A 55,861-nucleotide genomic window follows, 5' to 3' on the forward strand; every position below is an offset into this window, starting at 1 on the left:
CGCCGGTTCCCGCCATGATCGCGGTCGGCGTGGCGAGGCCGAGCGCGCAGGGGCAGGCGATCACCATCACGGCAACCGCGTTGAGGATGGCCGTTTCGACGCCCGCGCCGGCTATCAGCCATCCCGCGAAAGTGAGGACGGCGATGCCGAGCACCACCGGCACGAACACCGCGCTCACCTTGTCGACGAGGCGCTGGATCGGCGCCTTGGCGCCCTGCGCGCTTTCGACCAGCCGTACAATCCGCGCGAGCGTCGTTTCGGCGCCGACCGCGCCGGTCTCGACCAGGATCAGTCCTTCGCCATTGATCGACCCGCCCGTGAGCGGGTCGCCGACGTTCTTGGCTACCGGCATGCTTTCGCCGGTCAGCATCGACTCATCGACGCTCGTCGCGCCTTCGATTAGCCGCCCGTCGACCGGCACGCGCTCGCCTGGACGAATGCGGACGACATCGCCGACCCGCACCTGTTCGACCGCCAGTTCGACCTCTTGCCCATCGTCGCCTACGACGCGCGCGCGCTCGGGCCGGAGCGCCATCAGCGCGCGGATCGCCGCGCCGGTCTGGCGCTTGGCGCGGCCCTCGAGCCATTTGCCGAGCAGAACGAGGGTGATGACGACGGCCGAGGCCTCGAAATAATAATGGCCGCCCCCACCATGATCCATCGGCGGGACAAGCAGCTGGTAGAGGCTCAGGCCGTAGGCGGCGGACGTGCCGATTGCGACCAGCAGGTCCATATTGCCGGTGTGCGCCTTGAGCGCCTTCCATCCGGCCCGGTAGAAGCGCGCCCCAAGCCAGAACTGGACAGGCGTCGCCAGCACGAGCTGCGCCCAACCCGGAATGGCGGCATCGATCCCGAACGGCGCCAGCAGCATCGGGAGCACAAGCGGCAGCGACAGGATCGCAGCGATGAGGACATGTTGGAGCTCGCGCCTTGCGCTCGCGGCGCGGCGCGCCTCCTCCTCCCCGGTCTGACCGGACGCAGGCACGACCCGGGCCGCCGCGGCGTAGCCGGCCCTTTCGACCGCGCGAATAAGGTCGGCCGAGGATGTCGCGGCGACCGCCTCGATCCGGGCAGTCTCGGTCGCGAGATTGACCTCGGCCTTCAGCACGCCGGGGACGGCGTTGAGTGCCTTCTCGACGCGGCCGACACACGATGCGCAGGTCATGCCGCTGATCGACAGTTCGGTGACGCTTCGGCCAGGCGTGTAGCCGGCCTTCGAGACCGCGTCCGCCAACGCGGCGGGATCCGCGCGGCCTTCGTCGAAGCGAACCTCCGCCCTTTCGGTCGCGAGATTGACCGACACGCCGGTAACGCCGGGCACCTGGGCGATCGCGCGCTCAACCCGCCCAACGCAGGAGGCGCAGGTCATCCCCTCGATCGGCAGAACAAGGCTGTCCGCCGTTTCATTTTCGGCTCGCGGCGGCAGCGTGAGCGCATCCATCAGTCGTCTCCTCATCGAGTCGATCCTGTATATGGAGTCTGACATCATGTTAGGGTCAAGCAATTCCCGCCGGCCGATGCCGCTTGACCTTGCCACGATGTCAAACCCCACATTCGCCTTCGACTGAAGGAGAACCAACATGATCGAGTTGAAGGTTTCGGGCATGATCTGCGGCGGATGCGTCCGGTGGGTAACCAATGCCGTGCACGGCGTCGCGCCGGGCGCGCTCGCTACGGTGGATCTCGCGACCAAGCGCGTGTCGGTAGAAACCGACGTGGATGCCGCCACCATCGCGGCCGCGATCGAGAGCGCCGGCTACGAGGTCGAGCGCCAGGACGCCTGACCGGAACGGAACCCGCGGCCGCGCGGTTCTGCCCGCGCGGCCGCCAGCCCTCGACGGGGAAAGCCCATATGGACCACGACCACTCCGCGCATGCCCATCACGACACAGCATGCACGCAGGCGCATGCCGCGGGCGCGTCGCTCCACCGGCGCGCCATTTGGCACGATCGGAACTTCGCCCGCCGCCGCACCGTTGGACTCACGACACGTACGGCAGGTCAATTTCGGCGCGCTGGTGGAACGAGGAACTCGACATGGGTGAATTCACCGACAAGGCAAAAGGCAAGGTCAACCAAGCGGTAGGCGATGCCAAGCAAGAGAGCGACGACGAGAGCGTCCGGCGCGAAGGCGAAAAGCAGGAAGCCAAAGGCGAAGGCCAGGAGCTGAAGGGGAAAGCGAAGGGCGTGATCAACGACCTTTGATCCCGCTCAACAAGATGTTGCCGCCGCCGCTGGGAAACCGGCGGCGGTTTCTCTTTGTAGCAAGAGCCTGCTGTCAGGCCTGCGCAACCCCTTCCAGCTCAGTAAGCCGATCGCGCGAAACCTGGGCAACGATGTCGCGCAGGGAGCGGACCGACGCCAGCACCGCATCGAGATCGTCGGGGTCGATCCGGTAGTTCGACGAATAGCGTGCCTCGACATAGGCGCGCTTGAGCAGCTCGAACCGGCGACGGTCGATACGCGCGTCGCGCGGCCAGGCTGCGATCAGCTTCGGCTCGCTGTCCTCGGACAAGGAACGCAGGAACTTGATGTTGTGCGAGCGCGGGAAATAGAGGGTTCGGACCAGCAGGAAGCAGATGTATGCGCGTTCGGTCGCCTGATGGAGGGTGAAAGCCGCATCCTTCCACTTCGCCTTCTCCAAGCAGAATTCGGCGATCTCGATCGCATCATCGACCTTAGTTAGCCAATCTTGGAAATACTCCTCCGCCATCCGATGCGCATCGGATGCCGTCAAAGGCTGTGGGGTGGCGAGTGGATGACACGGCAGGTCGTAGAGCACGATTCCGTCGCGGGCGATGTCGACCCAGAAATATTCACCGCGCGTGAGCCCCTGGTTCACCTCTTCGAGCGAGTGGACGATGATGTTGACCGGCCGGTCGATCGCGGCGTCGCGCAGGATTTTGTCCTCGGCGACATACCAGTAATGCGCGATGTCGGTGAGGTCGCCGTGGCTGACGATCACCAGCAGGTCGTAATCCGACTGGTAGCCATTCTCGGGCTCATCGACCCAGTCGTCGCGTGCATAGCTGCCGAACAGGATGATCTTGTAAATCTTGCCGTTCCGGCGATGCGCCGAGGTGGCGCGCGACGTGGCCTCGGCGAACTCCGCCATGAGCACGTCCTGCACCCGTTCCAGCTCGGCGCGCTGCGCCTCCGGCAAATGATCGATATCCGTCCGCATCGTTCCTGATTCTCGCAGGTAAATCCGCGAAGGCAAGGGCGGCAGGGATTTGTCTCCCGCCGCGCGGTATCGAGGTCCGACCTTGTCGCACTACCGGTCTTTGACTTATCCATGTGCTGTCCGGCGAACCGGGTTGCCGATGCGCATATGAGCCCTTGTGGCGTAAGGCACCGGCGCGTGCCCTCAAGCACGTTCTCAAGGCTCGGCTCGTCGGACACCGTGACTGCCGCCGACCGCCTGCCCCAGCGTCATATTTCGCCGAGGGGTAGGCCACGCTGACGCGTATAGTGAACGGGAAGCGGCACTTCGTGTGCGATCAGCAAGTTATCGCAGCGGCCGCCCGTACGCAAAGCAGGGGAATCTCATGACAGAGGAAGCTGCTACTCCGGGCGCCGCGAGCGACAACAAAGCCGGCGTCGTTCTCGTTACCGGAGCGAGCGGCTTCATCGGCTCCGCCGTCGTCGAAAGGCTCGGCAAAAAATATAAGATTATCGGCCTCGACCGCGCCGGCCCGCCCGATCCTCCGTCACCGGCAGTGGCGATCGATTTCGATCTTGGCTCGGATGAGACTGTCCGCAAGGCACTGGAAGAGGTCAGGGATCGGTTCGGCAGCCGGATCGTGTCGGTCATTCACCTCGCCGCCTATTACGACGTATCGGGGGAGCCTAACCCGCTCTACGAAAAGATCACGGTCGAGGGCACCAGGCGTCTGCTCGACGCCTTGCAGAGCTTCGAAGTCGAGCAGTTCGTCTATGCGAGCACGATGCTCGTCCACCGGGCGACGGACAGCCCCGAGGAGCGCATCGACGAGAATTCGCCGATCGATCCGAGTTGGGCATACCCGGAATCCAAGGCCCGAACCGAGGCCGTTCTTCGGGACCGGCACGGCGACATTCCCGTGGTCTTTTTGCGCATCGCCGGCGTCTATGAGGATGAGGGGCATCAGCCCTTCATCGCTGAGCAGATCGCCCGCATCTACGAGCATCGGCTGATCGGGCATGTCTATCCGGGCATGCTCTGCGCGGGTCAGTCCTTCGTGCATCTCGACGACCTCACCAATGCGATCGAAAAAGCGGTGCAGCGGCGCCGGGATTTGCCTGCCGAAACCCCGCTGCTCGTCGGCGAGCCGGAGGCGCTCGGCTATGCCGAGGTGCAGGACATCATCGGCTGCACCCTTCACGGCGAAGGATGGGACACATTCCGGATTCCGCAGCCGATCGCAAAGGCTGGCGCCTGGGTGCAAAATGAAGTGCTCGGCGAGGATAGCTCGATCAAGTCGTGGATGGTCGAGGCGAGCAACGACCATTATGTCCTCGACATCGACCGGGCGCGGCAGCTTCTCGACTGGAAGCCGAAGCATCGCTTGCGCGATGTGCTTCCGAAGATGGTCGCGGCGCTCAAGCGGGACCCGCAAGGCTGGTACAAGGCCAACAAGCTCAATCCGGCCCTGGTCGCCTGGTACGGGCAGCGGCCCGTCGCGTCCGACCATGCCGAGCATAATGCCGACGCCAAGCCTGGCATGGATCACATGGCGATGGATCACGCCAAGGGCGGCGGCAAATCTGAAGATGCGAGCCGCAAGCATGATGCCGAGCCCGCGCATGAAGGCGGCCACGATCATATGGCCATGATGGATGCCGACGCACGCCGCACGCGCTGGGTGCATTTTGCGATGATCGGTCTGGGCGCCTGGCTTGCCGCAAGTCCGCTGGTCTACGACGCCGTGACGAGTGGGACCGTGGACGACGCCGTTCGTGCCGTCACCGTCGATCGCGGGCTGCCGTCCGTCGAATGGCGGACGGGCGTGTTGATGGCCAGCGATGTGATCAGCGGCATGCTGCTGATGCTGTTCGGAGCGATGTCGCTTTCGAAGCGGACCGCGTGGTTCGGCCAGTGGGCGGCCTGTTTTGTCGGCATATGGTTGCTGCTCGCGCCGCTGGTCTTCTGGAGTCCGAGCGCGGCCCAATATCAGAACGACATGCTCGTCGGCGCGCTGGCGATCGCCTTGTCGGTGCTCGTGCCGATGATGCCGGGGATGAGCATGGCCGGCATGATGGATCCCAAGTCCATTCCGCCGGGCTGGACCTATGGCCCGTCCACCGCTGCCCAGCGCTTTCCGATCGTCGCGCTCGGCCTGGTCGGCCTCCTTATCTCGCGCATGCTGACCGCATATCAGCTCGGGCACATCGATTCCGCCTGGGAGCCGTTCTTCATGGGCTCGCCCGCCGATCCCCGGAACGGCACCGAGGAGATCATCACCTCCGATGTTTCCAAGGCCTGGCCGATCCCCGACGCGGGGCTCGGGGCGGTGAGCTACATGTTCGAGATCCTGATGGCGGTTATGGGCACCCGCGACCGCTGGCGGACGATGCCCTGGATGGTCACCTTCTTCGGCATATTGGTGATCCCGCTTGGGGTCATCTCGATCTACTTCATCATCATCCAGCCGATCATGATCGGCACGTGGAGCACGCCCGCATTGATTGCCGGGCTAGCCATGGTCGTCATGATACCCTTCGCACTGGACGAGGTCATCGCCATGGGACAGTTCCTCTACTGGGCCCATCGCCGCGGCAAACCACTGATCCGGACGTTCTTCAAAGGCGACGCGGTGGACAGGGGTGAAGAAGATACCGCCGATGCGCTGTCCGCGTCTCCCACAGCCGCCTGGGCCGAAGCCAGACGGGGCGTGACGCTTCCCTGGACGCTGGCCGTCAGCACGGTGATCGGCGCGTTTCTGATGCTGACGAGGCTGGTATTCGGCACCGAGGGCGCGATGGCGAATAGCGACCATCTGGTTGGTGCGCTCGTCATTACGATCGCCATTATCGCCACGGCCGAGGTCGCGAGAATCCTGCGCTTCATCAATGTCGCGCTCGGCGCCTGGCTCGTCGCCGCGCCGTTCCTGCTCGAGGGCGCCGACGGCTCCGCGACAGCCGCCAGTGTGGTGATCGGCCTCGCATTGATGGCGTTGAGCCTGCCGAGAGGAAAGCGGAGCCGCGAGCATTACGCGGGATGGGACAAATATGTCATCTAGTCGGTCAGGATTTGACATGAAGCGACGCCGGCGTAGGCTTGAAGAGTGACAAGGTTCATCTTGGCCATACTGATCGCGCTGTCGCTGATCGGCAGCTCTGGTCCGGCGTTCGCCGCGCCAGCGCCTGACTGCGCGATGGCCGGAGCCGCGATGGGAAGCCCTGCCGACCACGACGACATGGGTTGCTGCACACCCGACTGCGCGGTCTCCTGTCCTGCCGCGCTGGTTCCTCCCGATAGCTTGCCTGAGCCGTCTGTTCTGCTCACCAGCGCCCGCGCCTGGATGCCGACGGCCAGCGCCCTTCACTCCGTGAACCCGACCGCGATCGACCCTCCTCCAAAACCCACGCTCGGCTGATTTTGAGCACGGCTCCCGCGCGGCAGCCGTGCAGGTGCGATGGGCGCTGAGCCCATTCGCAAGTCAGTTTTGGCGATCCAAGCGCCGGCCTCTCACCAGGCATTGCCTGTGACGCGCTGCTGATGAGCAGCGGCATTGGGCGGATCGGCGTCGACGAGGGTAATTCGATGAACAAGATTTATTTGGCCGGCGCGGTGGCGCTATTTTCGAGCGTTGCGGCCTGTAGCGAACAACCAAGCGCATCGCGCGAAGAGACGACTGTTCCAGCAGAACGGCCGGAGGCCGCGTCGCAGGACGCGGATTATTCGGCAAGTGGCGAAGTGACGGCTGTTGCCAGTGAGACGGTGACGATCTCGCATGGTCCGGTGCCGGACCTGCAATGGCCCGCCATGACGATGACGTTCCAGGCCGACGGCCCGGACATCCTCGCCGGTGTTGCGGCCGGGGACCGGGTGTCGTTCGCCTTCCGTCAGGCGGACGGCGGCTATGTTCTGACCTCGCTGACCAGGAACTGAGCACGGGGCGGAGGGAGGCTTACCGGCCTTTCGTCCCCCGCTGGCAGGAACAAACACTCATGAAATCTTTCGCCTCTCCTTGGCGTGGATCGGTGGCAGTGGCGCTCGCCTTCGCTGTCGCCCAGCCGCAGCCCATCTTCGCCCAAGCCCAGGCCAAGCTCAGTCTCGATGAGGCGCTCGCGCTGTCTGTCGAGCGACAGCCTGCGCTCAACGCTTTCGCGCGGACCGCCCGAGCGGCCGAGGAGGCCGCGGTCGCCGCGCGACAGCTTCCCGATCCACAGCTGACGATCGGCATTCAGAACCTGCCGGTCACCGGGTCCGAAGCATTCGACCTCGGCGCCGATTTCATGACCATGAAATCGATCGGCATCATGCGCACCCAGGTCAGGGAAGCAAAGCGAGACGCCGCGTCGGCGCGTTATCTGGCAGAAGCCGCCGTTTCGCTCGCCGAGCAGGATGTGCTCGCGCGCCGCATCCAACGCGAGGTGATGCTCGGCTGGATCGCGATCATCGAGGCCCAGCAGAAGCGTGAGGTGCTCGGACTCCTCGTCGAAAAGCTGGAGGCACGTCAGTCACTCGTCGAGGGCGGCATTCTCGACGGAAGTGCCACGCCGGCGGATGTCATCGCCATCGAAGCCGATATATCGGCCGCTCGCGGCGAGATGCTCGCGGCCAAGGACGCCGAAACCGCGGGCCGCGCGATGCTCGCGAGGTGGATCGGCGATGCTGCCCAGCGGCCGCTCTCGACGAAACAGCTCCCCATCTGCCGGCCCTCAAACAAGCAGCTGGCCCTAGCGGCGGTGGCGGAGCATCCGCTGATCGAGGTAGCGCGGCGCCGTGAGACGGTGGCGGAGCGTAGCATCGATATTGCACGCGCGGAGCGCAAGCCCGACTGGGGTTGGTCGGCGATGTACGGCCAGCGCGGCGGCGGGCGATCGGACATGGTGACGCTCCAGGTCACCATCGATCTGCCGTTCAACAAATCGCGTCTGCAGAATCGCCGGATCGCCGAGGCTTCGGAGTTGGCCGCCGCGGCTCGCGATCGGGCGGAGGATACGCGCCGCGAAGTGGTATCGGATTTCGAGCAGGCTTGGGCGCAATGGAGCGAGGCCAACGCACGGCTCACGACCGCCCTTAGTGACACCTTGCCGGCCTTGGAGGCGGTCGAGCGCGCTTTGGAGGCAAGGGTCGCCGGCGGCCAGCCTGCGGTGACGGACGTCCAGGCCGCCAGCGAACGCACGACCCGAACCGTGCTCGACGCCATCGAGCAGCGTGCCGCGCTCGCCCGCGCAAGCGCCGACCTGAGCTTCTATGCCGAGGAGTGCGCATGATGGTGGCTGATCGCATTATCGGACCGCTCCGTTCCATGGACCGCCAGAAGCGCACGATGATCGGCGCCGGGCTCGCGCTGGCGATTGCGACCGCCGGTGCCGGCTATTGGGCCGGTTCATCCGGGCTGTTCACCGAGAATGGATCGTCCGCCGGTGCGCAAGGCGAAACCATCGATGGTGTCGTTCAGGACGGCTCCGGCCAGCGCGTGCTCTACTGGTACGATCCGATGATTCCGATGGAGCGATACGACGCCCCCGGCAAGTCGTCGATGAACATGGCGCTCATCCCCAAATATGCGGATGGGGCCACCGACGGCGGGGTGAGAGTGTCGCCGGCGATGGCGCAGAGCCTTGGCGTGCGTATCGGCGAGGCTCAGGTGCGCGATCTCGCGCCGACTGTGCGAGGCGTGGGCCGGGTGCAGATCGATGAACGTATGATCGAGGAGGTGCAGACCTTCGCTCCCGGCTTTGTCGAAAGTCTGACGGTGCGGGCCGAAGGCGAGCCGGTGCAAGCGGGGTCGAGGATCGCGAGCGTCTATTCGCCCGAGCTGCTCACTGCCCAGCATGAATATAAATCGCTGCTTGGCATGTCGCGCGATGTGGCGCCCGCAAGCCTCAGGCAGGCGGCGCGCGACCGTCTGCGGCTGCTCGGACTTTCCGGCGGCGCTATCCAGCGGCTCGAAAGCGGCGGCGCGCCGCAGCGCACCTACGCCGTCTTCGCGCCTGCCTCCGGGATCGTGACGGAGATCGGCGCCCGCCCCGGCGCCAGGGTCGAGCCAGGCCAGTCGATCGTCACCATCGCCGGCCTGTCGCGGGTCTGGGTGGTGGCCGAAATCCCCGAAGCGGCTCTCGCTGCGGTGAAGGTCGGTCAACCGGTCGACGTGAGCTTCGCGGCCTATCCCCGCGAGGTGCGCGAGGGGAGCGTCGATTACATCTATCCCTCGCTCAATCCCGAGACCCGCACCGCGCGCGTCCGTGTCACGCTCGCCAATCCGGGCCTTCGATTGAAGGAAGGCATGTTCGCCAATGTGATCGTGCAGGGAACGGGCGGGATGACGCTGACGGTGCCGAGCGAGGCGGTCATCGCAACCGGAGAGCGGACTGTCGTCGTCACCAGGCGGGACGGCGCCTTCGTGCCGGTCGAGGTACAAACCGGCACGGTGGCGAACGGCTTCACCGAAATCCTGAGCGGCCTCGAGCCCGGCGACGAGGTCGTGCTCTCGGGGCAGTTCCTGATCGACTCCGAAGCATCGCTGTCCGGCGTGATCAATCGTCTCGAAGCGGCGACTCCTGCAGGTGAAGAGTCGACCGCGCAGCTCGCCCGAGGCACGGGCACCATCCAGTCGCTCGACGCGCCGCGGCGGCGCATCACCATCGCGCACGGGCCGATCCCGACGATGAACTGGCCGGCGATGACGATGACCTTCGGCGTGCGGGAGGCCGCGATGCTTCGCGGGTTCAAGCGCGGCGACCGGGTCGATTTCGCCTTTCCCAAGACTCAGCAAGGCGGCGCCTATGTGATCGGGCAATTGTCGCGGGATGCCGGCCAGTGATCGCGCACATCATCCGCTGGTCGGCGGCGAACCGGCTGCTCGTCCTCTTGGGCGCCCTCTTCATCACCCTCGCCGGCGCTTACTCGGTGTCGCGCACGCCGCTCGACGCCATTCCCGACCTGTCGGACGTCCAGGTGATCGTCCGCACGCCCTATCCGGGGCAGGCGCCGGAGATCGTCGAGGCCCAAGTCACCTATCCGCTGACCACGACGATGTTGTCGGTGCCGAAGGTGAAGGCGGTGCGCGGCTATTCCTTCTTCGGCGATTCCTATGTCACCGTCATCTTCGAGGACGGGACCGACCTGTATTGGGCGCGCTCCCGCACGCTCGAATATCTGAGCCAGGCCGGCAATCTCCTTCCCGAAGGCGTTTCGCCGGCGCTCGGGCCCGACGCCACGGGCGTGGGCTGGGCATTTCAGTATGCGCTCGTCGACCGGACCGGGCAGCATGATCTGGGGCAGCTCCGGGCGCTGCAAGACTGGTTCCTGAAGTACCAGTTGAAGGAAATTCCCGGCGTCGCCGAGGTGGCGTCGCTCGGCGGTATGGTCCGGGCCTACCAGATCCAGCTCGATCCGGATCGGATGCAGATTTACGGCGTCTCCGCCCAGGAGGTGATCGAAGCCGTTCAGCAGGCGAACAACGAGGCCGGCGGCGCGGTCATCGAACGTGCCGAAGCCGAGTATATGGTCACCGTCGGCGGCTATCTGGAGGATTTGGACGACTTCCGGAATATCCCGCTGTCGGCGGAAGGCGGGACCGCAGTCACGATCGGCGATGTGGCACGGGTGCAGATCGTTCCCGACTTCCGGCGCGGCATCGCCGAGCTCAACGGCGAGGGCGAGGTCGTCGGCGGGATCATCGTCGTTCGGCAAGGCGCCGACACGCTGTCGGTCATCGAGCGCGTCAAGGAAAAGCTAGCCGAGATCAAGGACGGGCTGCCGCCGGGGGTCGAGGTGGTCACAACTTACGATCGATCTTCGCTGATCGAGCGGGCGGTCGAGAATCTGTGGGAGAAGCTGTTCGAGGAGTTTCTCGTCGTCGCGCTCGTGACCGCCCTGTTCCTCCTTCATCTTCGCTCGGCGCTGGTAGCGATCATCATGTTGCCGCTGGGCGTGCTGGCGGCGTTCACGGTCATGTATTTCCAGGGTGTCAACGCCAACATCATGTCGCTGGGCGGCATCGCCATCGCCATCGGCGCCATGGTCGATGCGGCGGTGGTCATGATCGAGAACGCGCACAAGAAGCTCGAACATGCCAAGGTCGAAGAGGGAACGCTCACCGAGCCGAGGCGCCGACAGGTGCTCACCGAGGCAGCGGTAGAGGTTGGCCCGGCGCTGTTCTTCTCGCTCCTCATCATCACGCTTTCGTTCCTGCCCGTGTTCACGCTGGAGGCGCAGGAAGGGCGGCTGTTCAAGCCGCTGGCCTTCACCAAGACTTATGCGATGGCGGCGGCGGCGGGGCTTTCGATTACGCTCGTTCCGGTATTGATGCTGATGTTCATCAAGGGCCGCATCCGTCCCGAGAGCGACAATCCGGTCAACCGGGCCCTGATCGCCGCTTACCGGCCAGGTCTCGCGTGGGTGCTGCGCCGGCCAAAGCTGACCGTGGGCATTGCCGCCGCCGCGTTGGCGCTGTCCCTCATACCGGCAAGCCAGCTCGGCGGCGAGTTCATGCCGCCGATGAACGAGGGCGACATCCTCTACATGCCGACGGCCTTGCCCGGCCTTTCGGCGTCGAAAGCCTCAGAGTTGCTGCAGGTGACCGACCGGATCATCAAGACCGTGCCGGAGGTGAAGACGGTGTTCGGCAAGGCCGGCCGCGCCGACACCGCCACCGACCCCGCCCCGCTCGAAATGTTCGAGACGATGATCCAGCTCAAGCCCAAGAGCGAGTGGCGGCCCGGCATGACGATGGAGACGATCATCGAGGAGCTGGATTCCAAGCTCAGGATACCGGGGCTCGCCAACGTCTTTGTCCAACCCATCCGCAATCGCATCGACATGCTGGCGACCGGCATCAAGACGCCGGTCGGCGTCAAAATTTCGGGACCCGATCTTGGGACGCTCGACCGTCTCGGCCGGCAGGTTGCGCAGGTGGTCAAGGGGATCGAGGGAACAAGCTCGGCGGTGTCGGACCGCATCTCCGGCGGCCGCTATATCAATATCGAGATCGATCGTCTCGCCGCCGCTCGCTACGGACTGTCGGTCGAGGACATCCAGGCGACCGCCGCGACCGCCGTGGGCGGAGAGCAGATCGGCGAGAAGATCGAGGGCCTCGCCCGTTTCCCGATCGAGGTCCGCTTCCCGCGCGAGACCCGCGACAGCGTCCAGGCGCTTCGCCAGATTCCGATCATCGCGCCTTCCGGAGCGGTCGTGACGCTTGGCACGGTCGCGGAGATCGCGATCGAGGACGGGCCGACGATGATCAAGAGCGAGAATGCCCAGCCGTCGGTCTGGGTCTATGTCGATGTCCGCGACCGCGACGTCGTCGGCTATGTCAACGAAGCACAAGAGCGCGTCGCCGGAGCGATCGATCTCCCGCCTGGCTACTCAGTCGCCTGGTCGGGCCAGTTCGAATATGCGCAGCGGGCCGCTGAGCGAATGATGTGGGTGGTCCCGGCGACGATCGGCATCATCTTTCTGCTGCTCTTTCTCGCCTTCGGCCGGGCGCGCCAGCCGCTGATCATCCTGCTGACCTTGCCGTTTGCGCTCGTTGGGGGCGTATGGCTCATCTATCTCCTCGGCCACGCCGTTTCGATCGCCACGGCGGTGGGCTTCATCGCCCTTGCCGGGCTGGCGGCGGAGTTCGGCGTGGTCATGCTCGTCTATCTCGACCGCGCCATCGAGGAGCGCGTCGACGCGGGGCGCTTCTCGAAACCGGAATATCTCGACGAGGCACTGATGGATGGCGCGGTGCTGCGGGTGCGACCGAAGGCGATGACCGTGGCCGTCATCCTCGCCGGTCTCTTTCCCCTACTGATCGGAACCGGCACCGGCTCGGAGGTGATGCAACGCCTGGCGGCGCCGATGATCGGCGGCATGATCACGGCGCCGCTGCTGTCGCTGTTCGTGCTGCCGGCAATTTACAAGCTGCTCGGCCACCAGCGCTTCGTCAGCGGAGGTCGCGATTAAGAGTCACCATCGGCGGCGTCCGGAGCGCAGCCAGCATAGGCGATTCCGAGCGGAACATCCTGTCGCCGCAACGGTGGACGTTCACCGCTCCTGCATCACGAGATTGTCGGGCCGCCGCGTCCACGGCCGATCGACCAGCTGACGCCCCGTTCGCGCATGATGCCGGAGACGGACTTGCCGACATGTCGATCGAGCACCGGCCGCCACGGCACCAGTGTGAACTCCTTCGCTTTCGCGACCAGCGCATAGCGCCCGCTCGTCAGCTCGACCGGACGGCGCAGCACGCCTTCGACGCGATCGCCGCTACTGCTCTCGGCGAACGTCAGATCAAGCTCGGTGGATAGCTGCCCCGCGACGCGCAGGAGCTCACGGCGCTGGAGCACGGCAATGGCGTCAGGCCGGATGCCGAAGACGCCATCGGCTTCGGTGCCGAGACCTTGCGCTATCAGCCATTGCCGGCGGCGCGCCTGCGCGTTGCGGACCGCCGCGCCGAATCCGCTCTCGCGCAGCGGCTCGGATGTATCGGCGACCAGCTCGCGATCGAGCCAGGTGGCGGCATCGGCGCCGATCAGTTGCTCGATCGGCCGAGGTGACAGCAATTCGACGCGCACCGGCGCCTCGCGCGCGCGCCCTGCCTCGTAGCGCGACACCTGGTCGAGATGGTTCGCCGGGATCGACCAGCTTCCATCTGGTTCGCGGGTCGCCAAGCCTGCGCGCCGCATCGCTTCGAGGCGGCGAACATGAGTCTCGGCGAACGCCTCGCTTGCCGACGGATCTTGGGCCAAATGCGCGTCGACCGAATAGCGCCCGGCGTTGGCCTCGGCGACCGCGGCGATCGTGCGATCCGCCGGCCTTGGCCCGCTCACAATCGGCGCGATCCTGACCACCGCATCGGTGGCCAGCGGCGCGACCGCATCGCCGCGCCCGATGTCGACATAATGCGTGCGGCCGTCGGTCGCGTCGACGATCAGATAATGCCGATCGCGCAGTTCGTCCGACAGGCCGCGCTCGACGACACGGCCGACCAGCCCCCGCGGGCCGGAAGCGGCCGGATCATAGATCGCCTGGTCAGCAAGCGCGGGCGCGGCCCCACGCTCGGCAAAGGCGCGCTGCATCGTGCGGATGATGTCGCCGCGCTCGCCCATCCGCCGCAGCGTCTCCTCCAAGCCATCGGCGAGCCGCCACGCGCCGCGTCCGATGTCCTCCGCCAGGCCCATGCGCGCGAGCCGCGCCAGCCGCCCCGCCCTCAGGCTTTGCTCGAACGGACGGCTGGTGGCCGAAGACACGATCCTGTCGGCATCCATCCCGGCGAGCAGCCGGCGGTCGATTCCGGTCAGCCGCTCCTGATCGATCTCGGCGCGCAGCCGCGCCTCGATCGCGCGGTCGTCGCGCGGTCCCAGATCAAGGTCAACCAGCTCGGCGGCGCGCTCGCGCATGCCGGCGGTCAGATAGTCGCGGGCGATGACGAGGTCGCGGCCTCGATCGTCGCGGCCGCGCACCATGATGTGCGTGTGCGGATGGCCGGTGTTGAAATGGTCGACCGCGACCCAGTCGAGCCGCGTTCCGAGATCGGCTTCGACCCGCGCCATAAGCCGCCGGGCGAGCGGTTTCAGATCGTCATATTGATCGCCGTCCTCGGCCGAGACGATGAAGCGGAACTGGTGGCGATCGCCTTGGCCGCGGTCGAGGAACGCCTTGCCGTCGACGCCCTCTCCGCCGGCGTCATAGAGCTGTCCCGGCGCGCCCTCGCGCGTGGTCCCGTCGCGCTGGATATAGCGCAGATGCGCGGCGGCTCCGGCAGCGCCCTTTCCGGCGAGCTTGACGATGCGCGATTTGATGATGACCCGGCGTGCGCGATACGCGGCATAGGCGTCGCGGCTGGCGAGCATCCGTCCGACCCCGCCGCCGCGCCCGATCCGGCTTCCGGAATAGCTGCGCCGGCCGCCCGCTGAGAAGGCACCGCCCCGGGCGAGATTGGCGGCGGCGAGCACGCGGTGGAGATATTTGCGGCCACGCTTGCCGCCCTTGGCGCGCATCCGCCCAAGATGCGGCTCGAAATCATCGTCGTCAGCCATCGCACGTTCCTGTTCGGCTTCCTTCCATCCGAAATGGCGCGCGCTGCCCTCCAAGAAAACCGGTGCCGCCAAAGCCCGCGGAAATGCTGAACTTTTGCTCTGACCGGCACCGGTCCAGCGTCGGCGGTGCCGCCGGACAGGCGAGAAAAAGATGTGCAGACAACAGGTTACGGTGCCAGGGGTGCCGTTCCTTTATCTTGCCTTACGCCGCTCAAGTCCTGAATTCGCCCCCTTCAGACCGTTCCAGTCCCACAACCCCGGCAAGCCGAGGCACGAGAAAGCCGGGACGCGATGCTGTCCCGCACCGCGCCCCGGCCCCGCGATCGACGCCGAAATCAGTGCGCCATCGCCAGCGTCATTCTCGCGTCATCGCGGGTCTCGAATAGCCGGCAACCAAGCATTCCCTGCGCATTGCCGTCGCCATCGACGATCATCGTCGCCACGAACCATTCGCCGTCGAGCCGGCCGCAGATCGCGATCCGATCGAGGTCATATTCGTCGTCGTCGAGACATTCATAGGCGCCGAGCCAGCGTTCCCAGACGCGCGCATCCCAGCGGAAATCGGCTTCCTCCGCGCTTAGAAACTGCCGCGCCAGCGCCTCGCCCGCGTCGCGTCCGAACTCGATCTCGAGCCCCGCGACGAGCGTCGCCATCACGCGATCCGACGCCGCTCCGATGGGTTGATACATGGTCATTGAAGCCTCCTGTCAGCACCGTCCTCCTCATCGAGGACAGTCCCCGCCCGGCGGTTGGCGAGGCGTCTGTCAGGGCTGCCGGCGCGTTAGCGCCGGCACCGCGAAGCGGCGGCGGAGGAACCGATTTTGTCGTGCGGCAACGAACAAAAGCGCGCGCGAAGCGCGCTCCATCTGCACGGCAAAATTGGAGGGGCCGCCGGCCTTGCACAGGCGGCTCGGCAGCCGCCATGCTCGGCAGACCCGAGACGAGCCCTTACCCCCTCCCAGGCCAGTCGAACCTGCTCGATTCCTTGCGCCGCGTGCGATCACTGGCCTGAAAGCGGGACGAACAAACCGCCGTCCGAGCGCTCCGGCGAGGCCGCGTTCGGACGCCTTCCGGCTGTCCGATCGACGACGAACAGCGTCTCGGGAGGTGCCGGTGAGGCCGGACCCGCGCCGATCGCATCCGTCTTCGCCACGGCCGCGAGATAGCCGCGCGTCTCGGCCGGCAATGTCGCCCGGCCCGCCAGATAGGCCGCATAGCGCGCCGGTCCGGCATTGTAGGCGGCGAACAGGCCCGGATAGCCGAAGCGGTCGTACATCGCGCGCAGATAGGCGGTCCCGGCGAGGATGTTGTCGCGCGGATCGTGCGGATCGGCGCCGAGCGCGTGCGCCGAGCGCATCTCCGCCCAGGTGCCGGGCATCAGTTGCATCAGCCCCATCGCGCCGGCGTGACTGGTGATCGGGCGTCCGGCGAGCATCGTGCGGCCGCCGCTTTCGGCGCGCATCACCCGCTCGATCCAGGCTACCGGAACCCCGAAGCGCATCGACGCCTCGGCGACATAAGGCGCCCATCGCGCCACCGGATCGGCGCGCGCGGATGCCGGCGGCGCCACCAGGCTCGCGGCCGCTGCGACCAGAACCACGAAGCCGATGCGCGATGCCGCCCACCCGCGCCAATGCCTCGTCGGCGTCACGACGCGGGCCACAGCAGGCGCGCGCGGCCGAGCACATCTTGCGCGCCGGTCGGCCCGAAGTAGCGCCCGTCGAACGAATCGGCGGCGTCCGCCATCAGCAGGAACAGTTCGCCAGCGCGAAGCGTCACGCATCCTTCCCACCAGGGCAGGACGCGGCCGTGCCCGTCGAACCGGCGGCGTTCGGCGATGGGGCTGCCGTTGATGCTGACCACCGGGCCGATCGCGCAGACCGTATCGCCCGACGCGGCGGCGACGCGCTTCACCAGCGGCACATTGGCGGGAAGATAGCGGCGCCGGGCGGCGAGCATTCGCGCGCCGTCCGGAACCCAGGCGATGACCATATCGCCGCTGCGAACCGGCGCGTCGGGCGTCACCCGGTAGAGCCCGAGCGGCGCGCTGGCGCTCGCATTCCAGACAAGGCGGGGAACCGGCATGGCGGCGATCGTCACCAGCAGCGGAACCGAAGCGACGGCTGCGACGATGATGGTCGCGCGGGCTCGCGCACGGGTGCGGAGCGTTCGCTGGCGACTGAGCGCGTCGCCCCAGGCGAACAGCGGCAAGTCGCGGCGCTCAGTCATGCCGGCCGCCTCTGGCGCGAGCGGTCGACCAGGCTTCGATGTCGTCGATATGGTAGCGCCAGGTGCGGCCGTGGAGGCGGCACAAGGGTCCGGTGCCGCGCGCGCGCATCTCCTTCAATGCGGTGAGCGAGAGGCCGAGGTGGAAGGCGGCCTGCTTGGCGGTGAGGAAGGGGCAGGTTTCGCGCGCCGCCTGCGCGCGCTTGGCGGTGTCGTCCATGAATCTGTGTCCGGCTGGCGGCCACGGGATTGCGCCGCTCGGGACGGGTCTGGCGACCATGGGCCGGCTCGGGCAGGGTCGAAAAACGGCCCCCCCGGAAATCGACCCCCTTCCCCCGGGGCCGAGAACCTTCGCCGTTCGGCTCCCGCGCCGGGGGGAGGCGCGGGAGCCGGTTCGCGATCAATCGGCGGGGTTCCAGATGATCGCGAAAGCGTCGTCGTCGTCCTGGCCGGCGGCGCGGCCGAGATTGGCGTAGAGCCGGCGCGGCCCGAACTCGGGGGCGGCGAGCGACAGCGACACATAATCGTTGCCGGTGGTCTCGCTGCGGCGGTTCCAGCCGGCGCCGACCTCGACGCCGTTCGCCATCACCCGATAGTCGGGCTGACGGTCGTTGGCCTTGCGGACGTTGGGCACGATCTCGACGTCGGTGCGGATCGAAAGCGTTTTGAGCTGGCCCTTGAAGCCTTCGCCGCTGCGGGTGACATAACCGATTGCAGACATGATGCGTCTCCTTGAGTTCTCGCCCCGAACCGTTTCCGGGCGATGGGCGGACCTTGAGGGACGGTCGATGCGGGGTCCGCGAACCGGCAGGCCGGAGCGCCAGCGGAGGACCGGAGCCGCAGGGTTATTTGAGAGCGAAGCGGCCGCGAGGAGCCCGTGGCACACGGGCGGGGAAATAACCCGTCAGGCGATGGTTTTGCGGGCGTCGCGACCGTTCCAGGTCAGCGCCCCACGAGCCGATGACGGGGCGGGCGGACGTGCCGGAGACGCCTGCCTGGACTCGTTGACGCCGCGCGCGGGGGCTCGGGCAGCCGACGAAAAGGCGAGCCTCACGCGCCGGATTTTCCGCGGATGCCTAGCGCGTTTCGACCGTAACATGCGCGAGTTCGTGGACGGGCGCGAGCCGCGAGCGCACGGTTTCGCCGCTGACGCCGCCGGTCACGCTGACGATGGCGGCGTGCGCGCCGGGTCCGACCCGCCAGACGTGCAGGTCGGTGATCCGGACATCGCCTTGGCCTTCGACATGCTCGCGCACCTCGTTCTCCAGATGCGGATCGGCGGTGTCGAGCAGAACCGCAGCGGTGTCACGCAACAGGTTCCACGCCCACACCGCGATCACCGCCGCGCCGACGATCCCCATCACCGGATCGAGCCATACCCATCCGAGATAGGCGCCCGACAGCAGGGCCGCGATCGCAAGCACGGAGGTCAGCGCATCGGCGAGAACATGGACGAAGGCGGAGCGCAGATTGTTGTCGTGGTGCCGCGCGGAGTGGTCGTGATGGCGATGCTCGTGCTCATGTCCGTGCGCATGGCCATGCCCGTGCCCATGATCGTGACCGTCGTGATGGCCGCCCGCCAGCAGCAGCGCGCTGACGATGTTCACGATGAGGCCGATGACGGCGACGACCGTCGCCTCGGTGAATGCGACGGGACGGGGATCGAACAACCGCCCCACCGATTCGACGCCGATGCCGATCGCGACGAGCGCCAGCGCCAGCGCGGAGGCGAAGCCGGCGAGATCGCCGACCTTGCCCGTCCCGAAGGTGAAGCGGCGGGTGCGGGCATGGCGTTTGGCGAATGCGTAAGCGCCCGCCGCGACGGCGAGCGCGCCGGCATGGGTGGCCATGTGGAAGCCGTCGGCGAGCAGCGCCATGGAGTTGAAGATCGTGCCGGCGATGATCTCGCCGACCATCATCACCGCCGTCAGCGCGACGACCCATAAAGTGCGCCGCGCGTTGTCGTCGTGGCGCTCGCCGAGAAAGACGTGATCGTGGGTAAGGTCCGCGACCTGTTCGTCGAATTGCATGGAATCCGTCCTCATTTGGCGTAGCGCCGCACCGCCGCGATCAGCTCCTCGGCACCCGCCGCGCGCTGGGCGTCGCTGAGATCGGGCCGCGCGACATGCTCGCGGACATGGTCCTCGACGAGCTCGTCCATGAGCCCGTTGATCGCGCCGCGCGCACCCGCGACCTGATGAAGAACGGACGCGCAGCCCGCCTCCTCTTCGATCGCGCGCTCGATCGCGGCGATCTGCCCGGCGATCCGCCGGACGCGCGCGATCAGCTGAGTCTGGTTGGAAGAAGTGTGCGCCATAGGGTAGCCCCCTATACCATATGGGCTAGTTGGCAACGGCGAGTTTGGCCAGCAGCGTCATCGAAGGAATGCCGTCGACGATGACTTGGATGCGATGATCGGGCAGTCGGCGCTGCTCCGAAGGCGGTATGCCGACCTTCCATCGCGCGGTTCGGCTGGTTCAGCGAACCGCGATGCCGCGTCCCCCGTCCCTATCGGGACCGGGGCGCGGCCGATTTTTCAGGTGCCGATGCGAAGCGGCGGGATCGCAAAATCCGCGGCATCGAAATTGGCGATGATCGCTTCGTAGGAACCGAGCGCTTCGGCGGTATGACGGCCGATCATAACGTAATCGTCCTCGCTCGCGCCGAAGGATCGCGGCTCGCCGTCGCCCGTGAACACGACGCGCTCCGGATCCCACAGGCCGGGATAGCTCCCCGACCAGCGCGCGAACGGCAACTTATGCGCGACGCAGAAGGCCTCGAGATGATCGACGCGGCCCCAGGCGACCTCGTGCGCATGAAGCGTAAGCGGTGCCGCATCGGGGAACTGGCTCGCGTCGAACGGCGGGCCGTCCCATTCGAGCGACAGGCCTTCGTCGGCGATCAGATCGGCGAGCGTTTCCCGCCGGCTGGCGGCAAGCGTGCCGCCGATGGCGATGGTGACGGACACACGGTCGGCCATGATAGTTCTCCTTTTTCCCGCGCCCCGAGGCCGAACGGCCGAGGCGCGCGGCCGGATTTTGAGGGTCGAGAAAGCGGGGAGCGGCGACTAACCGCTCCCCGACAGGCTCACGCCGCGAGCGGCACGGTGTCGGCCCCGTCGTCAGAGTCCGGCGGCGCGACCGCCGCGCCCGGCGCGGTCGGGTCGGGCTCGTCGTCGCCGCCCGATTGCGCTTCGATCTCGCGCGCGGCCTCGGCCTTGGCGTGGGCCGCGACCGTGCCGACGCCGCCGCGCGCGGTGTAGGCGGCGGGCGGGAACGCCATCCAGCGCGGCACCCACCCCTCGACCTTGGCGCGGCCATTCTCGCCCGCCAGATGATCGCGGATGATGCGCTTCATGGTCTTGGTCTTCTCCTGGGCGTTGGCGGCGGCGACATTTTCGCCCGCGACCTCGGCGACGATCCGGGTCAGCACCTCCTTGTCGCGGAGAAGCGCGAAGAAGGCGTCGTCCGCCTGCCAGTATCGGGTCATATCGACCCCGATCTCGACGCCGACCGCCTCGACGGCGGCGCTTCCCGCCGCCAGCGTCTCGCCGATAAGACAGGCGATCACCTCCAGAACGACGTTGTCGGGCAGGTCGAGCAGCCGCTGGAACACGCCGACCAGACCGTAATCGTCGCCGTTGCCGCCGGTGACGGTGGGTTCCTCGGGCGAGAAGCCGAGCACCAACAGCACCGCGCGGCGGCGCTCGTCGAACGCGGTTTCGGCGACGCAGGTCTCGACGCTCTCGCGCACATCGTCGTTGCGCGTCGATTGCGGCTCGGGGGCGACGCGCCACAGGTGCGAGCCGACGATCGCATGGGCGACCATCAAGCGCAGCGCGACGCCGCTGTGCGTCGTGAGCGCGGCGCGCACGGCGGCGTGACGATGCAGGTCGATATAGGTCTGCATCGTGCTGGTCAGCTCGGGGCGAGCGGGCTTGTGGCCGGTGCCGGTAGCCTCGGCCTTGGCGAGCCGGGCGGCTTCGCGGCGGCTGACATAGCCTTCGTGGACGATCACCTCGCCGCTCGACCGCACGTCGAGATAGACGCGCCCGCCCTTCCTTTTGCCCGCCTTCTCATACTCCCACGTCGCGAAATGCTCGTCGGGCGGGACCACCACCGCATCGGCCCAGCCCGCCTCGATCGCGGCGGCGCGGCGCGCCTCGACGGCTTCGTTCTGCGCGGCCCAGAAGGCATCGGCGTCGGCGAAATAGCGGTCCTCGCCGAACAGGTCGGCGATGGTGGCAAGGCCACTCGCCTCGACGTCGAACAGGGCGTGGGCCGCGCAGACCGACGCGCCGCCGAACAGCCAGCCCTTCAATTGATGGCCGGTCGGCAGATAGGCTTCCGGGTCGTCGGCGAGCGCCAGCCACGCCTTTTGCTGGCTCTTGCTGGCGAGCGTCAGATGGCGGACGGTCGCGGCGTCGATCTCCTCGCGCCGGTAGAGGTCGCGGATGCGCGGCAGCAGATTGCCGAGCGCGAGCACACGGCGGACGGTCAGGTCGGGCAATCCGAAGGTGGCGGCGATCTCGTCCACCTTGCGGCCTTCCTTGACCAGCCGGGTGAAGCTCTCCCACTGGCTTACCTCGTCGGCGTCGAGCCGCGCCATATTCTCGATCATCGAGGCTTCGATCGCGGCGGCGTCGTCGCCGTCGTCGAGGATGGCGCAGGGCATCGGCTCGGCGTCGGGGTCGCCCCCCGAACGGCGCTCGTCGGCGACGATCTTGGCGGCGTGGAAGCGGCGGCTCCCGGCAACGATCTCGAACTGGCCGGGTCCGCAATTGGGGCGGACGATGACCGGCTGGATGACGCCCCGCGCGCGGATGGTCGGCAATATGTCCGACACGTCGGGGGCCTTTTTGCCGTAGCGCATATTGGCCTTGCTGATCGACAGCTTGTCCAAGGGGATAAAATCGAGTTTCATGGGTCTGCTCCTTCGTGAGCGCCGGTCCCGTGACTGATGAAGCGGACGCGGGACCGGCTTTCGGGTGAGCGGCGGACGGCCGCCCGCGTCAGCCGCCGCCTTCCTCGGGCGGCGGAAGCTCGGTGGATGGGCGGGCGCGCTCGGCGGCGCGCAGCGTGGGTTCGGCGGCGCTGATCGACCCGGCCCGGCGCGCGGCGTCGGCCCAGACCGACAGCGGCAGGGCCGTCTCGAAACACAGGTCACGCTCGACCGCGAGGCCGAAGGGTAGCCGCAGCGCCTCGATCTCCGTAAGGCTGAAACCGCCAAGCTCGGGACAGCCGAAGCCGAGGTCGGCCAACCCGAACAAGGTGTCGCCGTCGGCGTCGAGTTCGGTCGCGAGCCATGTCGCCGCGCCTACCGGGTTGAACAGCTTGACCACCGGGGCGGGGTCGGGTTCGCTCCCGCCGTGCTGCATGGCGTCGCGATGCGCGATGGCGTTGGCGCGGAGCGCCGCGCGTTGGTCGGGGGTCAACAGCATCATGGGGCATCCTTTCGGGCGGCGAACAGATCGAGCTGGTTGCGGGCGTTCGTGTCGAACAGCCCAAGGTCGCAGGGGCGCTGCGGCTTTTTCGGCTCAAGCGGAGCGGCGGCGCGCCATTCGAGCCGGTCGCGCGGGGTGATCGGCTGGACGCCGGGAACGAGGGTCTGCGCGCCGATTGGCGTCGCCTCGACCGCGAAACCCGCTTGGGGTGGGGTCGTGCGGGTCACGCCGCGCACCGTTCGGATGCGGCAACCGCCATCGCGCCGTCCTCGTCCTGTGCGCCGCTCGCCCCGCGACTCTGCTCGGGACAGGCATGGCGCGCGAGCAACCAGTCGGCGGCTTTTGAGGCGGCGCTGGCGGCGCGGAAGATCGCGCGATTGTCCTCGCGCAGCACCTCAAGCCAAGCGCCGAGATAGTCGGCGTGGCGGACGGTGGGCGTGATGCCGAGCGCGGCGCAGAGGAACGCCGATCCCATTTCGGCGATCAGCTCCTCGCGGGCGTAATCCTTGCTGCCGAAGCTGGTCGCAAGCTTGCGCGCGAGCCGCGACGGGTGGCCGGTGGCATGGGTAAGTTCGTGAAGGCAGGTCCGGTAGTAGTTCACCTGCTCGAAGAAAGCGGGCTGCGGCGGCACTTGGACGAAGTCTTGGGCGGGAACATAGAACGCGCGGTTGCCGCCGATGCGAAAATCGACGCCCGAGGCGGCGATCACGCTTTCCGCGACCGGCACGATTTCGCGCTCGGGCAAGGGGACGGGGTCGGGCGCGAGGCCGGGGCGCAGCCCTTCGCATTGCGCGACGTTGAACACGGTGAAGCGTTTGAGGAAGGGAATGGCCTTGGCGTCGCCGCCCTCGCGCTCGGCGCGGCGTTTCTCGGTCGCGGGGGTGAAGCGGTCGGCATAAACGACGGTGGTGCCGCGCTCGCCCTTGCGGACGCTGCCGCCCGCCTCCAACGCCTGCTTGAAGGTCAGCCAGCTTTGCGACGGATAGCCGTGCTCGATCACCGCGCCCCACAGGATGAGGATATTGACCCCCGAATAGGTCCGCGCGGTGAGCGCATTGCGCGGGAGGCCCGCCGCGACGCCGCCCGCGTCGGGCGATGCCGCCCAGGGCTGGACCCACGGGAAGCGCCCGGCCTCAAGCTCGGCAAGGATGCGGGCGGTTACTTCGTCATAGAGGCTGGCGCGCGCCGGTTCGGCATTGGTCGCGGTGTCGCGCTTCGCGCCGCCTTGGGCGGCGCGGGTCCGGCGCTGGCCGCGCGCGCTTGGGGTTGAGGTCTGGCGCATCGCTCGTCTCCCGCCCCGCCCAAAATCCGCATGGCCGCCCCGGAAAAGCGGGGGTGGGCGGCACCCAGGCGACCGGAGAGGCCCGCCGCGAGCGGCGGCGGCACCCGCAGGGCCGCAGCGAAGCGAAGGAGCCGGTCCGGAGCGAAGTCGAAGGGCCGGCTTGCCGCCGACGCGGGCGGGCCTAACCGGGAGCGCCGCCCACGCCCGCTTGACGGGAAGGCCTCAAACAGCGCCGCCGCGCGTGCGCGGCGTCGACTGGCAAGCGGCCGCACGCGGCCGCCCGAACAAGGAGGGGCGCCCCGGCGGCGCGGCCGGATCGGCCGAAGTCGACCGGGCTTCGAGGACGGAGGGGACCTGTCGTCCGTCCCGAAACCGGGCGCGAGGCCCGGACGCAAAGCCGGAGCGCCCGCGGGGCCGCGATCAAGCGCCGCGCCCCGGCAAGCTTCGCGCCGCCGGAGCGCGTCCATAGCCCCGCGCCGCTAGGGGCCAGCTCCGCTGGCCGCGCCAGCGATCGTCACCGTCAGGCCGAGAGCCGCGAAGCGGGGCTCGGGGGCGACGGGCGAAGCCCGAGCCATAGAGCGCGGTCGCGCCGACCTCAGGCGCGAGGCGCCGGAAGAACGGGGAACAGTGTGGCGAGCTGGATTTTGAAGAAGCGCAAGCCGACAAGTGGCCGAGCTATCGATCAGGGCGCGCAGCAGCCCGGCCGTTCGCCGCTGTCGCCGGCCTCCTGGATCGGCGGGCACGGCACGTCGCCATAGGAGCAGAAGACGCAGCAATCGCCTTTGTTCGGGCGCAACAGTGTTTCGCAGTGTGGACAGTCGTAGAAGAACTGGCACGCGTTGGTGGGCATCGTCTCTGTCGAGGACTGGCCGCAGCTCGGACAGGTGAGCGTCGAGACAAGCTGCATCATGCGCCTCCAAGCATCCGCATCAAAGGCTGCTCGATGAAGCCCCAGATCGACGAGATGCCTACAATGACCGTGGCCACACAGAGCATGGCGAACGTAGCTCGGGCGGGTGGAGAGACCGTACATGCAGCAGCGGCACATGCGCGTCGCTTGCGCGCGTAAAGAAACCAGCCCGCTGCTACCGCGACCATGGCCGCTACGGTCAGCGGCCAGTGGAACGGAACCACTGCGGCGAGACCGCCAACGCCGACGGCTCCGAGCGCGAGCGGCAAAATGCAGCAAGCGGTCGCGGAGAAGAGCGCCCCGATGCTGGCCAGGGCGCCAAGGCTCGCCACGCCCCGATCAGCATCGCTCAGGCGCCGCGCGGGCGTCGAAATTCCGTCAATCAACCGTCGTCTCCATCTAGATTCGCTGTTATGTGCCACCTGTAGTCACTACAGGTTCAAGCAGTTTCTTCATGGCGCGGATCACCATCGGCGAGCTTTCACGGCGAACGGGCGTCAACATCGAGACGATCCGCTACTTCGAGAAGGTCGGCATTGTCGCCGCTCCGCCGCGCACGGACGGTGGGCACCGAATCTACGAGGACCATCATGTTCGGGCGCTCGGCTTCATCAAGCGCGCACGCGAACTCGGTTTCACGCCCAACGAGGTCCGGGCATTCCTCAACCTCGGTGGACCCGGTACTGCGTGCTGCGGCGAGGTGCGTGAGATCGCCACGCGCCACCTCGAACAAGTTCGCGCAAAGATAGGCGATCTCGCGAAGCTCGAAAGGCTGCTCTCACAGACGATCGACCATTGCTCGGGTGAGGCAGTCCCCGAATGCGCGGTAATCGACCTCCTCGACGTGGCCCCGCCGGCGGACAACAACGCGTGTCGCAAAAGGCGAAACTAGAGCATGGATCCGATGTCCGATGCGCCCGTCGGATAAGCGAACATGGTGCTCTTGAGGTCATCCGCCGTTAGTCCGTGCCGGATCGCCAGGCCGAAGAGGTTGATTACCTCGTCGGCATGCGGTCCAACGATATGCGCGCCGACGATCCGACCGGTTCCTTCCTCGACGAGCGTCTTGTAGCCATAAACCGGTTCGGCCACTCGGCGGGCAGTATACCAGTCTGAGGCTCGCTCTGACTTCGCCTGGAAGCGCAATCCGGCATTTGTTGCTTCGTCCTCTCCCATGCCGACGGCTGCGATCGGCGGCAGCGTGAAAGCCACGCTCGGCACCCCGCGATAGTCCGGCTTCCGATGATTGCCATCGATCAGGTTCGCCGCGACCACTTTGGCGTCATGACTGGAAACCGGAGTCAAGGGAGGCCCCATCTGTGCCGCGTCGCCGGCGGCATAAACGGCAGGGTTCGATACGCTTTGAAGAAAGTCGTTCAGTCGCAGGCGGCCTCGCTCGACCGCGACATTTGCCGCCGCGAGGTTGAGCCGGTCCAACGCGGGAGCGCGGCCAGCCGCGTGGACGACCAGATCGGCGTGAACGGTGACCGTCTCGCCGTTCGTTTCTGCGCATATCGCGAAGGCATCGCCGCTCTTCTCAATCGCCGTGACGGCGGTTTTGGTGAGCACCCGGACGCCGATCGTGTTGAAGGCGTCCATGAGCCAGCCGACCAGCTCCGGTTCAAACTGAGGCAGCATGCGCGGGCCACGCTGGAGGACAGTCACCTGGGCTCCCGCGCGAGCCGCGATGTGCGAAAACTCCGCTGCTATATAGCCACCGCCGACCAGCGCGATCCGGCGCGGCAGGCTCTCCATGGCGAGGAACGCCTCGTTGTCCACGAGATGCTCCGCGCCAGGAATGTCGAGTCGTATCGGTTCTGCGCCAGACGCTATCAGGATGTGGCGGCCTCGCAATTCCGTGCCGGCTACCGAGAGGCTGTTTACCCCGGTAAACCGGGCATGGCCGCGAAAGGTCGCGATGCCTTTCTCGTGGTAGCGGCGCCCATGCTTTTCCGGCACGGGATCGGTGAACCCACGCTTGAACGCAATCAGGTCGGCCCAATCGACGTGCACATCGCCGGCAATGCCCTTGCCCTGCATTCGCCGCTCTGCGTCGATGACCTCGGCTCCGGCGACGAGCATCTTCTTGGGATCACAGCCACGAAGAGCGCATGTTCCGCCGAACGGCTTCTCGTCTATGACTGCCACACTCCAGCCCGCGCCGCGAACGCGCATCGCCGCAACCATCGCTGCCGTGCCGGTGCCGATTACAACAAGATCGAAGTCCATGGCGGATACCTCCAGCTCAGTCCAATGTAGCTGGAGCAACTACAGGTTTCATGTAATTGGGTGGGATACGCCCGACCGTGGCGCGACACCCTATCATGACGGAAACTCCAACTTGCCAAATGGCAACAATATCCGTACATGCTGCCATATGGCAGGAGACGATCAATGGCCGTTCTGACCCGTGTGGCGACCGATGCGCCGCCGTTCGTACCCGTCCCGGTGACCGAAGAGGAAGCCGCGGCGATGTTCCGCGCCGCCGTCCGGCTGTTCGCGCATTGGGACATCACCGACGAGCAGGCGGCGACGTTGCTCGACATGCCGGTGCGCAGCTATGGCCGTTGGAAAGCGGGCGATCTTGGCCGGATCGACCGCGACGGCAGGGCGCGGCTGTCGAACCTCCTTGGCATCCACAAGGCGCTTAGGATCATCTTCGAGGATGCGGCGCGCGGCTATCGCTGGATCAAGGCGCCCAACGATGCCTTCGGCGGCCGTTCGGCGCTCGAGGTCATGTTGGGCGGCGAGCTCACCGACCTGATGCGCGTGCGGCGCTATCTCGACGCAGAGCGCGGCGGCTGGTGATCGATCCGGCCAAGGTTCCGACCAGTTCCGTCAGCTGGCTGGGCGCGCGCCGGATCATCCGCAGCGTCCATCCGCCGATCGACCTGTTCGAGGACATCGCCGACCCCGCCGACTGGCCGCTACTGATCTCGGCCGAACAGAAGAGCAATCCGCGGTTGATGGAGACGCTGGGCAATATCGACCTGGTCCCGCCCAACCGGCGCGTCGGCGGTCCGGGCGCGAGCTATCTTATGGGGCCGTTCACCCATGTCAGCACCGACCGGCCGAGCCGGTTCACCAAGGGCGACTATGGGGTGCTCTACGCCGGAAACGCCTTCGAGACCGCGCTTGCCGAGACCGTGCATCACCATGCGCGGTTCATGGCGCGAACCGCCGAGCCCGAGGGCTGGACCTCGCAATTCCGCGAGATCGTGCTCGACATCGACCTGACGGCACATGACTTGCGGAAAGGTGCCGGCGCCTTCGACGCCGCGCTCGACCCGGACAGCCACGCCGCGGGCCAGGCGCTCGGCGCGGCGCTCCGCGCCGCCGGGAGCGACGGCATCGCCTATCCGAGCTGCCGTCACCGCGGTGGTGAATGCGTCGGCCTTTTCTATCCCGACCTTGCCTCGGGACCGATCCAGGGCCGCCATCTCGACTATCACTGGAACGGCGCGCGCGTCGATTTCTATCGCGACGCCAGCAATGGCGAGGTCTTCCGCATCGACGACGACCCCGTCTGACGATCACCGGCGGCCGCGCATCAGCGTGCGCCAGCCGCCGCTTGCCAACCGCCGCGATTCGCGCGCCAAGCGCCGGACGCGCGACCGCAGCGAGTCGGCGCGGTCGTTCGCTTCGGCAACGCTGCCAAACAGGACATCGGCGATTTCGCGCTGGCTAGCACCGGCGGCGAGCGCGTCATGGACGCGAAGCGCGAGCAGGTGGCGCGTCATCCGGACGTCGGGAGCGATCAGCGTCCGCAGGAACCGGCGGTGGCGCACCAGCTCGATCAGCCGGCGCAGCGGTAGCAGCTTGGGCTCGGCATCGGCGAGCCCGGCGAGGCGATAGTGGAGGGTTACGGGCACACCGGCTAGCAGGCTACCGACTTCGATATCGATACGGATATGCTGCCAGCCGTCGGAGAGCACAATGTGCTCGACACCGTCGTCATCGACCGCCGCCGACAGCCAGGGCGCCAGCCGCCCCGAGTCAATCGTGTTCGGACCCGATTCCGTAGCGGCGACGGCGACCGCAGCGATCGCGCTCGGATCGAGATCGGCATGCCAGATGATCCGGGCATCCGGGGCCGCGAGACCCGGATCCTCGGCGAAAGTGGAGCCCCCACCGGCGCGCATCGGCGCGCCTCAGCGGTCCTGCGCCCTGCGTTGCCGCGCTCGCGCGGACCTGCCACGCCACATACGCCTCGTCGCGGCGGAGCCACTCCCACATCAGGCCGGCGCGGTCGATCGCGCGAAGCCGGCGATAATTCTGTTCGTCGCGCCAATCGCTGACGCCGCCGCGCCCCATCAGCCGCTGCCACACGCGGTGGAGCGATAACGGATCAAACGGGCTGTGGCGCTGAATCGGAAGCTGTAATATGGGTGTTGCGATGCAGTCGCGTGTCGACGGCGTGAGGCCCCGACGGTGCGCTCAACCAAAGAAAGGCCGATCGCGGGACTTCGGGCGACTTGAGGCGTCGCCCGTGATCGAGACGACGCCCAATGGGCATGTTGGCGAGAGCCGAAGCCTTCTGCCGCGCGATCGATGAGACCGAAACGTCCGACGACCTGCACAGCGCGATCACCGAGATCACGGCCGAACTCGGGTTCGACTATTTCGCGCTGACCCATCATGTCGATGCCGAGCGGCCACCCGGCGCGGCGATGCGGCTGCACAATTATCCCGACAACTGGGTCGACTATTTCGACGACAACCGGCTCGCAGTTTCCGATCCGGTTCATCGCGCGAGCCATGTGACCAGCGTCGGTTTCACCTGGCGCGAGCTGCCGCGCCTGATCGCGATGACGCCTTCCGACCGGCTGATCCTGGCGCTCGCGCGCGAGGAGGGTTTGGGCGACGGCTTCACGGTGCCGGCGCATGTGCCGGGCGAAGCGCGCGGATCGTGCTCGTTTGCGTGCCCGACCGGCCAGCCGCTGCCGATGCGGATTCTTCCGCTCGCGCAGCTTGCGGGCGCGTTCGCGTTCGAGGGCGCGCGGCGGATGTGGCGGTCGAAAGCGCTGGGGCCGATGCCGCACCCGATCATCACCGACCGGCAGCGCGACTGCCTGATCTGGGCGGCGCGCGGCAAGTCCGACTGGGAGATCAGCCGGATCATCGGCATCAGTCCGGAAACGGTCGTGCGCCATATCAAGCAGGCGCGCGAGCGCTACGGGGTGGAAAAACGAACATCGCTCATCGTCCGGGCCTTGTTCGACGGAACGATCAGCTTCACCGATATCTTCCGCCGCTGATATGCCCATTTCTGGGCATATCGCTCCCGCGCATACCGTCCGATCCTTCGCGCGCAATCGACGCGATCGGAGGTTCGGAACATGCTTCACCTATTCGAAGATGGCGGGGATCCCGCCGCGGACGCGGTGCTCGCCGCGATGTTCGAGGCGCGAAAGCGCGTGTTCGTCGATCTGCTCGGCTGGGATGTGCCGGTGCTCGCCGGCCGCTTCGAGGTCGACCAGTTCGACGATCCCCACGCCCGCTATCTGGTGCTGACCGACTCCAACGGCCGGCATCTCGGATCGGCGCGACTGCTCGACACGACGCGCCCGCACATCCTCGGCGAGCTCTATCCCGAGCTGTGCGAAGACGAGGTGCCGAGCGGTCCCGGCATCGCCGAGATCACGCGCTTCTGCCTCGATCGCCGCCTGCGCGCGCGCGAACGGCTCATGGTGCGCAATCAGCTGGTGAGCGCGCTGGTCGATCATGCACTCGCCGCAGGCATCCAGCGCTACACCGGGGTCGCCGAGATGGGCTGGCTGCAGCAGATATTGAGCTTCGGCTGGATCTGCCGCCCGCTCGGCCTCCCGCAAACCATCGACGGCACGCTGCTCGGCGCGCTCGCCATAGAGATCGGCCCCGACACGCCGTCGCTGCTTGCGCGTGCCGGCATCTATCAGCCGGTCGCGACCGTGATCGGAGAGCGCCGCCATGCTGCCTGAACCGATCGAGAGAACAGCCGCCGCTCCGGTTTCGGATGCGATCGATCGCTATGCCGATCTGCTCGGCGAACAGGGCTGGTGCATCATTCACGATGCCATGCCGGTCGAGACCGTGGCCGCACTCGAAGCCGATTTCGCCCAGGCGTTCGACGAGACGCCCTTTTGCGAGGGCGGCTTTTACGGCCGCCGGACCAAGCGGTTCGGGCGACTGCTCGCACGCTCACCGCTCGCTGCCTCGTTCGTCCAGCACAAGACGATCCTCGGCGTCACCGAACGGATGCTGTCGCCGTGGTGCGATACGATCCAGCTCAACCTGACCCAGGCGATCGCGCTTCATCCCGGCGCGTTGCCGCAGTTGCCGCACCGCGACCAGGACATGTGGCGCGGCGAGATCGGCCGTACCGAATATCTGGTCAACGTGATGTGGCCGTTCACCGATTATATGGCGGATAACGGCGCGACGTTGATCTGGCCCGGCAGTCATGGCGCGCGCGCGCTCGATCCCGAGCCGAAGAGCGATCCGATCGTCGCCGCGATGCCGCCCGGCGCCGCGCTTGTGTTCCTGGGTTCGACCCTGCACGGCGCGGGCGGAAACGAGACCGCCGCAGTGCGCCGCGGGATGATCGTCAGCTACTGCCTCGGATGGCTCAAGCCCTACGAGAACCAGTGGCTCGCCTATCCGCCGCCGGTCGCGCGCGGGTTCGCGCCCGAGCTGGCGGCGCTGGTCGGCTACCGCCAGCACCGCCCCAATCTTGGCAATTACGAAGGCCGGTGCCCGTCAATCCTGCTTGGCGACGGGGACGAGGGTCCGCTCGGCGCGGTCGATGCACTGCGACCCGATCAGGCCGAGTTGGTCAAAGCCTTCGTCGACCGGCAGCGGCGGGAGGGATGAATTCGGGTCCGACCTCGGAGCGCGTCTATGGCGCGCTCAGGGAACGGATCCTGGCCAACGTCTTCGCCCCTGGCGCGCGACTCGATCCTGCGGTCCTGGCGAGCGAACTGGCGAGCAGCGTGACGCCCGTGCGCGATGCGCTGCATCTTCTTGCTGGCGAGCAGCTGGTCGAGGTCCGCCCCGGCGACGGCTTTCATCTCCCGCACCTCACCGGACCCGGCCTCGAGGACCTCTACGCGCTCAATGCCGAGATGCTGCTCCTCGCCTTGCGTCGGCGCCTGTCGTCCGCAGCCGATCTCGCTTCGCCACCGGACGTGGAGCAAAGCGACCTCGCGTCCTGGACCGCCATCCTCTTCGGATGGCTGGCCCGGCACTCGGTCAATGCCGAGCACGGCTATGTCGTGCGGGCGATGAACGACCGCCTCCACGCGGTTCGGACTGTCGAACCGAATGTCCTGCCGGGCATTCAAGATGAGCTGGAAGCGATCACAGACGCGACCGGCAGCACTGCCGCGCTTCGAAAGGAAATCGCGGCCTACCATCGGCGGCGGCGCCGCCAGGCCTTCGAAATCGTGCGCGCCTTCTACCGGTACGACCGGCCGTCAAATAATGACGATATAGAATCCGTATAAAGTTCGGATACCGCCCGCGGCTTTTTAGACTCCGGGGACCGCCGCACTGGCGCGGCGGCAAAGGAGTGCATCATGGAACGCGAAGACACCGTAATCGAGCTCGGCGCGGCAAGCGTCGAGACGCAAGGCGGCGGTCCGCTGATCGGCGACGAGGCGCTCGGCCTCGTCCCCTTTGGTCTGACCGACGACTGAGGGAAGGCGCGCAGGCGCTTCGCCTGCGCGCCGCTTCCACGGCGGATCCTCGCGGATGGCATTTGCGCTCGCTCCCGGGATCACCTTCTGCGACGCTGGGGGACGCTTCGTCTTCCTTGACGTGCCCAAAGATCGTTACTTCTGTCTTGGCGCTGACCCGGAGGAAGGTTTCCGTCGCTTTGTCGCTGGCGCGCCCCTTGCCGAAGCGGACGAAGCGCGATTGAGGACGCTCGCCGTCCAGGGCTTGCTCGTGCCTGCACCGGCGGATGTTCGACCCGAGCCTTGTCGTCCTCCCGCGTCCATCCGGATGCCATTGTTTCAGGAAAATCTGCCTGTTTCGAGGCGCAGGGTTCTTGCCGCCGCGGCATCGCTGATCCGCGCGAGGATCATGCTTCGATATCGATCGCTTCACAGCCAGATTACGTCGATCCAAGCGATGAAGGACGGCAGTCGCGGCGTGAATCAAGCGGCCGACGAGCGCCTCGTCGAGATTTCCGTCGCCTTCCGGCGCGCGGCATTGATCACCGGCTCGCTCAACCAATGTCTGGCGAACTCAATTGCCATCGTTCGTCACGCGCGATCGGCTGATCTGCGCGCGGAACTGGTGCTTGGGGTCAAGCTCCGCCCGTTTCGAGCGCATGCCTGGGTGCTAGCGAATGATGTACTGATCAGCGACGCGGCAGACACGGTGTCGCCGTTTACGCCGATCCTCGTCGTCTGATGGAAAGGCGCTACATCATCATCCTGCCAGCGCGAACAGAGAGTGAGCGATATTGGCAATCCCGCATCGCTGATCTTGCGCCATATCCCTCAGCCCTTCGCAGCATCGTCAATTCTCCCCGTCTGATCGTCCTTTCATCGGCAGACGCCTATCGCTTGGCCGGTGCGGAAGGCGTCATCCTAGGAGAGCTCATTCGCAAGGGCGGCCGTGCACCGATCCCGACGCTCGATACTGCCGAGACTGAATTGATCGCGCGCTTCGGAGCGGAAAGGCTGATCACCGGCTATTGGGGCGCCTATCTCGCAGTGATTGTATGCCAAGACGAAGTGACCGTACTTCGCGCGCCGCTCGGTGACCTTCCCGCTTATGTCTGGCATTCGCCGCACGGAATGGTGATCGGATCTGACGTAGCGCTGATAAGCGCGATCGGCGGTTTCGTGCCGAGCATCGATTGGACCGCCGTTGCCGAGCATCTGGTTGCACCCGATCTCAGGCGCGCCCGCACGTGCCTTGCTGATCTCGAGGAACTCGCGGGAGGCGCCGCCGGCACATGGCGCAATGATCGGTGGGCAGTACGTCATCTTTGGTCGCCATGGCAGTTTGTGTCTCCCGACCCCGACGCAGTCGATCCGATCGCATCGCCCGAGCAAGTCGCGCAGGCAGTTCGCCAGTCGATCGCTGCCCGGACGGCTCGGCTCGAACGCTTGATCTTGTTGCTGTCGGGCGGCCTCGACTCCTCGATCGTCGCCGCCTGCTTGGCGGATGCCGGCAGGGAGACGAACGCGCTTACCATGGTGACGCGCGACCGCGGCGGCGACGAGCGCGCCTATGCGAGAGCCATCGCTTCCCACCTGGCAATTCCGCTGACGGAGGTGACCCGTGCGGTGACCGATGTCGATATATATCGGTCGGCAGCGGCAGGATTGCCGCGGCCGTCCGAACACAGCTTCGCTCAGGCGACGAGCCGCGCCGCCGAGCTGCTATCTAACCGAACAGGCGCACAGGCAATCGTTCACGGCGGCGGCGGCGACAACGTCTTTTGTTCGGTGCAATCCGCGGCACCAGTGGCCGATCGGTTGTTGACCGCCGGACCCGACCGCCGGTTCCGAGAGATTGCGGCCGATTTGGCCACGCTATCGCAGACGAGCATCCCTCATGTTATTCAGGCGGCAGTGCGAAGAGCCTTCCGCCGGCGCCAGCATTACCGTTTTCCCGCGGATCGCTCGCTGCTTTCCCGTGAGGCGATTGCAGCCGCCCGTAATGCTTGCGAGCACCCATGGCTGGATTCGCCACGGCGGGCACTTCCGGGCTCGGCAAGCCATATTGGCCTCGTGGCTGCGGCGCAGAGCCTTGTCGAAAGCCCCGATCCGCGACCGTCGCTTGCCCGCGTTGCGCCATTGGTCACGCAACCGGTCATCGAGACTTGCGTCGCGATACCGAGCTGGAACTGGTATCTGAACGGCTGCAATCGCGCTGTTGCCCGTCAAGGCTTTCAGCGGTCGCTGCCCGCTGAGATCGCCTGGCGGCGATCGAAAGGGGCGATGGACAGCTTTGTCATCGAGATCATGGATGCGAACCGCCGTCGTTTGAACGCGATGCTCGGCGACGGGTTGCTGGTGGCGCACGGCCTGCTCGACAGGGATGCTGTGCGCGGTGTCCTCGCTGACGGGATATCGACGAGCGCTCAAGATTGCGGGCGAGTGATGCTCTTTGCCGATGTGGAAGCGTGGCTGCGCTCCTGGTCGGATAATTGATGAAGCTGTCGCCGCGCTCCCTGTCCCAACGCCCGCCAGCGTCGATATTGCGCGGCCTTTGCCGGTGCCGGATCGGTCTTGCCGTTGAGCCAGAAGTCGAACCAGTCGAGGCTGGTTTCGAACACCGCCGCGCGGTGGACCGGCTGCCATTTGATGTGGAACTCGTCGGGGAAGACCCGAACCTCGACCGGCTGCCGATGTTGGCGCAGCGCCGTGACGCTTGGAAGTGCGTAGAGGCTTTCGCTGTCGGCGAGTTGCATGAGGAGCGGCGTGTCGATCTTGCTCGCATTGAGGACGAACGACACAGGCTGCCAGAATGCCTCATCCACAGGGAATGCGGGAGGATAGCCGACCGACTGACTATAGCGTTCCCACGCCGGACCGACGAGCACTGCGCTCGATTCATCGATACAGCAGCTGCTGATAGCCGCCGCGGCGAACAGGTCGGCGTTGATCAGCGCGAAGCGCGCCGAAGTCGCGCCATCGCTGAGCCCGGTGATACCGAGCCGCGTCGGATCAGCAATGCCGCGGGCGACGAGCAGTTCGACCCCGGCTTCGATCGCCGAATGCATGTTGCGGCGTTCCGACCAGTCCTCAATATTGGCGGCCTCGATATCCCGATAGCTATCGAGATCGGGTCTGCGTGCGCCGAAAAAGTCCGGTCGTTCGATGCTCAGGACCGCGAAGCCGCGCTGGGCGAAGAGGTAGATCGGGTACTCGTTGCCCGTCCCGCCGTGGAGAAACCCGCGCGATCGATAGAGGACGACGATGGTCGGAAGCGGCACGCCCGGCTGGAAGTCGGGCGGGAGCACCAGATCGCCATAAACCTCAAAGCCGTTGGCGTTGCGCCATGTGACGCGCTCGACCGATCCTAACCGGATCGAGGCGAAAGCCGGGTTGGGCTCGAAATGGGTGGCGATCCTCCCGCGGCCTGGATCGATCGACACGATGTGCGCGGGTTTCGCCGCCGTTTCTCGGATGCAGAGCAGCCTGTAGTCAATCGGGGTACATCGTTCGAGCTGCGCATCGGTTCGCAGCACGCGCTCGGGCGCACCCCGACCGGGCGACCAACGATAGAGCGCCGTGTAGCGCTCGTTCCAGCCTTCACGCTTGAGAAACACAAGGTGGTGCCCATCACGAAGCCACCACAAGCCGACGAAGTGACCCGTGCAGGCCGACCAGGTGCAGGCTTGGGACTGGCCCGCCCGGTCAATCACATGAAGTCGCTTCGGCCCGAGCGGCGACGATCCGCTCAACATGGTCCAAGCCTTGGCAGCGCGGAGCGTTGCTGCTTGAGCCGTCGCGCCGAGCGATGCCGATGCGATCCATTTCGCTTCGCCCGCACTCGCCGCCTGCACTTGGCCGGATTTCAAGTCGATCGTCTTATAGAGTACCGGCAGCGCCGCCTTTGCGTTCGGCCGAAACCCGGTGTTCGGGGTGACCCGCTCGTCATAGAGCCAGCCGCTCGAACCTTCCGCCGTGATGGCATCTTCGACGTGGTTGCGGTCGGGCTGTATCCCAAAGCCGATGCGACCGCCGCCGGGCATCCAACGCCACGCGAGGATGTCCGCTTTCTCGTCGGTGAGCGGCCGCGCCCGACCGCCTGCCGCCGCCACCGTCCACAGTCGGGTCACGCCGTCCTCCCGCCGCAGGTAGGCGATCAATCGCCCGTCCGGCGACCAGGCTGGGACGGTCTGCTGGGGCAATCCATTGGGAATGGAGAGCCCGCGCATCACTACCTCGCTCATGATGAAATCTCCGCCCTGGTCCAGAACGCGCGGCGGGCTGGCCCCATCGAGATCGATGCGGAGCAGTGCCTGGCAATAACGGTTTGCCGCGAGATCAGCGCGCTGAACGACGAATGCGATCCGTCTCCCGTCGGGAGAAACCGAGATCGGGCTCGGCCCACCCATGGCTGGGGCTGGAGCTCTTCCGATCCCGGTGAGTTCAATCAAGTCGGCCGCGCTGAGCGAACGCGCTTCGCCCGGGGCGCCGCCGAGCGGATCCCAATGATTGCACGCTGCATGCGCCGGCGGCGCGATCAGGGCCGCCAGCGGGACCATCACCCACCAGCGCCGACGCGCGAGATGAGGCGCGCAGCTGCAGATCACCATGACTTGGCGATCCCGAAGCTGATAACGCGGCCGAGTGGCGAGTAATTGGTCGAATCATAAGGGGCATGGGTCACCGAGGTGGTGAAAATCGGAGGCGGTTCCGCGTTGAACGCGTTCGTGACCGCGAAAAGCAGGTCAAGGCCCTGAAGGCCGCGTGGCGCGGTGTCGCCGGTTCGGTAGCGGACCGTGAAATCGAACCGCCATTGGCTCGGTAAGATCGCGGCGGGTGAGACGCGCGGGTCGGCCAGTTCGCCGCTATAATTCGCGACGCCGGTCACCGCGAGACCATCGAGGCTCCACGTCGCACTGGCCCGCCCACGCCAGCGCGGCGGGTTGAAGAGGATGCCGGCGAGCGATTGATCGGCCTGGTCTTCGCTGATCTGCTGATGACTGACCAGATAGCTGGCATTGCCGCTGACCCTGATCTCGCCGTCGCCGGCGCCCAATGCCTGACGATACGAGGCAAGCAGATCAATGCCATGCGCCCATTGGCGGCCGGCGTTGACATTGCTGTTGTCGATGAACGCGATCACATTCGCGGGGTCGAACGGTGCGCCGGTGCCATTTTGAAAAAACACCCCGCTCGACAGGATGCTGTCGATCAGTTCGCGAGATGGCGATCGCGTCACTTGCGCTGCGTAGGTGGGATCGCTGAGCGACTGCGAGAGGAAGCCGATCGGGGTGACGATGCGATCGACGTAGCGGATGTCGAAATAGCTGATCTCCGCTTCGAAGCCGGGCATCACAGATGGTTGGAGGGCGGCCGTTACCGACCATGTCGTTGCCCGTTCGGGCCGTAAATCCGGATTGCCGCCCTGAATATAAAGCGCCGTCGATCCTGGTGGCGCATCGGTTTGCCCGAACGACGGCGCGCCGAGCAGGGTGAGGATCGGCGGCTGAAAGCGCTGATACAGCGTCGGTGCCCGAAAGGCGCGGCCCCAGCTCGCTTTCAAGTCGACGCCGGGGGTAGGCGTGTAGACGATCCCGAACTTGGGCGTCGCGACCGACCCGGCATCATCATAATGCTCGTAACGCACGGCCGCGCTCACATTGAGACGGTGCACGGCAGGGATAGCCATGTGGGGGGCGGCAAGCGGTACGCTGAGTTCGCCATAGGCGTAGCGGTTTGCCTGCGAACGCTCGAAGTTCAACGGGTGTCCGGCACCCCTGTCGTTTGCGAAGCGAATGTCGCGGTAGCCGATGCCAAACGCGACTTCCGCGCTTCCCGCCGGCAAAGTGAGGAGAGGGCCATCCGCAGCAAGCTCAACCGATTGAGCGCCATTGTCGTAGAAGCCCGCGGCAAGGCGCCTTGCTTGGTCGTCGGTATAACCATCGATGCTGTAGTCGACGCGGTCCTCGGCATAGCTGCCCGAAAACGCCGCATTCCAGCCGGCACCGACCTGAACCGATAGACTTGGAGCAATGGCAAAGGCGCGAGACTGGGTGATTTGCTGATTGCGGCCGAGCGCAAGATCACCGGCGGGATTGGTCGCGTATCCAGTCGTGGTCCGGCGCTTGTTGAACAGCGCATCGACCGAAAAAGTGACCGGCTCGCTGATCTGCTGATGGGCACTCAGCAGTGCATTATGATTGCGCATGGCAGGATAGAGCGTGAGACCCGGCGAGCGTAGCCTGGCATACTCGCGATCGCCCGCATCGACGGCGGTGTTCCGATTATGCTCATAGGCGGCGATGAACCCGCCGCTCGCCCAACGCGCGCCACCGGCCGCGCTATACTGCTGCTCGAAATTGCCGCCTTCGGTCGAGGTGCCGAGCCGGGCGCGGGTCTCGACGCCTTCCATGTCGCGCTTGAGGATGATGTTCGCGACGCCGCCGACGGCGTCGGAGCCGTAAATTGCCGACGCGCCGTCGGCAACGATCTCGATTCGGTCCAGCGCGCCCAGGGGAATGGTCGACACGTCCACGCTCTGGCGGGAGCTGCTATACGAGAGTCGCCTGCCGTTGAGCAGCGTAAGGGTGGCGTCGCTTCCAAGACCGCGCAGGTTGAGCGACGAACCGCCGCCCATGTCGACGCCATTGAGCGCGGGGACATTGGACCCAATACCTGGATTCTGTCCGCCAGCGAAGCTCTGCGGGATACTCCGAACCACCTCGCCGAGCGTTGTCTGACCGGCATTCCGAATATCATTCTCGTCGATGGTAATCACTGGGGACGCGATCGGTGCTCCGCGGATTCGTGATCCGGTGACGATGATCGCAGTGGCGTCATCTCCGCTCGACCAATTCTCTTGTGTGAAGTCAGCATCACGCTCCACCACAAGAGCGCGCTGAACTCGGCGATACCGTAGTCCGGATTTTTCAAGCAGCGCCGCGACGGCCTCCTCGGCGGTAAACTCGCCGATGAGTTGAGGCGCGGTGATTCCCCTCACTAGTTCAGCGGGGGCCGCGATACTGCGTTTGGAAGCGACGGCCACCGCTTGCAGAGACGTTGACAATGGTTGCGCCGGCAAATTGTAGTGGCGCCTATCGGTTTCCTGTGCCGCCACGGCGATTGGGCACAGAGCCGAAGTCAGACAAAGTGTCGAAAATGAAGCGGCCATAGCCGCACTGCGAAGAATTCCCATTCAAGCCTCCCCGGCGATGCTCTGGCGCGGCATCGCTTGGGGGGCTTGGACAACCGGGGTGCGCTCTACCCTGAAACTTTTACGTCGAAGGTTCTCGGCGCTTGGCGAGAATGATGTTGCCGGCGGGATCGCGAGAATGCGAAAGGCCGAACATGGCAGCGATCATCTGGGCGAGCTCATCGGAATCGCCGGCCCGAACCGTGCCGGTAAACCGTAACTGCCCGAGTCCGGGCTGCGCGAGCAGAATACGAATGGAACTGTAGCGGTTGGCGGTCTCGACGACCTCGCGCAGCGGCGTGTCCTCGAACGACAGCATGCCCGAAGGCCAACGCTCTTGGGCGGGTTGGAAGGGCGACGGCTGAGGAGCGGGCTCGTGCGGCGCAAGCGTCACGCGCTGTCCGGCCGCCAAAAGGGTTCCTCTTGCACTGGACGACTGCTTCGCGGTGGGCGTGTCGCGAATCTCAACCTCCCCTTCCAGCAGCGACACGGTCACACGGTCGCCAATCAGACTGACATCGAACAAGGTGCCATGGGCGACGACAGATCGACCGCGCGCATCCACGATGAACGGCCGATCCGCCTCATGCGCGACAGCGAAGCGGGCACGCCCCCGCTCGAGTGACATCCGACGCGCGTCGTCCGTGAAGGCTATCCGGAGGGAACTGCCGCTGTCGAGCGTGACTTGCGACCCGTCGGCGAGAGCGACCGTACGAATTTCACCTGCCCGTGCGACGACCGTGTAGGATCCCGAACGCTCGTCCGGCCCGAACTGCCGGTAAAAGGTAAGAGATGCCACGACGACGAGGATGATCGCAGCGGCGGCTGCGAGCGCGTAACCATATCGGGAGCGAGGACGCTGCCGATGCCGCATCGCCGCCGCCGGGGTCTGCTCGGCGAGGGCAGTCTTCTCCCAAGTAGCGAGCACGTCGTCATAGATGTCGGCATGCAGCGGCTCGGCAGAATACCAGCGCTCGAATTCAGCATGATGCTCCTCGCTGCCTGAAGAGCGGAGGCGATTTAGCCATCCGAGTGCTTCCTCGCGCACGCGGTCAGTCTCGCGGGCGCCTCGGTGAGGATCAGACATCAGCGCGTTCTCAGTGCGCGGTCGAGAAATGCGATCGCCTTGCTCATGTGCCACTCGACGCTCTTTAACCGCAAACCCGTTCGATTGGCGATTTCCTTGTAACTGAGACCGTCGACACGATGGGCGAGGAAGATTTCGCGCGTTTTCGGGCTCAGCCGCATCAGCGCTTGCTGCAGCCGGTTCAGAGTATCACGCGCCTCGAGAGCGGCAACCGTATCGCTGCCCGCGAGCGGGACATCGTCAATCGGCACTTGCCGCGCCAGCGATCGCTGCAACGCGGACTTGGCGCGATTGCGCAGCAGGTTGGCCGCGATCTGATTGAGATAGGCTTCGGGTTGCTCGATCGGTTTGGAACTCATCAAGTCGGCTTTGGCGAGGCGGGCGAAGCTTTCCTGCACCAGATCGTTTGCATCTTGGCTGTCGCTCCTTCGGGCAAAAAAACGATGAAGCCTCGATGCCTGCGCCCGGTATAGATCGTCGAGCGCCACCGTAGTGGGCCGATCCTCGGGAGGCAGCGGATCGTCATCGCGGATCGGCGCTGCAAAGGATGCGGTGCGGATCAAACGCACGGCATGGCCAAGGGCGGCGTCATCCACCTCAAAGACTTTCGTTGCTGGGTACGCCATTCCCGCATGCTCGGCTCACCTCAGATCAGTCGAGGCGTCCGGCGTAAGCCGGGTGTTGAGAACATGCTTGAGGGCATGCGCCGACGCCTTTAGCCGCAAGCGGCCTGGACAGACGCGCCGGCCACCCGGCCGATCGGCGGTGTTTCAGTCTCAAGCGAGGTTCTCAAGCCTCGGCGCCGCAGCCGCGGCGCACAGCCCAGACTAGAGCCCGGGTCGTGATTATCAAGTCTGCGGATCCCGGTCGCAACAATGACTCGGTTGAACCGATCTTTGTTCGCCTTCGCGCAATCTCCTCCGGCGAGTACTATGTCCGCAATGCGCCCCAATATCGGTCATCCCGGCGCAAACGACTGATCCTGAAAGCTGCCGATCTTCAGGTCACTGCGCCGACGCTACCGCTCGAGTGCAGCGCGCTCGGTCGCATCACGCGCAAAGTTGAGGTCTTCAATCGCCTCAACTGCTTCAACTCTAGTTGCGACATACTGTTGCGGAAGCCCATGCTCGCTCGCCCCCGCCAGGACGAGATCCCGATACCACGAATACGGCTTTAACATCTCGTCGATGTGGTGCGGATGGGCGGTGTACGTCAGAACTTTCCACGATCGGCCTTCAACGTTATGCACCGTAACAATCGCGTCATTATACCCCGCCCCTAAACCTTCGAAGCGATCAAGGGCCTGACGGTCGCTGGCATTGAAGCTGAAGACCACGCCGTAGATGCCGCCTCCGCCTTCGATGTGGAAGGCATCGCATTTGCCGGAACCGTCTTTACTTCGCTTGTGAAAGCGCAACTCGTGGTCTGGCAGCAAGGCAATGCCGATCGGCTTGCAGCTCGGGACCCTTGCGCGCAGGCGCGCGGTCAACATGTTGGACCCGTAAGCGAAGTATAAGATTTCGCCGTTCGTCTGCGCTAGCCCAACGGTCATGCGGATGTCTCGCCGCCCGACATTCCAAGCAGCCGGACGCTGAGCTCGCGCAGGTCGTTGATGTGGGCGGCCGCACCCCAGTTTTTGAAATCGTTCTCGGTCTGCTTCGTTATTGCGTAGGCGCGATTGGCTTTCGCGAGCGCGCGGAGCGACCCGGAAAAGCGTTGTAGGTCGCCAGTCGGAACCAGCGAGTCTACGTAATCCGCAAGCGCCACAACGCCCTCGATCGCGAGTGGCACGCCATCAACGTTGAACTCCTTCGTGGCCTGGTCGAAATCGGCGAGGGACTGCATCCAACCTTTCACCACCTCGTCACGCATGCTGCCGGCGTCTTCCGCCACGCCTCCCGCGAGGTAGGTGGCAAGGAGGAAAAGGCGGCCCGGGTGCTGGTCTAGCCAGCGGTCAATCAGGGGAACCGACACCTCGGTCGGCGAACGTCCAATCGCGCGCGCTTCCGCCGTCACAAACCTCGTTCTGCAAAGCCCTGAGCTCGGCGACGTTGATAGGCCACCAGCGCCTGAACTCTTGGGCGCGGTAGTATCCGATGACGTCCACCACCCACGACCGGTCGCCTACCTCCCGCTTGCGGAACTGGACGGAGCAGAAAGACGCGAAGTTCTCTTCACTGCCGTTGGTCACGAAGTCGCGCATTGGATCGATGAGGACTGCGAGCGCCCGGCTCGTCGCACCCTCGGCCAACAATGACTTTATGCGGGCTATCTGATCCAGTTTTCCCGCATATCGGTGCAGCCGGCTACCATGATGGTATGGCACGCGGGCTTCTAGCCGTGAGTGCTCGAGTTGCCACCAGCCGGCGAGTTCGGCGAACCAGCCAGCCCATTCCCCGGCCTTCAGCGCGTCCGGGGCTGGATAGCCGGTTGGCATGGTGCCGACGCTATCAGGCGGTAGGTCGAGATCGACGATGAGGGTTCCGCCCTTGGCTTCGGCCTGCGCCGCGGCACAGGCTCGCTCATACACGTCGTCGAGCACCGTGCCGTGCACGACGGTTGAACCGCCCCCGGCATCCATGCTCCGCCATAGCGAGATGGGATCATCAACGACGTCCCTCAAATCCAGGCCGCCCCGTCCAATCGCGTATCGCGTCAAGGCCACCTCGGGGGTCCACGGCAGCCCGTCGAGCTGCAACGTGCGCACGGCGTCGGCCTCGTTGCTCCCGTCGAACGTCGCGCCCGACACTACGAGCACTCGCCGCCGGTCACCTCCCATCTCGTCGTCCAGAAACTCGCGACGCGCGGCGTGCTGATGTTTGTGCCCGTGTAGGACGACATCGATCCTGCGCTCAGCCAGAGCGGCACGAATGAGTTCGATGTTCGTGAAGTCCGCGAAGGGTTTCAATTCTTCGCGGAACGACGGCGTTCGCAGGTGGTGATGGATCGTAGCGATGCGCACCTGCGCGCCATCAGACGCGGTCGGAGTCCCGTCCACGATGCGCCGGAATACCTCGAGTTGGTCCTCGGACACGCGGGCCATGTCGAAGCGGATAAGTGAATTCAGCTGATCATTTAGTTCGGCGGCCAGCTTATCGTCGCCGGGCGCAAGCAGCTCACCAATCTTTTCCCAAACCCCCTCAAGCGGCGGCTTCAACGTCTGTATTGTGTGCGACCAGTTGGCGCTGTTGATCGGGAAGATCGCCCAACGACGGTCATCGGCCAACAATCGGTGCTTGGCCGTGTTGATCGTGGACTTGTCGTCGATCCCGTCCAGCCAAGGCGTGACGCAGCCCGTCTCGCGCCAAGCCATGATGAAGGCCTCGTATCGCTCGGCGCTACCCGGCGGCGTGCCACGCGGGACGTCATGGTTGCCCGGCGTCGCCACAATCTTGCCGGGCGCGATGCCCACGGGTCCGAGCGACTTCAGTAATATATCCAGCAGCGCCTTGTGTCCGCCCAAGTCGCCGCGCTCGGCAGCGTCGCCCGAAAAGATCACCGCGTCGAGGTTCCGCCCATTCTCCAACAGCCGCTCGGCGACGCGCGCCAGCAGCAACTCCAGCGTCCCTTCCCGCGTGGCTTGGGAAATGCCCGGAATGACGACCTTGTGGTCGTCGCGCTTCACGGCGACGCCGTGGCCGGTGACGTGGGCGTCGGTGACATGCAGGAAGATCGGAGACGTCATGCGCCCTACATAGCCTGCGGCCGCGCCCGCTCCTACGCCAGATCGACCCACATCCACACCACTAGTGCACACAACCCTCGCCGCTTGCACATCTCATGATTTCATGATTTATAGGTGTCATGGTTTCAGTAAAGACTCTGCCGGTGGACGAAAACCTGCAGGTCCAGGTGCCTACTGAAACGAAGCAAGCGCTCGAGCGCCGGGCCGTCGACGACCGGGTTCCAATGCGCGTCGTCGTCCTGCGCGCGTTGTCGACCTACGGGATCGCGGTCCCCCAGGAGGCGATCCGGGACCGGCGGAAGACCAGCGCATGACTGACTTCCAAGCCCTGACCCTGGATGGATACGCCACGCAGGCCGCGCTGACCGACCAGCGGCGCGGGTCCAGCGCCCTGAGCTTCGCGCTCCTCGGACTCTTCGGCGAAACGGGTAGTCTGCTGACTGAGCTGAAGAAGAAGCAGCGCGACCAGACGACCTATCTCGGCTACGCCGATGCAGTCGTCGAGGAACTCGGCGACGTCCTCTGGTATCTCTCGTCCCTGTGCCGCCGGAGCAGGATCGCGCTCAGCGCGGTGGCGGGCGCTGCGATGGCCGCCGATGGGTCCAAGGCGCAGCCCGATCCGACGCTGACCTTCCACGCACTTCAGCCGGCGGTCATGCCGCTGGCGCGCGAACCGACCGCCTCTTTCGAACGGACCCTGCTCCAGCTGGCCATTCGGGTCGGCGAACTCGTCCGGCAATACGAGGCCGTGGCACCGCACAAGCGTAAAGCGCGGCTGCACTCGCTCACCGAGGTGATGCGGTGCCTGATCCGCGCGGCCACCGAGGCGGGCGTGACGCTCGAAGCCGCGGCTGTGAAGAACCTCCACAAGATATTCGACAGATGGCCACGCGAGCGAACTTATCCCGCTCCCTTCGACGAGGGACTGGCGGCCGAGGAGACGCTGCCGCGCGCCATGACCATCGACGTGGTGGAGCGCGTCATCGACGGCCAGGCGTTCGTCTTCCAGCGGTCGAACGGGGTCAATGTCGGGGACCGCCTGACCGACAACGCCGCCGTTCCGGACGACTACCGGTTCCACGACGTCTTCCACTACGCCTACGTCGCCGTGCTTGGCTGGTCCCCGGTGACGCGATCGCTGCTGCGGCTGAAGAGAAAGAGCCTCCCGTCGGTCGACGAGGCCGAGGACGGCGCGCGCGCGATGCTCATCGAGGAGGGGGTCACGACCTGGCTGTTCGGCCAGGCGCAGCAGCTCCGCTTCTTCGAGGGCATGCGGCCGGGTCAGCTGCCACTGGACCTGCTCAAGGACGTGCGCGAGTTCGTGGCCGGGTACGAGGTCGAGCGCTGTCCCCTGTGGCTGTGGGAAGAGGCGATCCTGCAGGGATACGCGGCGTTCCGGTTCCTCAGCGAGAAACGCCTGGCCCGTATCACCATCGACTTCAAGCACCGGCGCCTACGTGTCAGGGAGATCGCGTCATGACCCCGTCCATCTTCGTAGAGACGCTGTCGAGCATGCGGCTCCCGAACGTCTTCAATCCGTGGGCGGATCGCTGCGCGATCCATGACCGCAGCGACGCCGCGAGGACGCGCCGAGCCAACCTCCTCGCCATGATCGAGGCAGCGCTGGACGAGCGCGTCGAGACCATGTGGATAGCGCGGGACCTGGGCTACCGCGGCGGCCGCCGCACCGGGGTTCCGCTAACCGACGAGGTCCACCTAGACGACGCGGGCCAGCTTCTCGGCGGCGTGGAGCTGGAACGGGCGACCACCGGACCGATCGTCGCCGAGCGGACGGCCGCAGTCGTCTGGCAGGTGCTGACCGACATCGGCCTGCCCGTCATGCTGTGGAACGTCTTCCCCTTCCATCCGCACGAACGCGACGATCCGATGTCGAACCGCTGCCACACGCGGTCCGAACGCGAGGCGACCTGGCCGATTCTGCAGGCGCTGATCGAGATGGTCAGGCCGAAGACCGTGGTTGCGATTGGCCGCGACGCGCACATGGCTCTCGCCGAGCTGACCGTCCCCGTCATATGCGTCCGGCATCCGAGCTACGGCGGGCAGCGAGAGTTTATCGACGGGATGCACGACCACTACCGCGTCGCACGCAGGGGCAGGACCCGCGGCCAGCTGGAGCTTGACGTCGCCTAGGCGGCCGCAACGGCCGGGGCCTCGATATCGTCGACGCGCGCGAGGAGGGCCTTCAGTTCCGCCCGCGTTGACGGCAGGTCGATCTCGGCGTGCGTCGATACGATCGTCAGCGGCCCAACGCCCAGCTTGGTCTCCTTGGCTAGGAACGACATCAGCCTGCCGAGGCCGATCAGATTGCCCAGCAGCTTCCTGACGTAGAAGTGGTTGCGGTAGAACGCCGTCATCGCGATGCGCCGACGGTCTGCGGGCCCGATCAGCTTCAAGCTGGCGAAGCTCAGGCACTGGCCGCCGTAGGGTGACCGGTCCACGTCGCGCGTCGGATCGAAGATGCTCAGCTCGAATTTGTTCAGCGCTCGGACTGCAGGGTCGTTGATCCGGTCGATGATCCGCTGGAGCTGGTTCTCGAAGCCGCCGCCGGGCTTGGGAAAGTGCATCATTCGCTCGAAATAGTATCCGGACCAGGACTCCTTCAGGCTCACCCGGGGAAGCACATTGTCCTCGAAGCGCTTGAAGAACAGCGGTGCGCCGTGGAGGTTATAGAGCGCCTCGGGGAAGATGGTGTTGGCGACGGTCTCGATGCCCTTCTCGCCCTCTCCACGCAGATACGAGTCAACAGCGGCGACCACGGGATCGGAAAGTCGGGAGCGCGCCGCCGGGTCAGCTACGTCGATGATCACGTTGTGGAACTCATGTCCTGGCTTGGCATCCACGGCCGCAAGTGCTGCGCGCCACGCTGACACGCAGTCCGGCGCTGGTTCAATCGGCAGATACATCCTCTACTCCCAATAGGCCGAACGCCGCGAAGAGACGCGCGGCCAAAAAATCACGGTCTAACCAAGCGGAGCCATCCGCTCCCCATCCCGTCCCCCAGCTGTTCCTAACGCGTACCGCGCTCCGACCGTCGACAACGCCGTGCGCGGTCGCCACCACCGCGTGACGAACCGCCGGATCGGGAAGCTCGTCCGCGGCGGCCCTGACGACTCCGTCCGAATCCGGCAGGTAGAACGAGCGCGACAGCGTCATCAGCATGACGGCTGGCCGCCCAGATTCGAGCAGGGCGACGACCGCATCGACATCCGCTGTCGTGGTCTCGCCAACAGCACGAAATACGGTGGGCGACCCCGCCGGTGGCGTCCAAGGCTCGACCACCATTTGTTGATAGGGCCATTCCGACTCAACGGGCTGACCGTCGTGTCGGAGGGCCTCCAACATGGAGCCCAGCGTCGCGCCATCGAAATGAGAACGTCCGGAGCGGGCCTGAGCGCTGTGGTAGATCCATTCGCACGACAGCGGCTCCCAAGGCCCTAGCGTCGCCGCATGGCAGTCGCTTGACGCGAACGCGAGGCAGGTCGGCCGAGCGCCCTGGTCACGAGCGCCGCCGAACGCCGACGCCAAATCCCTGCTCACGACGATCGACACGCGATCACACCGCCAGCCGAGCGCGGCGCTCGGCCCTCGAAAGCCCAATCTCCTCGGGGCCGGTGAGATCCACTCCCAGCAATAGCGTCGTAAGCGGCGGCACCGGCGCCCAAGGCCGCCGCTCGGTGATCGACAGACTACCCCTGTGTGGCGCCTCCACGCCGCCCATTATGCGGCGCACCACGTTTGAACCGACGCCGCCGCCACCATCGCCCTCGCGGTCATCGCGGAGCACGACGTAACCGCTCGCCGCCAACTCGTCGCGATCCCAGACGTAGCCACCTGCGGCGTGCTCGGGCAGGCGCAGGACGAAGACGTCGTTGCGGCTTCCATCCACCTGCCAACCAGCGTCGCGCTCGGTCAGCAGCCAGACATCACCTCGGTAGTCGGATGGCCGGTAGTCGCCGAGCAGGGCGATCTTCATCTGGCGCGGCTCGACGGCTCCAAGGTCGCGCATCGCGTGCTGGTCGATCAATTCGTAGCGGCGAAGAGTCCGATAAGTCGCCTCGTAACTCGCGCCGAGCCGCAGCGACAGCTGGTATACGATGGAGGGCCGTCGAAGATCGACTACGGTCCACCCCTGCCGTGCACAGATCTGAAGGATTAGCCACTTCGGCATCATAAACGCGAACGCGAACGCGTCGGCCTCCACCTCCTGGAAGTCGTCGTCCGAACGCAACTGCGACGACGCCATCCGCCGCAGGATGGTTTCGTCATCGAGACTAGGCCGATGGTCGAGCCCATAGTGGCCGAGTTCGTGCGCCGCGGTCAGCCGCTGAATGCTCATGGGACGCTCGGTCGTGACGAGGATACCCGGGACCGGATCGTTGAGGAAGGCACCAAGGAGATTGCGGAGAGGCCTGAGAAGAAGCGGGACACCGAGCGCGTTGATCGCGCCGAAAACATCAACAGACCCACCCGACGCCGTCAGCGTCTCCTCCGTACCGAGGCGCCGGTGCAGACGCCCTGCCTGCATCGCGCCGTTGCGCACCGCCTGGGCGTAGCTCCCGGCCACGCTACTCGCCTTCCACCTTAGCCCGCGCCTTCAAGTAATCGGCAAAGCGTCCAAGCTCGGCACGATCCTCGGTGGATAGGTCGGCGACGCGCCGGGCGAGGTGCGCCACGTCCGCCGGCAGACCTGCGGATACCGCCTCGTCCCCTGTGAAATAGCCAACCGATTGCCGATAGAGGCGCGCGAGACGGGCAAGTTCCAGCGCCTCGACGCGGCGACTGCCGTTCTCAATGTCTGTTAGCGCAGTCCGCGGGATGTTGAGATAGTGCGCGACTTCGTCTTGGCGCAGGCCAAGATATTTACGAGACTCGCGCAACCGCTCGCCCATCTCACGACGCGCGCCCGCATCGTCCGCCGCCTTGCCGATGCTCATTTCTTGACCTTCCGCTTGTCCCAGATCGCCTGGATGCGCGGCACGAGATGTTCGAGAGCCTCGGAAACGGAATCGTATCCGCCGGTCCGGACCACGTCCTCCTTCAGTTTGAAGCCGAGGACATCGTCCAGGACGCACAACGCATCGACGGTCGTTAGCGAATCCATCGGCACGGGAGCTGCAATGATCGCCGGCCGATCGGGCGGAAGCGCGATTCCGCGGACGCCAGCCTCAGACTTGGCCACCTTGAGCAGTTCGTCCGTTAACGCGTCCAACACACGCTGGCGCGGGAAGCTCTGCACGGGTGCGACAACTGTGGCCATCGGCTCAGCTCCAACAAAACGGTTTGGGGAATGTCGGATATTCCGACATAGTTGTCAAGGTGTGTCGGCTATGCCCGATCAGCTCGTTTGGTTTTAGGCCTACTGCTTGGATGGCTGCGGCCTCTGACATTTCGCCCTTAGGCTCGCTGAGATTCTGTAAAGTCGGATTGGGGGAAGGTCTGTCTTTTGCGCAATGGAGCTAAAGGCAGACTGACAGCTACCGGCCCAAATCCGACCGACATTCAGTGCCCACTAGTGATGTCCGCTTCTGTTGCTTCATGACCTGAAAGCAGGCGGACCGCTCACGGCCCAGCTTCGGACGCGACAGAAGCCTCGGTTAATGCCCATCAACAGCATGGATCGGCCACGGCTCATCCGTCTCGCCAAGCCATATGCAACTCGATTCTGTTGAATTGAACCGCGGACCTTCGTACTGGTTCACCTCAAGCCGCAGGGATTTTATGACTGGTTTTATGACGAGTTCATGAAACAGCAAAAAAGTCGTTATTTTTCAACTGGTGCAGGCGGACTCCGTCTCCGCCATCTTTCGACTCAGCCGATACAGACCCGCCCCGCCGGGGGGCAGCGACGCTCATAGGCCGATCCGCTGCTCGAGCCAGCGTGCTGCCTCCGCGGGGCTAACCTTTTCCTCGTCGCGATCGACCATGTAGTTCGCTTCGCGCATCGCCTCGACCGGGATGGCACCGATCAGCGGGCGCAGCGCTTCGACGAAGCGATCATCGTCGGCATGTTCCGGAGCGATCAGCAGGATCGCGTCATAGCCGGGGATGGCGCCGCGATTGTCCTCGAGCACCTTGAGATCCTGCGCGGCGATGCGCCCGTCCGAGGAGAAGGCCGGGATCACGTCGGCGCGGCCGCTGGCGAGCGCGCGATACATGAAGGTGGGATTGAACGCGCGCGTCGATTCGAACTCGATACCATAGGCGCGTTGGACCGCCGCCCATTCGGGCCGCTCGAGAAACTCGACGTCGGTCGCGAGGCTCATCCGCGGCGCATGTGGCACCAGATCCTCGATCGTCGCAATTCCGAGCCGCTCGGCCTGATCGCCGCGCATCGCGAAGGCATAGGCGTTCTCGAACCCGAGCGTGCCGAGCAGCCGAACGCCGCTCGTTTGGCGGGTCCATTCGCCGACTCCTTCGACGATCGCCTCGCGCCCGGGGACCGTCTGCCGACCCATCTGATTGGTCCAGAGTGTGCCCGAATAGTCGACATAGACATCGACATCCCCCGAGGCGAGCGCACCATAGACCACGGCCGAGCCCAGCCCCTCGCGATATTCGACCGTATAGCCCGCTTCCTCCAGCTGGCGGCCGATCACCCGTGCCAGGATGAACTGCTCGGAGAATCCCTTGGCGCCGACCACCACTGTACGCTGGCCGGTGGGCAGCATCGGAGCCGAGGCCAGCAGCACTCCGGCCAGCAGGATGCCGAGGCTGCCGAACACGAGACCGCGCCGGCGTTGGCGGAGACCGGTTTCGGCGAGCCCGAGAAGCTGATCGACCGCCAGCGCGAGACCCGCTGCGGCGATGCATCCGGCGAGTACCAGCGCCCAGTTCTGCGTCTGGAGGCCCGCGAAGATCAGATCGCCGAGGCTCGGCTGGCCAACTGTGGTCGAAAGCGTCGCGGCGCCGATCACCCACACCGCTGCGGTGCGGATGCCCGCCATGAGAACCGGCAGCACCAGTGGCGCCTCGACGAGCAGCAGCTTCTGCCGCGCCGTCATCCCGACTCCGTCTGCCGCCTCGAGCACCGCCGGATCGAGATTGAGCAGCCCGGTAACTCCGTTTCGCAGGATCGGCAGGATGGCGTAGAGCGACAGCGCGAGCAGCGCCGGCAGAAAGCCGAGCGCAGGCAGCCATTCGCCGAAGATCGTGCGCAGCGAGAGCAGCAGCGGGTAGAAGAGCGCGAGCAGCGCCAGCGACGGGATCGTCTGAACGAGGCTGGCGAAGCCCAGTGAGACCCGCGCGACCGTGCGGCTGCGCGCCGACCAGATGGTGAGCGGAATGCTGATCGCGAGGCCGAGCAGCAGCGCCGCCATCGCGAGCAGAAGATGCTGAGCGAGAAGTTCCGGGACGCGGGTCCAGGCGGCGGTCATCGCCCGCTCTCCAGCGCCGCCAGCCGATGCGCCTGTTCGCGGGGAACGGCGACGAGCGCATCCGCCGCGGGCCCGCCTTCGCCGGCGATCAGCGCGCCGGGAGTCGCGTCGGCGACGATGTTGCCCGATTCCATCACCAGCACTCGGTCGGCGAGCAGCAGCGCCTCGGCCATGTCATGGGTCACCATGATTGTGGTGAGCCCGAGCCGGTCGTGGATCGCGCGCACGGCTGTTCCGAGCGTATCGCGCGTGATGGGGTCGAGCGCGCCGAACGGCTCGTCCATCAGCATCAGGCCCGGTTGAGTCGCCAGGGCACGCGCGACTCCGACTCGCTGGCGCTGGCCTCCGGAAAGCGCATCGGGGAGCCGCTTGGCCATCGCGGGCGTGAGCTCGACCAGTTCGAGCAGCTCGGCGACGCGCTTCGCGTTTTCGCGCTCGCCTTTCAGCCTGAGCCCGATACCGACATTTTCTCCCACCGTCAGATGCGGGAAGAGGCCGGTGTTCTGGAAGACGTAGCCGATCCGGCGACGGAGCAAATGGGGCGTTTCCGAGTCGACGGGGTCGCCGCCGATCAGCACCCGACCGCCGCTCGGCTCGATCAGCCGGTTGACCGTCTTGAGAAGGGTCGACTTGCCCGATCCCGAAGCGCCGACCAGCGCGACGAAGCTGCCTGCCGCGATGTCGAGCGATACGGAGTTCACTGCGATCACGCCGCCTGCATAGCGCTTGGCAAGGCATTCGAAGGAGACCGAAGGCCCGAGGGTGCGCGATTGCTCTGGCATCCGGGGCACTTGTGCGGGATGAAGCGGGAAAGGTCAAAAAAGAGGAGAGGGGCAGATGGGGGACGGCGCCAAGGCGATTTTCATTTCTGGCGGGGCTTCAGGCATCGGTCTTGCGACCGCGCGCCTCTTTGCCGAGCGCGGTTGGCGCGTGGGGCTGGCGGACATCAACGCAGGCGGACTGGAGGCAGCGAAGGCGGCGCTTCCCGCCGACCGGGCTTGGACTCATGTGATGGACGTTCGCGAGCGCGACCAATGGGAGGAGGCGCTGACTGGCTTTGTCGAGGCAAGCGGCGGGCGCCTCGACGTCTTGTTCAACAATGCTGGGATTCCGGTGGGCGGTCCATTCGTGGAGACCGATGCGGTGACGCTGGACCGATGTGTCGCGATCAACCTGAGCGGCGTCGTGAACGGCGCGCACATCGGCTTTCGTTTGCTCAAGGCCACTCCAGGCAGCTGTATGCTGATCACAAGCTCGGCGGCGGGGATCTACGGCACTGCGGGCGGTGCGATCTATTCGGCGACGAAGTTCGCAGTGCGCGGGCTGGCGGAGGCGCTCGACGGCGAATGGGCGCCCGAGGGCATCAAGGTGCGCACGATCATGCCGAGCTTCATCGAAACGCCGCTGCTGGATCAGCCGCTCGCGAACAGCAACCGCACGGTACGCGAAAGCGTAACCGAAGGCGGGCTCGAGATCACGCCGGTGGCCGAGGTGGCCGAGGCGGCCTGGCAGGCAGTGCACGGCGAGAAGCTGCACACGGTTGTGGGAAAGACTGCGCAGCGGCTGCGCTTTGCCACGCGATGGATGCCGAAAAAGGTCCGGCAGATATCGCAGAGGCGCTCGCGCCAGCTCGGCTGAGGCGCCTCAGGCCAGGAGCAGCGCGAGCTGCACGCGCGCCGTGCCGCGCTGGAGCATGCCGAGTTCGCGCGCGGCGGCTTCGGACAGATCGATCACGCGGCGGCCGTGATAGGGCCCGCGATCGTTGATCCGGACGACGACGCTGCGGCCCGAGTTCGGCTCGGTGACGCGTACGCGCGAGCCGAGCGGCAGCGTGCGGTGCGCCGCCGTCATCAGCGCCGGATCGAAGATCTCGCCACTGGCAGTGGAGCGGCCGGCGAACGCATCGCCATAATAGCTCGCTTCGCCGAGGCCGACGATCCGGCTGGCGTTGCGGAAGGTGTGATCGACGACGTCGCGCGTTGCGGAGGGAAGCGGCGAGGGTTCGGCCGTTTCGAAGGCGGCGAGCTCGCTATCGACGCCGGCGAGCCCCTTGCCGAGCGCAATGCGTTCGCGCGGCTCGGGCACGGTGGCCAGCGAGACGGAGAGGAGGGCGGTGGCGACCAGCGCCGCGATCAGCCCCAGGCGGAGCCAGCGATTCTCCAGCTTGAGCCGGACAAAGGCACGGAGCCGATCGCTCCGCGTCGGGAGCGTATGGGCTTCGGTCATAGTCCCCTATCAGTGAACGAACGCGCGGGTTGGTTCCGATAATTCAGGAGCCTATTCCAGCGGCGCGTCGTCCCGCTCGCGATAGAAGTCGCGCACGATTTCCCACCCTTCCTCGGCAGTCTCGACGAAATGGAAGAGCTTGAGGTCGCGCGGGCTGATCACGCCTTCTTCGCACAGCGCTTCGAAATTGACGACGCGCTCCCAGAATTCGCGGCCGTAGAACAGCACCGGCATCGGCTCGATCTTGCCGGTCTGGATCAGCGTGAGCAGCTCGAACGATTCGTCGAAGGTGCCAAAGCCGCCGGGGAAGACCGCCACCGCGCGCGCGCGCAGGAGGAAGTGCATCTTGCGCAGCGCGAAATAGTGAAACTGAAAGCTGAGCGACGGAGTGACATATTCGTTCGGCGCCTGTTCGTGCGGAAGCACGATGTTGAGTCCGACCGATTCGCAGCCTGCGTCCGCCGCGCCCCGATTGGCCGCTTCCATGATCGAGGGGCCGCCGCCCGAACAGACGACGAAGTGCCGCTTGCCGTCGGCGTCGCGCGCGAAGCAGCTCGCGGTGCGCGCCAGCTCGCGCGCGACGTCGTAATATTTCGACTTGGCGACCAGCCGCTCGGCGATGCGCCGCGACTCGGGGGTGTCGGCGAGTTCGAGCATCGCCTCGGCCTTGGCCGGCTCGGGAATGCGCGCCGAGCCGTAGAAGACGAACAGCGATGCGATGTTCGCCTCGTCGAGCAGCAGCGTGGGCTTCAGGAGCTCGAGCTGGAAGCGCACCGGGCGCAGATCCTCGCGCAGCAGGAACTCCATGTCCTGAAAGGCGAGGCGATAGGCCGGATGCGCGGTCTGAGGCGTGTCGTGGCCGCTGGTACGGGCGGTCTCGGCATCCTGATCTGCACGGCGGAATACGCGGGAAGGAACGCGGGTGTCACTCATGATGACTGCGCGTTAGTCGATCCGGGCGCCGCTGCAAATGGGGCGGCTGCTCAACTGCAGAAGGGCCCGCGCCCCATGTCGAGATGGAAGTGATCGTGGTGCGCGGCGTTATAGTCGGGGCTGAGCACGGTCTTGAAGCGGCGACATGCCGAACGCCGAACGACCTGCAGAAACTCGCGCACCCTGGGATCGGAGCTGTTCCAATCGTCCTTCAGCGTGATTCGGCGCCCGTCGGCCAGGCGAAAGCCCGAAATGTCGACTGCATTGGCGAGGCCATGTTCCGACACCCGGCGCGCGGCGCTGGCGCCCGCGCCGATGATCCCGCGGCACGAATAGGTGCCGAAGCTTTCGACTCGCACGAGTTCGCTGCCGAGGATCTCGCGTGCGGCGGGAGCGACGCCGTGGCGCACCCAGGCGGAAAAGGTCTGCGCGAGCGGGCAACGCATCGACTTGAGCCCGGTGACCGGAACGCCGATGTCGAGCAGCTGGACTGCGCCGATCACCAGGCATCCGCCGCCGAAATCCTGATCCGGCAGCGGGCGATAGCTGACGTTCTGACGCTCCAGATCGGCAAGGCATTGCCGCGTCTCGCGATCAGGCGCGCCCGGCAGCGCGATCGGGCCGCTGGCGCGTGGTTCGATCGGG

General features: G+C 66.0%; 58 protein-coding genes and 1 pseudogene (2 of these 59 running past the window's edge). 22 read left to right on the plus strand and 37 right to left on the minus strand.

The window, feature by feature from the left end; all coding sequences use genetic code 11:
* A protein-coding gene (locus tag H7V21_RS11540; RefSeq protein WP_188053892.1) for a heavy metal translocating P-type ATPase crosses the window boundary here: on the minus strand, positions 1–1,441 show its 5' portion. 1,013 nt of this gene lie to the left of the window's left edge; the window shows 1,441 of its 2,454 coding nt (coding positions 1–1,441); the start codon lies at positions 1,439–1,441; the stop codon falls past the left edge of the window.
* A gap of 139 nt (positions 1,442–1,580) precedes the next feature.
* On the opposite strand from H7V21_RS11540, the gene H7V21_RS11545 reads away from it, so the two are divergent.
* Both H7V21_RS11545 and H7V21_RS11550 read left to right on the plus strand, forming a co-directional pair.
* The gene (locus H7V21_RS11545) at positions 1,581–1,784 is read left to right on the plus strand and encodes a heavy-metal-associated domain-containing protein (RefSeq protein WP_188053893.1); all 204 of its coding nucleotides are present in this window, start codon (positions 1,581–1,583) and stop codon (positions 1,782–1,784) included.
* 253 nt (positions 1,785–2,037) lie between these two features.
* On the plus strand, positions 2,038–2,205 hold the full coding sequence (locus tag H7V21_RS11550) for a CsbD family protein (protein ID WP_188053894.1): 168 nt from the start codon (positions 2,038–2,040) through the stop codon (positions 2,203–2,205).
* A gap of 73 nt (positions 2,206–2,278) precedes the next feature.
* Here the strand turns inward: H7V21_RS11550 and H7V21_RS11555 are convergent, their stop codons facing one another.
* Positions 2,279–3,184, minus strand: a complete 906-nt coding sequence (locus tag H7V21_RS11555; RefSeq protein ID WP_188053895.1) for a HEPN domain-containing protein — start codon at positions 3,182–3,184, stop codon at positions 2,279–2,281.
* A 364-nt stretch (positions 3,185–3,548) separates the two neighbouring features.
* On the opposite strand from H7V21_RS11555, the gene H7V21_RS11560 reads away from it, so the two are divergent.
* The 6 genes from H7V21_RS11560 to H7V21_RS11585 all read left to right on the plus strand — a co-directional run bounded on the left by H7V21_RS11560 (position 3,549) and on the right by H7V21_RS11585 (position 13,108).
* Entirely contained in the window at positions 3,549–6,221 is a 2,673-nt protein-coding gene (locus H7V21_RS11560; RefSeq protein WP_188053896.1) for an NAD-dependent epimerase/dehydratase family protein, read from the plus strand.
* A gap of 60 nt (positions 6,222–6,281) precedes the next feature.
* Positions 6,282–6,578 (plus strand): hypothetical protein, encoded by a 297-nt coding sequence (locus tag H7V21_RS11565; protein WP_188053897.1) that lies wholly within the window; start codon positions 6,282–6,284, stop codon positions 6,576–6,578.
* A 122-nt stretch (positions 6,579–6,700) separates the two neighbouring features.
* On the plus strand, positions 6,701–7,093 hold the full coding sequence (locus H7V21_RS11570; protein WP_223177017.1) for a copper-binding protein: 393 nt from the start codon (positions 6,701–6,703) through the stop codon (positions 7,091–7,093).
* A 98-nt stretch (positions 7,094–7,191) separates the two neighbouring features.
* Complete coding sequence (locus tag H7V21_RS11575; protein ID WP_188053898.1) at positions 7,192–8,424, plus strand: TolC family protein; 1,233 nt, start codon at positions 7,192–7,194, stop codon at positions 8,422–8,424.
* Positions 8,421–9,977 (plus strand): efflux RND transporter periplasmic adaptor subunit, encoded by a 1,557-nt coding sequence (locus tag H7V21_RS11580; protein WP_262503848.1) that lies wholly within the window; start codon positions 8,421–8,423, stop codon positions 9,975–9,977. Before H7V21_RS11575 ends, H7V21_RS11580 begins: the two co-directional genes overlap by 4 nt.
* A complete protein-coding gene (locus H7V21_RS11585) occupies positions 9,974–13,108 on the plus strand; it encodes an efflux RND transporter permease subunit (RefSeq protein WP_188053899.1) in 3,135 nt (1,044 codons plus the stop codon). The genes H7V21_RS11580 and H7V21_RS11585 overlap by 4 nt, the downstream gene beginning before the upstream one ends.
* Before the next feature lie 95 nt (positions 13,109–13,203).
* Here H7V21_RS11585 and rlxS read toward each other — a convergent pair whose 3' ends face one another.
* The 15 genes from rlxS to H7V21_RS11660 all read right to left on the minus strand — a co-directional run bounded on the left by rlxS (position 13,204) and on the right by H7V21_RS11660 (position 25,430).
* On the minus strand, positions 13,204–15,183 hold the full coding sequence (gene rlxS, locus H7V21_RS11590; RefSeq protein ID WP_188053900.1) for a relaxase/mobilization nuclease RlxS: 1,980 nt from the start codon (positions 15,181–15,183) through the stop codon (positions 13,204–13,206).
* A gap of 335 nt (positions 15,184–15,518) precedes the next feature.
* Positions 15,519–15,878, minus strand: coding sequence for a hypothetical protein (locus tag H7V21_RS11595; protein WP_262503849.1), 360 nt, complete (start codon positions 15,876–15,878; stop codon positions 15,519–15,521).
* Between the two features lie 305 nt (positions 15,879–16,183).
* The gene (locus H7V21_RS11600; RefSeq protein WP_262504097.1) at positions 16,184–16,777 is read right to left on the minus strand and encodes a lytic transglycosylase domain-containing protein; all 594 of its coding nucleotides are present in this window, start codon (positions 16,775–16,777) and stop codon (positions 16,184–16,186) included.
* Positions 16,778–16,830: 53 nt separating this feature from the next.
* Positions 16,831–17,412, minus strand: a complete 582-nt coding sequence (locus H7V21_RS11605) for a S26 family signal peptidase (protein ID WP_188053901.1) — start codon at positions 17,410–17,412, stop codon at positions 16,831–16,833.
* Positions 17,405–17,629, minus strand: a complete 225-nt coding sequence (locus H7V21_RS11610) for a helix-turn-helix transcriptional regulator (protein ID WP_188053902.1) — start codon at positions 17,627–17,629, stop codon at positions 17,405–17,407. The genes H7V21_RS11605 and H7V21_RS11610 overlap by 8 nt, the downstream gene beginning before the upstream one ends.
* Before the next feature lie 180 nt (positions 17,630–17,809).
* The gene (locus H7V21_RS11615; protein ID WP_188053903.1) at positions 17,810–18,130 is read right to left on the minus strand and encodes a DUF736 domain-containing protein; all 321 of its coding nucleotides are present in this window, start codon (positions 18,128–18,130) and stop codon (positions 17,810–17,812) included.
* 355 nt (positions 18,131–18,485) lie between these two features.
* Positions 18,486–19,439, minus strand: coding sequence for a CDF family Co(II)/Ni(II) efflux transporter DmeF (dmeF, locus tag H7V21_RS11620; RefSeq protein ID WP_188053904.1), 954 nt, complete (start codon positions 19,437–19,439; stop codon positions 18,486–18,488).
* An 11-nt stretch (positions 19,440–19,450) separates the two neighbouring features.
* Positions 19,451–19,726: a metal/formaldehyde-sensitive transcriptional repressor gene (locus tag H7V21_RS11625; protein WP_188053905.1), complete on the minus strand. Its 276-nt coding sequence runs from the start codon at positions 19,724–19,726 to the stop codon at positions 19,451–19,453.
* 219 nt (positions 19,727–19,945) lie between these two features.
* Complete coding sequence (locus H7V21_RS11630) at positions 19,946–20,389, minus strand: hypothetical protein (RefSeq protein ID WP_188053906.1); 444 nt, start codon at positions 20,387–20,389, stop codon at positions 19,946–19,948.
* A gap of 107 nt (positions 20,390–20,496) precedes the next feature.
* Positions 20,497–22,332 carry a ParB/RepB/Spo0J family partition protein gene (locus H7V21_RS11635; RefSeq protein WP_188053907.1) on the minus strand — a complete coding sequence of 612 codons (1,836 nt, stop codon included), beginning with the start codon at positions 22,330–22,332 and terminating at the stop codon, positions 20,497–20,499.
* 88 nt (positions 22,333–22,420) lie between these two features.
* Positions 22,421–22,852 (minus strand): DUF2958 domain-containing protein, encoded by a 432-nt coding sequence (locus tag H7V21_RS11640; protein WP_188053908.1) that lies wholly within the window; start codon positions 22,850–22,852, stop codon positions 22,421–22,423.
* Positions 22,849–23,079 (minus strand): hypothetical protein, encoded by a 231-nt coding sequence (locus H7V21_RS11645; RefSeq protein ID WP_188053909.1) that lies wholly within the window; start codon positions 23,077–23,079, stop codon positions 22,849–22,851. The genes H7V21_RS11640 and H7V21_RS11645 overlap by 4 nt, the downstream gene beginning before the upstream one ends.
* A complete protein-coding gene (locus H7V21_RS11650) occupies positions 23,076–24,134 on the minus strand; it encodes an ArdC family protein (protein ID WP_188053910.1) in 1,059 nt (352 codons plus the stop codon). The genes H7V21_RS11645 and H7V21_RS11650 overlap by 4 nt, the downstream gene beginning before the upstream one ends.
* 682 nt (positions 24,135–24,816) lie before the next feature.
* Entirely contained in the window at positions 24,817–25,044 is a 228-nt protein-coding gene (locus H7V21_RS11655) for a GDCCVxC domain-containing (seleno)protein (RefSeq protein WP_262503850.1), read from the minus strand.
* Positions 25,041–25,430 (minus strand): hypothetical protein, encoded by a 390-nt coding sequence (locus tag H7V21_RS11660; RefSeq protein ID WP_188053911.1) that lies wholly within the window; start codon positions 25,428–25,430, stop codon positions 25,041–25,043. The genes H7V21_RS11655 and H7V21_RS11660 overlap by 4 nt, the downstream gene beginning before the upstream one ends.
* 68 nt (positions 25,431–25,498) lie before the next feature.
* Here H7V21_RS11660 and H7V21_RS11665 point away from each other — a divergent pair, with 68 nt between their 5' ends.
* Entirely contained in the window at positions 25,499–25,936 is a 438-nt protein-coding gene (locus H7V21_RS11665) for a MerR family transcriptional regulator (protein ID WP_188053912.1), read from the plus strand.
* On the opposite strand, the gene H7V21_RS11670 is transcribed toward H7V21_RS11665, so the two are convergent.
* Positions 25,933–27,273: a dihydrolipoyl dehydrogenase family protein gene (locus H7V21_RS11670; protein ID WP_188053913.1), complete on the minus strand. Its 1,341-nt coding sequence runs from the start codon at positions 27,271–27,273 to the stop codon at positions 25,933–25,935. The two genes, H7V21_RS11665 and H7V21_RS11670, sit on opposite strands and share 4 nt — an antisense overlap.
* Before the next feature lie 243 nt (positions 27,274–27,516).
* Here H7V21_RS11670 and H7V21_RS11675 point away from each other — a divergent pair, with 243 nt between their 5' ends.
* On the plus strand, positions 27,517–27,852 hold the full coding sequence (locus H7V21_RS11675; protein ID WP_223177075.1) for an antitoxin Xre/MbcA/ParS toxin-binding domain-containing protein: 336 nt from the start codon (positions 27,517–27,519) through the stop codon (positions 27,850–27,852).
* The gene (locus tag H7V21_RS11680; protein ID WP_188053915.1) at positions 27,849–28,574 is read left to right on the plus strand and encodes an RES family NAD+ phosphorylase; all 726 of its coding nucleotides are present in this window, start codon (positions 27,849–27,851) and stop codon (positions 28,572–28,574) included. Before H7V21_RS11675 ends, H7V21_RS11680 begins: the two co-directional genes overlap by 4 nt.
* Before the next feature lie 3 nt (positions 28,575–28,577).
* On the opposite strand, the gene H7V21_RS11685 is transcribed toward H7V21_RS11680, so the two are convergent.
* Both H7V21_RS11685 and H7V21_RS16040 read right to left on the minus strand, forming a co-directional pair.
* On the minus strand, positions 28,578–29,186 hold the full coding sequence (locus H7V21_RS11685; protein ID WP_188053916.1) for a DUF2285 domain-containing protein: 609 nt from the start codon (positions 29,184–29,186) through the stop codon (positions 28,578–28,580).
* A gap of 31 nt (positions 29,187–29,217) precedes the next feature.
* Positions 29,218–29,358, minus strand: a pseudogene (locus H7V21_RS16040) (transcriptional regulator domain-containing protein); the annotation flags it as partial.
* A 200-nt stretch (positions 29,359–29,558) separates the two neighbouring features.
* Here H7V21_RS16040 and H7V21_RS11690 point away from each other — a divergent pair.
* From H7V21_RS11690 to H7V21_RS11720, 7 genes are all read left to right on the plus strand, one after another.
* On the plus strand, positions 29,559–30,302 hold the full coding sequence (locus tag H7V21_RS11690) for a helix-turn-helix transcriptional regulator (protein ID WP_262503851.1): 744 nt from the start codon (positions 29,559–29,561) through the stop codon (positions 30,300–30,302).
* An 81-nt stretch (positions 30,303–30,383) separates the two neighbouring features.
* Positions 30,384–31,004: an acyl-homoserine-lactone synthase gene (locus H7V21_RS11695; protein WP_188053918.1), complete on the plus strand. Its 621-nt coding sequence runs from the start codon at positions 30,384–30,386 to the stop codon at positions 31,002–31,004.
* The gene (locus H7V21_RS11700) at positions 30,994–31,896 is read left to right on the plus strand and encodes a phytanoyl-CoA dioxygenase family protein (RefSeq protein WP_188053919.1); all 903 of its coding nucleotides are present in this window, start codon (positions 30,994–30,996) and stop codon (positions 31,894–31,896) included. Before H7V21_RS11695 ends, H7V21_RS11700 begins: the two co-directional genes overlap by 11 nt.
* The gene (locus H7V21_RS11705) at positions 31,893–32,528 is read left to right on the plus strand and encodes a GntR family transcriptional regulator (protein ID WP_188053920.1); all 636 of its coding nucleotides are present in this window, start codon (positions 31,893–31,895) and stop codon (positions 32,526–32,528) included. Before H7V21_RS11700 ends, H7V21_RS11705 begins: the two co-directional genes overlap by 4 nt.
* Before the next feature lie 72 nt (positions 32,529–32,600).
* Positions 32,601–32,720 (plus strand): benenodin family lasso peptide, encoded by a 120-nt coding sequence (locus H7V21_RS11710; protein WP_188053921.1) that lies wholly within the window; start codon positions 32,601–32,603, stop codon positions 32,718–32,720.
* A gap of 55 nt (positions 32,721–32,775) precedes the next feature.
* Positions 32,776–33,441, plus strand: a complete 666-nt coding sequence (locus H7V21_RS11715) for a lasso peptide biosynthesis B2 protein (RefSeq protein ID WP_188053922.1) — start codon at positions 32,776–32,778, stop codon at positions 33,439–33,441.
* Positions 33,441–35,195, plus strand: coding sequence for an asparagine synthetase B family protein (locus tag H7V21_RS11720; protein ID WP_188053923.1), 1,755 nt, complete (start codon positions 33,441–33,443; stop codon positions 35,193–35,195). Before H7V21_RS11715 ends, H7V21_RS11720 begins: the two co-directional genes overlap by 1 nt.
* On the opposite strand, the gene H7V21_RS11725 is transcribed toward H7V21_RS11720, so the two are convergent.
* From H7V21_RS11725 to H7V21_RS11755, 7 genes are all read right to left on the minus strand, one after another.
* The gene (locus H7V21_RS11725; protein ID WP_188053924.1) at positions 35,126–37,309 is read right to left on the minus strand and encodes an Atxe2 family lasso peptide isopeptidase; all 2,184 of its coding nucleotides are present in this window, start codon (positions 37,307–37,309) and stop codon (positions 35,126–35,128) included. The two genes, H7V21_RS11720 and H7V21_RS11725, sit on opposite strands and share 70 nt — an antisense overlap.
* Positions 37,303–39,816, minus strand: coding sequence for a TonB-dependent receptor (locus H7V21_RS11730; RefSeq protein ID WP_188053925.1), 2,514 nt, complete (start codon positions 39,814–39,816; stop codon positions 37,303–37,305). Before H7V21_RS11730 ends, H7V21_RS11725 begins: the two co-directional genes overlap by 7 nt.
* A gap of 157 nt (positions 39,817–39,973) precedes the next feature.
* Positions 39,974–40,939, minus strand: coding sequence for a FecR family protein (locus H7V21_RS11735; protein ID WP_188053926.1), 966 nt, complete (start codon positions 40,937–40,939; stop codon positions 39,974–39,976).
* Between the two features lie 38 nt (positions 40,940–40,977).
* A complete protein-coding gene (locus tag H7V21_RS11740; RefSeq protein WP_262503852.1) occupies positions 40,978–41,574 on the minus strand; it encodes an RNA polymerase sigma factor in 597 nt (198 codons plus the stop codon).
* A 422-nt stretch (positions 41,575–41,996) separates the two neighbouring features.
* The gene (locus H7V21_RS11745; protein WP_262503853.1) at positions 41,997–42,470 is read right to left on the minus strand and encodes a gamma-glutamylcyclotransferase family protein; all 474 of its coding nucleotides are present in this window, start codon (positions 42,468–42,470) and stop codon (positions 41,997–41,999) included.
* Between the two features lie 56 nt (positions 42,471–42,526).
* Entirely contained in the window at positions 42,527–42,871 is a 345-nt protein-coding gene (locus tag H7V21_RS11750; protein WP_188053929.1) for a hypothetical protein, read from the minus strand.
* A 61-nt stretch (positions 42,872–42,932) separates the two neighbouring features.
* A complete protein-coding gene (locus tag H7V21_RS11755; RefSeq protein WP_188053930.1) occupies positions 42,933–44,663 on the minus strand; it encodes a metallophosphoesterase in 1,731 nt (576 codons plus the stop codon).
* Positions 44,664–44,782: 119 nt separating this feature from the next.
* On the opposite strand from H7V21_RS11755, the gene H7V21_RS11760 reads away from it, so the two are divergent.
* From H7V21_RS11760 to H7V21_RS11770, 3 genes are read left to right on the plus strand one after another with little or no spacing between them, the layout of a single operon-like run.
* Positions 44,783–44,977, plus strand: coding sequence for a hypothetical protein (locus H7V21_RS11760; protein WP_188053931.1), 195 nt, complete (start codon positions 44,783–44,785; stop codon positions 44,975–44,977).
* Complete coding sequence (locus tag H7V21_RS11765; RefSeq protein WP_188053932.1) at positions 44,974–46,143, plus strand: nucleoside triphosphate pyrophosphohydrolase family protein; 1,170 nt, start codon at positions 44,974–44,976, stop codon at positions 46,141–46,143. Before H7V21_RS11760 ends, H7V21_RS11765 begins: the two co-directional genes overlap by 4 nt.
* Positions 46,140–46,814 (plus strand): uracil-DNA glycosylase, encoded by a 675-nt coding sequence (locus tag H7V21_RS11770; protein ID WP_188053933.1) that lies wholly within the window; start codon positions 46,140–46,142, stop codon positions 46,812–46,814. Before H7V21_RS11765 ends, H7V21_RS11770 begins: the two co-directional genes overlap by 4 nt.
* Here H7V21_RS11770 and H7V21_RS11775 read toward each other — a convergent pair.
* From H7V21_RS11775 to H7V21_RS11805, 7 genes are all read right to left on the minus strand, one after another.
* Positions 46,811–47,587, minus strand: coding sequence for a hypothetical protein (locus H7V21_RS11775; protein ID WP_188053934.1), 777 nt, complete (start codon positions 47,585–47,587; stop codon positions 46,811–46,813). The genes H7V21_RS11770 and H7V21_RS11775 overlap by 4 nt on opposite strands.
* Positions 47,571–48,233 carry a C1 family peptidase gene (locus H7V21_RS11780; RefSeq protein ID WP_262503854.1) on the minus strand — a complete coding sequence of 221 codons (663 nt, stop codon included), beginning with the start codon at positions 48,231–48,233 and terminating at the stop codon, positions 47,571–47,573. Before H7V21_RS11780 ends, H7V21_RS11775 begins: the two co-directional genes overlap by 17 nt.
* A 4-nt stretch (positions 48,234–48,237) precedes the next feature.
* Positions 48,238–49,248 carry an ImmA/IrrE family metallo-endopeptidase gene (locus tag H7V21_RS11785; RefSeq protein ID WP_188053935.1) on the minus strand — a complete coding sequence of 337 codons (1,011 nt, stop codon included), beginning with the start codon at positions 49,246–49,248 and terminating at the stop codon, positions 48,238–48,240.
* Position 49,249: 1 nt separating this feature from the next.
* Positions 49,250–49,618, minus strand: coding sequence for a helix-turn-helix domain-containing protein (locus H7V21_RS11790; protein ID WP_188053936.1), 369 nt, complete (start codon positions 49,616–49,618; stop codon positions 49,250–49,252).
* On the minus strand, positions 49,615–49,941 hold the full coding sequence (locus H7V21_RS11795; protein WP_188053937.1) for a hypothetical protein: 327 nt from the start codon (positions 49,939–49,941) through the stop codon (positions 49,615–49,617). The genes H7V21_RS11790 and H7V21_RS11795 overlap by 4 nt, the downstream gene beginning before the upstream one ends.
* A gap of 592 nt (positions 49,942–50,533) precedes the next feature.
* On the minus strand, positions 50,534–52,057 hold the full coding sequence (locus H7V21_RS11800; protein WP_188053938.1) for an ABC transporter permease/substrate-binding protein: 1,524 nt from the start codon (positions 52,055–52,057) through the stop codon (positions 50,534–50,536).
* Positions 52,054–52,839, minus strand: coding sequence for an ATP-binding cassette domain-containing protein (locus H7V21_RS11805; RefSeq protein WP_188053939.1), 786 nt, complete (start codon positions 52,837–52,839; stop codon positions 52,054–52,056). The genes H7V21_RS11800 and H7V21_RS11805 overlap by 4 nt, the downstream gene beginning before the upstream one ends.
* A gap of 55 nt (positions 52,840–52,894) precedes the next feature.
* Between H7V21_RS11805 and H7V21_RS11810 the strand changes: the two genes are divergently transcribed.
* Positions 52,895–53,695 carry an SDR family oxidoreductase gene (locus H7V21_RS11810; protein WP_188053940.1) on the plus strand — a complete coding sequence of 267 codons (801 nt, stop codon included), beginning with the start codon at positions 52,895–52,897 and terminating at the stop codon, positions 53,693–53,695.
* 6 nt (positions 53,696–53,701) lie between these two features.
* Here H7V21_RS11810 and H7V21_RS11815 read toward each other — a convergent pair whose 3' ends face one another.
* The 3 genes in view from H7V21_RS11815 to H7V21_RS11825 are tightly spaced (at most 51 nt apart) and all read right to left on the minus strand, a layout consistent with a single transcriptional unit that may run on beyond the window.
* On the minus strand, positions 53,702–54,283 hold the full coding sequence (locus H7V21_RS11815) for a septal ring lytic transglycosylase RlpA family protein (RefSeq protein WP_188053941.1): 582 nt from the start codon (positions 54,281–54,283) through the stop codon (positions 53,702–53,704).
* Between the two features lie 51 nt (positions 54,284–54,334).
* A complete protein-coding gene (locus H7V21_RS11820) occupies positions 54,335–55,216 on the minus strand; it encodes an LOG family protein (RefSeq protein ID WP_188053942.1) in 882 nt (293 codons plus the stop codon).
* A gap of 50 nt (positions 55,217–55,266) precedes the next feature.
* On the minus strand, positions 55,267–55,861 hold the 3' portion of the coding sequence (locus tag H7V21_RS11825) for an extensin family protein (protein WP_188056525.1). 98 nt of this gene lie beyond the right edge of the window; the window shows 595 of its 693 coding nt (coding positions 99–693); its start codon lies beyond the right edge, outside the window — the gene reads right to left on this strand; its stop codon occupies positions 55,267–55,269.

Origin of the sequence: Sphingosinithalassobacter sp. CS137 (assembly GCF_014334115.1) — a bacterium.
Classification (GTDB): Bacteria; Pseudomonadota; Alphaproteobacteria; order Sphingomonadales; family Sphingomonadaceae; genus Sphingomonas.

Coding starts and splice junctions, on each gene's coding strand:
- H7V21_RS11545 (WP_188053893.1), top strand. CDS start 1,581: ATGATCGAGTTGAAGGTTTCGGGCATGATCTGCGGCGGATGCGTCCGG.
- H7V21_RS11550 (WP_188053894.1), top strand. CDS start 2,038: ATGGGTGAATTCACCGACAAGGCAAAAGGCAAGGTCAACCAAGCGGTA.
- H7V21_RS11555 (WP_188053895.1), bottom strand. CDS start 3,184: ATGCGGACGGATATCGATCATTTGCCGGAGGCGCAGCGCGCCGAGCTG.
- H7V21_RS11560 (WP_188053896.1), top strand. CDS start 3,549: ATGACAGAGGAAGCTGCTACTCCGGGCGCCGCGAGCGACAACAAAGCC.
- H7V21_RS11570 (WP_223177017.1), top strand. CDS start 6,701: ATGAGCAGCGGCATTGGGCGGATCGGCGTCGACGAGGGTAATTCGATG.
- H7V21_RS11580 (WP_262503848.1), top strand. CDS start 8,421: ATGATGGTGGCTGATCGCATTATCGGACCGCTCCGTTCCATGGACCGC.
- rlxS (WP_188053900.1), bottom strand. CDS start 15,183: ATGGCTGACGACGATGATTTCGAGCCGCATCTTGGGCGGATGCGCGCC.
- H7V21_RS11595 (WP_262503849.1), bottom strand. CDS start 15,878: ATGACCATGTATCAACCCATCGGAGCGGCGTCGGATCGCGTGATGGCG.
- H7V21_RS11605 (WP_188053901.1), bottom strand. CDS start 17,412: ATGACTGAGCGCCGCGACTTGCCGCTGTTCGCCTGGGGCGACGCGCTC.
- H7V21_RS11610 (WP_188053902.1), bottom strand. CDS start 17,629: ATGGACGACACCGCCAAGCGCGCGCAGGCGGCGCGCGAAACCTGCCCC.
- H7V21_RS11615 (WP_188053903.1), bottom strand. CDS start 18,130: ATGTCTGCAATCGGTTATGTCACCCGCAGCGGCGAAGGCTTCAAGGGC.
- dmeF (WP_188053904.1), bottom strand. CDS start 19,439: ATGCAATTCGACGAACAGGTCGCGGACCTTACCCACGATCACGTCTTT.
- H7V21_RS11625 (WP_188053905.1), bottom strand. CDS start 19,726: ATGGCGCACACTTCTTCCAACCAGACTCAGCTGATCGCGCGCGTCCGG.
- H7V21_RS11630 (WP_188053906.1), bottom strand. CDS start 20,389: ATGGCCGACCGTGTGTCCGTCACCATCGCCATCGGCGGCACGCTTGCC.
- H7V21_RS11635 (WP_188053907.1), bottom strand. CDS start 22,332: ATGAAACTCGATTTTATCCCCTTGGACAAGCTGTCGATCAGCAAGGCC.
- H7V21_RS11640 (WP_188053908.1), bottom strand. CDS start 22,852: ATGATGCTGTTGACCCCCGACCAACGCGCGGCGCTCCGCGCCAACGCC.
- H7V21_RS11650 (WP_188053910.1), bottom strand. CDS start 24,134: ATGCGCCAGACCTCAACCCCAAGCGCGCGCGGCCAGCGCCGGACCCGC.
- H7V21_RS11655 (WP_262503850.1), bottom strand. CDS start 25,044: ATGATGCAGCTTGTCTCGACGCTCACCTGTCCGAGCTGCGGCCAGTCC.
- H7V21_RS11665 (WP_188053912.1), top strand. CDS start 25,499: ATGGCGCGGATCACCATCGGCGAGCTTTCACGGCGAACGGGCGTCAAC.
- H7V21_RS11670 (WP_188053913.1), bottom strand. CDS start 27,273: ATGGACTTCGATCTTGTTGTAATCGGCACCGGCACGGCAGCGATGGTT.
- H7V21_RS11675 (WP_223177075.1), top strand. CDS start 27,517: ATGTTCCGCGCCGCCGTCCGGCTGTTCGCGCATTGGGACATCACCGAC.
- H7V21_RS11685 (WP_188053916.1), bottom strand. CDS start 29,186: ATGCGCGCCGGTGGGGGCTCCACTTTCGCCGAGGATCCGGGTCTCGCG.
- H7V21_RS11690 (WP_262503851.1), top strand. CDS start 29,559: ATGTTGGCGAGAGCCGAAGCCTTCTGCCGCGCGATCGATGAGACCGAA.
- H7V21_RS11695 (WP_188053918.1), top strand. CDS start 30,384: ATGCTTCACCTATTCGAAGATGGCGGGGATCCCGCCGCGGACGCGGTG.
- H7V21_RS11700 (WP_188053919.1), top strand. CDS start 30,994: ATGCTGCCTGAACCGATCGAGAGAACAGCCGCCGCTCCGGTTTCGGAT.
- H7V21_RS11705 (WP_188053920.1), top strand. CDS start 31,893: ATGAATTCGGGTCCGACCTCGGAGCGCGTCTATGGCGCGCTCAGGGAA.
- H7V21_RS11710 (WP_188053921.1), top strand. CDS start 32,601: ATGGAACGCGAAGACACCGTAATCGAGCTCGGCGCGGCAAGCGTCGAG.
- H7V21_RS11715 (WP_188053922.1), top strand. CDS start 32,776: ATGGCATTTGCGCTCGCTCCCGGGATCACCTTCTGCGACGCTGGGGGA.
- H7V21_RS11720 (WP_188053923.1), top strand. CDS start 33,441: ATGGAAAGGCGCTACATCATCATCCTGCCAGCGCGAACAGAGAGTGAG.
- H7V21_RS11725 (WP_188053924.1), bottom strand. CDS start 37,309: ATGGTGATCTGCAGCTGCGCGCCTCATCTCGCGCGTCGGCGCTGGTGG.
- H7V21_RS11745 (WP_262503853.1), bottom strand. CDS start 42,470: ATGTTGACCGCGCGCCTGCGCGCAAGGGTCCCGAGCTGCAAGCCGATC.
- H7V21_RS11755 (WP_188053930.1), bottom strand. CDS start 44,663: ATGACGTCTCCGATCTTCCTGCATGTCACCGACGCCCACGTCACCGGC.
- H7V21_RS11760 (WP_188053931.1), top strand. CDS start 44,783: ATGGTTTCAGTAAAGACTCTGCCGGTGGACGAAAACCTGCAGGTCCAG.
- H7V21_RS11765 (WP_188053932.1), top strand. CDS start 44,974: ATGACTGACTTCCAAGCCCTGACCCTGGATGGATACGCCACGCAGGCC.
- H7V21_RS11770 (WP_188053933.1), top strand. CDS start 46,140: ATGACCCCGTCCATCTTCGTAGAGACGCTGTCGAGCATGCGGCTCCCG.
- H7V21_RS11775 (WP_188053934.1), bottom strand. CDS start 47,587: ATGTATCTGCCGATTGAACCAGCGCCGGACTGCGTGTCAGCGTGGCGC.
- H7V21_RS11790 (WP_188053936.1), bottom strand. CDS start 49,618: ATGAGCATCGGCAAGGCGGCGGACGATGCGGGCGCGCGTCGTGAGATG.
- H7V21_RS11795 (WP_188053937.1), bottom strand. CDS start 49,941: ATGGCCACAGTTGTCGCACCCGTGCAGAGCTTCCCGCGCCAGCGTGTG.
- H7V21_RS11800 (WP_188053938.1), bottom strand. CDS start 52,057: ATGACCGCCGCCTGGACCCGCGTCCCGGAACTTCTCGCTCAGCATCTT.
- H7V21_RS11805 (WP_188053939.1), bottom strand. CDS start 52,839: ATGCCAGAGCAATCGCGCACCCTCGGGCCTTCGGTCTCCTTCGAATGC.
- H7V21_RS11810 (WP_188053940.1), top strand. CDS start 52,895: ATGGGGGACGGCGCCAAGGCGATTTTCATTTCTGGCGGGGCTTCAGGC.
- H7V21_RS11815 (WP_188053941.1), bottom strand. CDS start 54,283: ATGACCGAAGCCCATACGCTCCCGACGCGGAGCGATCGGCTCCGTGCC.
- H7V21_RS11820 (WP_188053942.1), bottom strand. CDS start 55,216: ATGAGTGACACCCGCGTTCCTTCCCGCGTATTCCGCCGTGCAGATCAG.